Source organism: Bacillus sp. SYZHCR11, from assembly GCF_057196865.1.
The window spans coordinates 401,167-458,837 of sequence record NZ_JBXUND010000002.1 but is presented as its reverse complement, the minus strand read 5'-3'; the positions used below and the strand labels follow the sequence as shown (position 1 = coordinate 458,837).

The following is a 57,671-nucleotide window of genomic DNA, read 5'->3' as shown; positions in this document are numbered from 1 at the left end:
ATATGATGAAGCTTTAAAAAACACGATTATCGGATGTTTAACGGTCATGATTGACAGAGAGCAGACGGGGCAGATTCAAATGCCTGATATCAGAACGCGGCAGGATTTAGCGACATGGCTTTCCCTGCTGAAAAGGGGATTTACGGCTTACGGCCTGAATGAGTGCCTTTCAGAATACAGGCTTGTGCAGAATTCGATTTCAAGCAACAAGTGGAAAGCCGCAAAAAAAACGTGGTTTGTTTATAGAGAAATTGAGCGCCTGCATTTTATCAAGGCTTCGTGGTGTTTTATGCAATATGCGAAAAACGCGGTCTTGAAAAGACTGTAGGCGTCAGAGGAGCTGGGTGATGAAGGTGGAACCGATTATTCACGTAATCGTCGGAGCGGCGGAATGGGGGCATGACCGGCTGAGATACAGACGGCATCGGCTGGCTGAATTTCTTGCCCGGCAAAAAGAAACGAAAAGCGTCATTTGGGTATGCCCGTCCCCGCGAGCCAATGATGATCAGATGGCCGGGATCGCCGAGGGAATCCGGCAGTTCACTGTAAAGGATCTCATGCAGCAAAAAGCATTCCGTTTCGGCAGGTATACAGACATGTGTTACAGGCATAAACTTTCACCATTGTTGCACATGCTGAAGGAAGAAGGAGAAGGGGCCCGCTGCTGCTTATGGTACACCTTCCCCGGTTTTCCGCTTCTGGCAGATCTGTTTCCTTGGGATGAAGTGATTTACGATTGCAGTGATCTGTGGGCCGCTCCGATCAGCGGCCGGGCCGGTGTGCTGTCAAATGTAAGAAGAAACATCATTAAACAGGCGGAAATGAGAATCATTCAGCGTGCCGATTCCATCACCTGCACATCTGACTGTCTGCACCGGGAGGTCGGAAAAAAGCTGGAGAACCCGCACCAGAAAGTGTTCACCATTGAAAACGGAGTGGAATATGACCTGTTTTCACGGGAAAATAAACAGCCGGATGAAGACATTTTACGGGGACGAAACGGAACGGTTCTCGGTTTTATCGGCGGAATCAAACCAAAGCTCGATTTTGCGCTTATGGCGGAAACGGCAGATTTGCGGCCTGACTGGACGATTTTATTGGTGGGCCCGAACACGGCTCAGGACGATCCGGATTTCGAGTCGCTTCTGGAACGCCCGAATGTCATCTGGACGGGACCTGCCGCGCCGAATGAAGTGCCGTCCTATATGCAGCTTGTCGACATCGGCATCATGCCGTATAAAAATTCACCTTATAATGACGCGGTATTTCCGCTTAAGCTTTTTGAATTTTTAGCCGCCGGGAAACCGGTTGTCGGCTGCAACCTTTCTTCTACGTCAAAAATCAAAAGGCCTTACGTTTATGAATACGTTGAAGGGAGCGACCCCGCAGATTTCATCGCGGCCTGCGACGCGCTTCTGGCAGCGGACCGCCGCGGATCATACGAGGCTTTGCGCCGTGAATTGGCCCGGGGACGGGATTGGAATGTTTTATTCGGCCGAATGCTTGAATGCACGGGTATATTGGAAAATGCGCAATCCCATTAAAAGGGAAAGCGCATTTTTTGATTTGCGTGTTTCTTTTTGATGATGCTTGTTATAATAACTAGTAAGAATTATAATGGAAGGAACGGTTCAATATCAGAAAAGACTTCATATAATTCCAAAGGAGACTTCTTTATGCTTGACGAACGCATGTTTCGCATAGTTGTTGCGTTTTTTGTCTCTCTGCTAACGGTTTTAATCCTAACTCCTATCGTAAAAAAAATTGCGATCAAAATAGGTGCAGTTGACCAGCCCAGCAACCGAAAAGTACATGATAAAATAATGCCCCGTATGGGCGGCTTGGCCATCTTTATCGGCGTAGCGGCGGGTGTGCTCGCGGCCGGCATATATAATGAAACGAAAATGACCGCCATTACGGTGGGTGCGTTTATTATTGTTATTTTAGGAATCCTTGATGATAAATACCAATTAAGCGCAAAGGTAAAGTTTTTCGTCCAGCTGGCCGTGGCCATTATGATTGTGAGCACGGGACTGAAAATGGACTTTTTCTCCGTACCGTTTTTAACGGAACGTTTAGAATTGGGATGGGTCGCTTACCCGCTGACAGTGTTATGGATCGTCGGTATTACGAATGCGATGAACCTGATTGACGGTTTGGACGGACTCGCTGCCGGCCTGTCGGTCATCGGACTCTCCACTATCGCCGTTATGGCGTTGTCCGGAGGGAAAATCCTTATTCTGTCACTTTCACTTGTCGTGATAGGAAGCACACTCGGATTTTTATTTTATAATTTTCACCCGGCAAAGATATTTATGGGAGATACCGGATCGCTCTTTCTCGGATACGTCATCTCAGTACTCTCATTATTAGGTCTTTATAAAAGTGTTACTTTATTCAGTATCATCATTCCGATCATCATTTTGGGCGTGCCGATTTTTGATACGACATTCGCCGTCATCAGGCGGATTTTAAACAAACAGCCGATCTCAGCGCCTGATAAGTCACATATACACCACCGGCTGATGGCCTTCGGGCTGTCACACCGCACGGCTGTCATTATCATTTATTTAATCGGCTTTATTTTCAGCGTCAGTGCCATCCTGCTGAAAAGCGCGACCATTTGGCTTTCGCTGTTTATTATTTTTGTATTGATTGTATTTATGCAAATCATAGCAGAGGTCACAGGGTTAGTAAATGAACAATTTAAACCATTTACCAAGTTTTACAAAAGATTGGTAAAGAAAAATTAAAAAGAGCAGATCATGCGAATGGTCTGCTTTTTTGCTATTCTCTTATTATATAGAAAAACCCGATCCTGCTCAAAGGATCGGGTTTACTCTTAATAGCCTGTTGTGCCGCCGGACTGTGTGCTGTCCGTACCGTTTGCACCTGCAGTACCGTTGGTTGAATCGGTTGTGCCGCTTGTTCCTGTGCTCCCGGAAGTCGAATCAGCCGTACCGCCTGTTCCCGTGCTGTCGGAAGTTGAATCAGTCGTACTGTCCGTTCCGGTGCTGTCAGAAGCGGGATCGGATGCCGTGCTGCTTCCGGACGGGTAATCCAGGTGCTTCTGCAATTCCTGCCGTACTTTCTCGAGATTGGTTGGATCCGGCTGGAAATAATATGTTCCGCGCGTAGTTGCGGTTCCGCCTAAATATAAATCTGATCCTGTTATGGTCAGTGTATCAATCTTTTTGCTGGTAAAGCCGCTGTAAATCTGCTGAAGAGCGAGTCCTTCAGTGATTCGGATATTCGTTTGGACATTATTGCTCGCTGTTTCAGCGATTTTATCGATTTTAGCAATATTTCCAGCTCTGGACATTTGGTCGATCAGTGCGTTTAAAATTTGCTTTTGGCGGTCATTCCGGCCGAAGTCTCCGCGCTTATCCTGCTTTCTCATCCGCGCGTAAGCCAAAGCCTGCTCACCGTTCAAATGCATGTTTCCTTTCTTGAAATAGATCCGTTTCTTTTTACTGACGTCACTCATCTCGTCGAAGTCAAACGGCACTTTTACATCGACCCCGCCTACTTCATCAATAACATCCTTAAAGCCATTGAAGTCGACAGTGACATACTTATCAATCGGTATGCCTAATAAGTCTTCGACGGTTGAGACGGTTTCATCCGCTCCGCCCTTAGCAAAAGCCGCATTGATTTTTGTTTTGTTGCCGGTTGTGTCGCCGGCAAGCGTCACCCGCGTATCACGCGGAATACTCAGCATTTTCATTGTTTTATTTCTCGGATCAAGGGTAACGACAATAAGAGAATCTGATCGTCCGCCTTTTCCGCTGGTGGCATAATTTTCGATCCCCATAAACAAAATGGAGAACGGTTTTTTCTTCATATTGATGACTTTATCCCGCAATTTTGATTTGTCTCCGCGGGAAAGGGCATCATATGCATTATCTGCCGCATTGATCGTTTTGTATACTTTGTATCCGCCAAATCCGGCAGCAACTAACAAAACGAGGGTAAGCAGCAGCAAAATCCGTTTGAATATGATCTTTCGTTTGCTTTTCTTTTTCTTTCGAACACGCACTCTTACACGTTCAGCCATTACATTAGTCTCCTTTAGGGCTGACGTCTGTTTCTAAATACGTCAGTTCTCCCTCTGTATTCTTACTCTTGCCGTTCGTCAGTTCTGTCATCCATTTTAGAAACGCTTCTTTGTCTTTTTCTTCAACGTACGTTTCAAATTCGACATGATCCGCATAATGGATATCTTTCAGTAAAAAAACTGATTCTCTCAGTTCGTTCTCTATCTTGCCGAGCCACGTATAATCCGCTGATGTATGCATAATCCGCATCAGCTTCCGCTCCGTAACTCCTATATGATTTAAGCCTTCAGACACTGACTTCCCATATGCACGAATCAATCCGCCTGCACCGAGCTTTATTCCGCCGAAATACCGGGTAACCACCGCGCAGGTATCTTTCAGACCGCGTTTTTTCAGCACTTCCAGCATGGGGACGCCGGCTGTGCCGCTTGGTTCTCCGTCATCATTGGCCTTTTGTATATGGTCGGTTTCGCCGATCAGATAAGCTGAGCAGTTATGAGTCGCATTCCAGTGCTGTTTTTTTATCTTTTGTATAAATTCCTGCGCTTCCTCTTCAGAAGCAGCACGGCTCAGGTGACAGATAAAACGTGATTTTTCAATCACAATCTCATGTTCACCCGTTTCTTTAACAGTTAAATAGCTGTGCAGCATGATTGCTGGACCCTCCTGACAAGCATTAAAAGACTTGTTTCTACAAATTCGAACAGACTTTAGAATTTTTGCGCATATTTTGGTATCATGAAAGAGTAAGATACTATATAAAAATGTTTTTTTCTAGAATATACGCATTCTTTCATTATAATTCGACATAAATTGCAGTTCAATTACATTTATAATAAAAATACATAACAACACCGTTACGGAGGGAGACAGATGAATAAATCGAAGATGGACTCCAAAGTTTTGGATTCTATACTTATGAAAATGCTGAAAACCGTGGACGGGAGCAAGGACGAGGTTTTTCAAATCGGAGAGCAGTCGCGCCAGCAATATGAGCAGCTGGTTGAAGAACTCAAACAGATCAAACAGCAGGTGTACGAAGTCATTGAGCTGGGGGACAAACTTGAAGTTCATACGCGGCACGCACGAAACCGCTTGTCTGAAGTAAGCAGAAATTTCCATAAGTTCAGCGAAGAAGAAATTCGCAACGCCTATGAAAAGGCGCACAAACTTCAAGTGGAACTGACGATGATCCAGCAGCGTGAAAAGCAGCTGCGGGAGCGCAGAGATGATTTAGAACGCCGGCTTTTGGGGCTTCAGGAAATCATTGAACGGTCAGAATCATTGGTCAGCCAAATAACCGTCGTTCTGAATTACCTGAATCAAGACCTTCGCCAAGTAGGGCTTCTTCTTGCCGATGCGCAGGCTAAACAAGATTTCGGCTTAAGAATCATTGAAGCCCAAGAGGAAGAAAGAAAAAGAGTTTCCAGAGAAATTCATGACGGTCCCGCGCAGATGCTGGCAAATGTCATGATGAGATCGGAATTAATTGAACGGATCTTCCGCGACCGCGGCACGGAGGACGGATTTCAGGAAATCAGAAATCTTCGGCAGAATGTGCGGAATGCCCTTTACGAAGTCAGAAGGATTATATATGATTTAAGACCGATGGCATTGGACGATCTCGGGCTGATTCCGACACTGAGAAAATATCTTTATACAACTGAAGAATACAACGGAAAGGTGAAAATACATTTTCAGTGTATCGGAGACACGGAGAACAAAAGGCTTGCCCCGCAATTTGAAGTGGCGCTTTTCCGTCTCGCTCAGGAAGCCGTCACAAATGCACTCAAACATTCAGAATCAGAGGAAATAACAGTAAAAGTGGAAGTAACCGCTGATTTTGTCGTTCTTATCATTAAGGACAACGGAAAAGGCTTTGATATTAAGGATGCTAAACAAAAGAAAAACAAGTCATTCGGCTTGCTGGGAATGAAAGAAAGAGTAGATCTGCTTGAAGGAACGATAACGATAGACTCTAAAATAGGTCTTGGGACATTTATCATGATTAAGGTTCCGTTATCTCTCGGCCTATAATTTGTTAAATAGAGCCAAAAGACATATTGACCGAACAGCGGCGTATATAGAACAATAGGATAAGGAGGCGTAGCGTGTGACTAAAGTAAATATTGTTATTATCGACGACCATCAACTATTCCGTGAGGGTGTAAAAAGAATATTGGATTTTGAACCTACCTTTGAAGTGGTAGCAGAAGGTGACGATGGAGATGAGGCGGCTCGAATCGTCGAGCATTATCATCCCGATGTTGTCATAATGGATATCAATATGCCGAATGTAAATGGAGTAGAGGCTACTAAACAGCTTGTTGAGCTGTACCCTGAATCTAAGGTGATTATCCTCTCCATCCATGATGATGAAAACTATGTGACTCATGCTTTAAAAACAGGTGCAAGAGGCTATCTCCTGAAAGAGATGGACGCAGATACTTTAATCGAAGCAGTGAAAGTGGTAGCCGAGGGCGGTTCTTACCTTCACCCGAAAGTAACCCACAATCTTGTCAACGAATTCCGCCGTCTTGCGACAAGCGGAGTTTCTGCTCATCCTCAGCATGAGGTTTATCCGGAAATCCGGAGACCATTACATATATTAACGAGACGGGAATGTGAAGTGCTGCAAATGCTTGCAGACGGAAAAAGCAACCGCGGAATCGGTGAATCATTGTTTATCAGTGAGAAAACAGTGAAAAACCACGTGAGTAATATTTTGCAGAAAATGAACGTTAATGACCGGACACAAGCCGTTGTCGTAGCCATTAAAAACGGCTGGGTAGAGATGCGTTAGTCATGTATGAGAAGACTTGCCATAATAGGCAAGTCTTTTTTTACAGCTTCATATCTATTAAAATACTTATTAAGTACTTAATAAGGCAGGTAAAGTGATGAAGATTGCAGTTGTAACAGACAGTACAGCATATATTCCGAAAGAGATGAGAGAAGAACATCATATTCATATGATCCCTCTTCAAGTGGTTTTCGGTGAAAAAACATTCCGCGAAGAAACAGAACTCGACTGGAGAAGTTTTTATAAAGAAGTAAAAAATCATGATGAGCTGCCGACTACGTCCCAGCCTTCTTTCGGTGAATTAATCGCATTGTACGAAGAACTGGGCAAAACATATGACGCAGTCATAAGCATACATTTGTCCAGCGGAATCAGCGGAACTTATAACAGCGCCGCCTCGGCAAACACTATGGTTGATCATATTAAAGTTTATCCCTTTGATTCAGAGATCAGCTGTTTGGCGCAAGGTTTTTATGCATTAAAGGCAGCACAGCTCATTAAAGACGGTGTTGACTCACCGGAAGAGATTATTAAAGAGCTGGAAGAAATGAAAAAAACAGTCCGTGCGTATTTTATGGTGGATGATTTATCACACCTCCAGCGGGGCGGGCGTCTAAGCAGTGCTCAGGCTTTTATCGGCGGTCTGTTAAAGGTAAAGCCTATTCTTCATTTTGACAATAAGGTAATTGTTCCTTTTGAAAAGATTCGGACACGCAAAAAAGCGATTTCGAGAATTTTTGAACTGTTTGGGGAGGATGCAAGTAAAGGAATCCCGATGCGGGCCGCTGTCATCCATGCAAACAGGGAAGAAGAAGCGGCGGATATTATACAGGAGTTAAGCGGTAAATATCCTCATGTCGAATTCTATAACAGCTATTTCGGTGCCGTGATCGGAACCCATTTGGGCGAAGGCGCCATCGGAATCGGCTGGTGCTTTAAAAACTAAGTGAAAATCTCCGTTTTCAAGGGCGGAGATTTTTTTATTATTAAATTTTCGTGATTCGACAAAAAAATTCCCGGCAGGCATACTTTGAGCAGAAAGGAGGCAGGGAGATGGCCGAAGGTGCTTCAGAATTTTCAGAGGTGCGGGATTTCTTTTACGGCCGGCATTTATTGAGATCTGAGATACCGTTTTCAGATCATCGCATCAAGCGTTTTATAGAAAAAGAATATATAACGGCCGAGCCGTCAATCATCCGCCGGAAAAACCGTTACGTCTGCCAACGATGCGGTCAGTCTGATCAAGCCTGCTTTGCGGCATTTTGGGCGCCCTCTGCCAAGAGGCAGATTACCTATTGCCGTGCCTGTGTCATGATGGGAAGGGCTGATGAACTGACATCATTATATTCTTGGAATCAAGCCCCTGAAAACAGCTGGGGGCCTGTAAAGCTTTCTTGGGAAGGAACACTGACAGACGGACAGAAGCAGGCCGCCGCCGCGCTTACAGATGCGATAAAAGAGAGACAAGAGCTGTTAGTATGGGCGGTTTGCGGATCGGGGAAAACAGAGATGCTGTTTCCTGGTATCGAGTTTGCCCTGAATCAAGGTTTGCGCGTCTGTGTCGCGACTCCGCGTACAGATGTCGTACTTGAACTGCTGCCGAGACTGAAAAAAGCATTTGAGAAAGTCGACGTTTCTGCTTTGTACGGCGGCAGCGAGGACAAAGGCCGCTTGACTCCGCTGATGATTTCAACCGCTCACCAGCTGATGCGCTACCGAGACATTTTTGATGTCATGATAATAGATGAAGTAGATGCGTTTCCTTTTTCAGCCGATGAGACATTAAGATTCGCTGTTGATAAAGCGAGGAAGAAAAACAGCGCCCTTATTTATGTAACGGCAACTCCTTCAGACACATTAAAAAAGAATGCTGAAGCAGGTTTGCTGAAAAGCGTTCGCATACCGGCCAGATATCATCGGAAACCCCTGCCGGAGCCGCGTTTTTTGTGGTGCGGCAATTGGAAGAAGAAGCTTCAGAAAGGAAAACTGCCGCGCTCTGTAACGGATTGGGTCCGCCAAAAACTTCAATCACAGCTGCCGGTTTTCTTATTCGTTCCGTCTGTACACGTATTGAAAAAGACAACGGATTATTTTCAGAAATTAAACATACGGGCAGAAGGCGTACATGCGGAAGACACATTCAGAAAGGATAAAGTGAAACGATTCAGAGACGGCCGGCTTGATCTGCTGGTAACGACTACGATTTTAGAAAGAGGGGTTACCGTGCCCAAAGTTCAGACATGTGTCCTCGGCGCAGAAGCACCTATCTTTACTGAGAGCGCGCTCGTACAGATCGCGGGCAGAACGGGAAGGCATTATAAACATTTCAGCGGTGATGTCGTCCTGTTTCATTTCGGAATTACAAACGGAATGAAAAAAGCAAAAAAACATATAGAACATATGAACAAATTGGCACAAAAAAGTAAATTGTTGGACTAGTTAATTTCAGAAAACATGATACAGTATACTCATACTTTCCTATGAGGAGCTGTCAGCATGCTTGTCAATTCTAAAGAAATCATATTAAAGGAACTTCTCGACCGCCATATGCCTAAGCTTCATATGAAATGCACATGCCGGGTATGCAAAAATGATGTACTGGCACTTTCATTAAACCGGGCTGAGCCGGCATATGTTACAGATAAAAAGAAAGTTGCTTATGCAAAAGCAGAGATAGTTGATAAACAGAAAAATACGGCGCTGCTTGTCATTCTGGCTGAATCAGCGGCGATTGTTTCGGTTAATCCAAGCGAGTTCTGTGAAACTCGGGAAGGAGCGTAATATCTCTGAATTGTTTATTGTGTGACTCACCAATTTCAAGTTCATTGACTTGGAGATCTCTGTTTTCTCTGGCGCCCGAGCAAGAGGTATGCACCATATGCAGCAGCCGATTCGAAAAAATTGAAGGCCCCGTATGCAGTATATGCGGGAGGCCTCAGGAGTCAAATGAAAAATGCGCTGATTGTGCGGCCCGGGAATCAAAAACGGAAATGCGCTTTTTGCTGCGGCAAAACCGTTCGGTATATTTGTATAATGATGCGATGAAGGACTCATTAGCCCGGTTTAAATTCAGGGGCGATGCGAAAATCATTCAAGCATTTGGACGTGACTTTGCTGCCGGCTTTAAAGCGGCATATCCATCAAATACACATACTCTCATCCCTATTCCGCTGAGCGGCGAACGGCTGGCGGAACGCGGATTCAATCAATCCGAGCTGCTGGCCTCTCTGCTCGGAATGCCCGTCATTTTCCCCCTCATCCGACTGAACAATGAAAAACAATCCAAAAAGAGCAAAACAGAAAGGCTGTCCGCAGAAAAAAAGTTTTCAGCAGCCGAAAACTCGGCCGAAGGTATGAACGTCATCTTAATAGACGATATTTATACGACGGGCGCCACACTGCATCAAGCCGCCGAAGTCCTGCTGACAGCGGGTAAAGCGTCATCGGTCTCCTCTTTTACTTTAATCAGGAGCTAAATCATTCTTTTTTTCTGCCGATATAATTGATAGAAATATAAGGCAGATTAAAGAAGGAATAGGAGTTAATACGATGGGTGAATTGGCGAATTGTCCAAAATGCAATGCTTTATTTTTTAAAACGAACCTGCAGACCGTGTGCCAGGCATGTATTAAAGAAGAAGAAAAAGCATTTGAAACCGTCTATAAATTTTTGAGAAAGCAGATCAACAGACAGTCGACGATGCAGCAGATCACTGAGGAAACAGGTGTGGATGAAGAGCTGATCCTCAAGTTTATCAAACAAAAAAGGATTCAGATCAGCCAGCTTCCGAATTTGGCATATCCTTGCGAAAGGTGCGGAAATCCGATCAGGACGGGGAAATTTTGCAAGTCCTGTCAGACAGATATTGAGTCACAATTAGACCATATGAACCAAAAAACAGCCGCTGAATTCAAAGAAAAAAACAGTACAAAAGACACATACTATGCCTATAATACCAAAAACACCTGATTCCCTAAACTAACTGATAACGCAGTCGATAAAAGAATTAGACTGCGAACAGAAAGCGAGAGGAATCCTATGAAAATCAATCAGTACGGAACACAATCCGTTAATCCATACCAAAAAAATTACGAAAAGCAAGCCGTACAAAAAGAGGCTGCAAAGCCGAAGGACAAAGTGGAAATTTCTTCTCATGCAAAAGAGCTTCAAAATGCGTCAGATGCGGTCACTAAAACACGTCAGGAAAAAATCGCTCAGCTTAAAGCGGATATAGAGAGCGGAACATATAAAATAGATTCAAACAGCATCGCTGAAAACATAGTGAATTTTTATAAAAAGCAATAAAAAGGAGAAAGTCAATGTCTGCAAAGCCAATTATTGATCAACTGAAGCGACTTTGCGCACTGCATGAACATCTGCTCACGCTGTCTGAGGAGAAAACGGAAGCGCTGAAAGCAGGTAAAACAAAAGAGCTCTCCAACATATTGACTAAAGAGCAAAAGTATATTCAGGCAATCGGGCAGACTGAGGAAGAACGAATCAGGTTAACTTCTCAGTTTCTCAGCCGCGGTGAGGACAATACAATTGCTGCATGCATCTCCAGAACTTCAGGCAGTGAAAAACAGGAGCTTGAAGGGTTATTTCACTCTCTGTCTGCGCTTCTTGACCGTCTGAAAGAAGTGAATGAGATGAACAAACAGCTCACGATTCAGGCTTTACAATTCATCTCCGGGGCATTCGATATGATTATGCCGGGTGAAAAAGAGAATATGAATTATAAAGAGCCGCAAGCGGCGCGCAAGCCTGTCAGCCGTTTGACATTATTCGATTCAAAAGCTTAGAACGGAGGATTTTCAATGCCATCGACTTTTATGGGGCTCGAAACAGCAAGGCGTGCATTGAGTGCGCAGCAGACTGCATTGAGCACAGTTTCAAATAACGTTGCAAATGCAAATACAGAAGGATATACGAGGCAGCGCGTCACATTACAATCGACGAGCCCTTATCCCGCGGTATCAAAAAACAGTGATCTGACGGCCGGCCAAATCGGAACAGGAGTAAAAGCCGGTTCAGTTGAGCGCGTCAGAGACAGTTTTTTAGACTATCAGTACAGAACGGAAAATACAAAATTAGGGTACTATACAGCCCGTTCCAATTCATTGTCGCAAATGGAAGGCGTCATGAAAGAGCTTGACAATAACGGATTAAACGGATCGCTCAGTTCATTTTGGAATGCCCTTCAGGATCTGGCGACGAATCCGGAAAATACGGGAGCGCGCTCAGTTTTGCAGGAGCAGGGGAAATCTCTTGCCGAAAGTTTTAACTATATATCTACCTCTTTGACTAACATTCAGGGTGATATTAAAAAGAACCTGGATAACACAGCTGATCAGGTCAATTCCATTCTCAATCAGCTGAATGACCTTAACAATCAAATAGCGGCAGTTGAGCCGAGCGGTATGCTCCCTAATGATTTGTATGACCAAAGAGACAGATTGATTGATCAATTATCTTCTATGGCAAATATAAAAGTTTCATATAATAAGTCGGGCGGACATGCCTTGGCGACTGCTGAGGGCACGGTTAACGTCGAATTGCTGAACGGGAACAACAATTCTCTCGGAACGCTGCTCGACGGTAACACAAAAACAGTTTCAGAAATGAAAATCAACTACGACAAGGACAGCGGACTCGTGTCGAGTGTGTCAGTCGGCAGCAGTACGGTCAATGCGGATGCATTTACCGGAAAAGGCTCACTTTTAGGTCTTATTGAATCATACGGCTATATGTCAAACGGAGAAGAAAAAGGGCTTTATCCTGAAATGCTGACGGCTCTTGACAATATGGCGCTATCCTTTGCTGACGCGTTTAATGCAGTTCATGAAAAAGGGAAGACCTATACAGGCGAACAGGGTGCAGCATTTTTTGATTTCAGCGGTGATGAAGCGGTGCCGGCAAAAGGTGCGGCAGCGAAAATAAAAGTCAGTGACAAAATCCTTGCGTCTACTGATAATATCGCAGCGTCGTTAAACGGAGAAAAAAGTGACGGCACAAACGCGACAAATCTTGCAGCCGTACAGAACAGCAAGCTGACTATTAACGGTGAAACCACTACAATTAATGACTTTTATGAATCCCTTATCGGAAAGCTGGGCGTTAATTCACAAAAAGCGGCTAATCTTATGAACAACTCTGAAAGCAACACCCTTTCAGCCGATGAACGGAGACAATCAGTCAGTGCAGTGTCTTTAGATGAAGAAATGACAAATATGATTCAGTTTCAGCACGCTTATAATGCGGCTGCGCGGATCATAACGATGCAGGATGAAATATTCGATAAAATTATTAACGGTATGGGCACCGGAGGAAGATAGGAGATAAGTAAATGAGAGTAACTCAAGGGATGATCGCAAAAAATTCTCTTCGATTTATCGGCTCAAGTTATGACAAGCTCGATCGGCTTCAGCAGCAAGTGTCTACGGGGAAAAAAATCACGAAAGCTTCTGATGATCCGGTCGTCGCAATGAAGGGAATGCAGTACCGTACTCAGCTTGCGCAGGTAAACCAGTACCAACGGAATGTTTCGCAAGGTTTTACATGGCTGGAAAACTCGGAATCAAGCGTAAACTCGGAAACGGATATTATGGGGAAAATCCGGGACTTGATGGTTCAGGCGAAAAGTGATTCGAACGGTGAAACAGAATTGAAAGCAATCGGTACAGAAATCGGCCAGCTGAAAAAGCAGCTCGTTTCTGTCGCGAATACTCAGGTAAACGGACGTTATCTGTTTAACGGAACGAATTCAGATGTCCCGCCGATCACTGAAAATGCCGACGGCACATATACGTACAACTATGAGAATTATACCGGTGCTTCGGATGTTAACATCAACATCTCAAACGGAGCAGTGCTGAAAGTGAATTCTGATCCAAACTCAGCTTTCGGAGGCGTCGCACAAAATGGAGATAATGTATTTGAATTTCTCAACTCCTTAGAAGCTTCTTTAAGCAAAGGCACGCTGTCCGAAGCAGATTCAAATCAAATTCTGTCAGATATCGACGGTTTTACTGACAAAATGAATGCTGAAAAATCCAATATCGGCGCACGCACAAACCGGTTGGAACTCATTCAGACAAGATTGGAATCACAAGCGGCAACCGCTGAAAAAGTATTGTCGGATAATGAGGATGTAGAAATGGAAGATGTAATTGTTGATTATTTATCTCAACAGACGGTTCATAGAGCAGCGCTGTCAGTGAATGCGAATATCATTCAGCCGTCACTGATCGACTTCCTGAAATAATATAACTATCGTCTTCAATATATAAAAAAAGCGACTCACAACAGGGAGATCGCTTTTTTTACTAAAATACTATAAACAGGAGGGATCTCTGTGCAGATGCCGAGATTGATTATTGACAGTGTGCCTGCTAAAATCGGTATAACCTTTCAAAAGGAAGAAATCGAGATGGAACAGCCGCCCGCTGACCTGGAAATCGAGCAGCCGCCGGCAGAGCTGAACATTGAAAGCACGCCGGCCAAACTGACGATTGATCAGACGAGGGCGTGGGAGAACTTGAATCTCAAATCATTTGAAAAGCTGAACGCTGAAGCCGCTCAAAAAGGTGCTGAGGCCTGCAGCGAGTTTATCGCAAAAACAGTCAGGGAAGGGAAGGAAATGGCGGCTATCGAAAAGAAAACGGGCAATGTGATGGCCCGGCAGGCAGCAGATGTCAGGCCGCCCGATCCATTCGGCGAATCCAGCGACTTTCTGCCTGCGCAGTTTCTCGTCGACATTGACTGCATTCCTTCAAAGCTTACGATTGATATTGAAGCCCGCAAACCTTCAATTGAAGCAGCCGTCAATAAACCTGTATGGAATTATACGCCGGGGAAAGTTCAGATTGATATGATGCAAGACCCTAAGGTGACGATTTCGGTTGATGATGGCAACGCAGAATAAAAGATGAAAGTGGTAAAGGATTGTGAAGCATGATAATTAAAACAAAATATCACGGAGAAATCAGAATAGATGAAGGGCAGATTATCTCATTTGAAAACGGCCTGCCGGGATTTAATGACGAGACTCAATTTGTTGTTCTTCCTTTGTCGGAAGATTCACCGTTTTTGGCGCTGCAGTCTGTGAAACAGGAGCACATCGCCTTTATTGTCGCCAGTCCGTTTATTTTCTTTAAAGGGTACGAATTTGACATTGACCAAGCGACGCTTGAGCTTTTGCATATTGAAGATATAGAGGACGTCGAAGTGATGGCGATTTTAACGCTGGAAGAGCCTTTTGAAAACACGACCGCCAATTTAAAAGCGCCGATTATCGTCAATAAAAAGGAAATGAAGGCGAAACAAATCATTTTACATGATGCTTCCTATGAAACAAAACATCTGATAGGAGGAGGATCATGCTAGTTCTCTCAAGAAAAGTGAATGAGTCCATTCAGATCGGGCCGGATATTGAAATAAAGGTGATCGCTATCGAAGGAGAACAAGTGAAGCTGGGAATTGAAGCGCCTCAGCACGTAGATATTCACCGGAAAGAAATCTACTTGTCGATCCTGGAAGAGAACAACAGAGCCGTATCTTTTAATACTGATTTATTACTTAACTTATCCTCACAAAAAAAGTGAGGATTTTTTTATTTTCAATATAAACAATGGAAGCGGCCGTCCGATATATATATTGTAGCCAATGAGAGGAAAAATTTTCTTCAGAAATGACGCTGCGCAAATGCACAAGGACGTGCGAAAAACAATTCAGGGAGGAAATACAAAATGAGAATCAACCACAATATCGCGGCTCTTAACACTAGCCGTCAGCTGAATGCAGGTTCAAACTCTGCTGCAAAAAACATGGAAAAATTATCTTCAGGTCTTCGCATCAACCGCGCTGGTGATGACGCTGCGGGTCTTGCGATCTCTGAAAAAATGCGTTCTCAAATCCGCGGTTTAGACATGGCGTCTAAAAACGCTCAAGACGGAATCTCTCTTATCCAAACATCTGAGGGTGCATTGAACGAAACTCACAGCATTCTTCAGCGTATGAGCGAGCTTGCTACACAAGCAGCTAACGATACAAACACAGATTCTGACCGTTCTGAGCTTCAAAAAGAGATGGACCAATTAGCGTCTGAAGTAACAAGAATCTCTACTGACACTGAGTTCAACACGAAGAAACTTCTTGACGGAACTGCGCAAAACCTGACGTTCCAAATCGGAGCTAACGAAGGCCAAACAATGAGCCTGTCTATCAATAAAATGGACTCTGAAAGCCTGAAAGTTGGTACGACTTATACTGTATCTGGTGATCAAAATACACTTACAGCAACTGACGGAAGCACTGCTACTTGGGCGGATGCAGACGATGCTACAAACAAACCGGCTGGTTATTACGATGCTGGCGGTAAAGTTATTGCATCTGAAAAATTAGCTGCAGATTCTAAAGTAACAAAAGGTATCGACATCTCTTCTTCAGCTAAAGCTGCGTCTTCAGCTCTTACAACAATCAAAACAGCTATCGACACAGTATCTAGCGAGCGCGCTAAACTTGGTGCGGTTCAAAACCGTTTAGAGCACACAATCAACAACCTTGGTACTTCTTCTGAGAACCTGACTTCTGCTGAATCACGTATCCGTGACGTAGACATGGCTTCTGAGATGATGGAGTACACGAAAAACAACATCCTTACTCAGGCTTCTCAAGCTATGCTTGCGCAAGCTAACCAACAGCCTCAGCAAGTTCTTCAATTGCTTAAAGGTTAATGACGGAAAGATCCTGGTTCTCCAGGGTCTTTTTTTTATTTCTTCAGCTAACTCCTCCTTCAGCAAGCCAAAGAACCCTATTGACAAAATGAAACATTATATTTTGCAGTTAAATTATTGAAAACCTTTTAATATGACCGATATAAGAATAAGATCATACATTTATGGAGCTGTGATATGATAAACAGTCGGAAACTCACTGTTGTCATAGAGCCGTCTACGACTAAACGCCGAAAAGGAGAGGGTACATATGGTCACAAGAATCACAGGCCTTAATTCCGGTCTTGATGTAGATTCTCTGGTGAAAAAAATGATGGATGCCGAAAAGCAGCCGCTTAATAAATTAAACCAGCAAAAGCAGACGCTTGAATGGAAGCGCGATGCTTATCGGGAAATGAATACCCAGATTGCCGACATGTATTCTACTACATTTAATAATATGCTGATGTCCACAAACTGGAATAAAAAAACAGTAACAAGTTCGGATTCCAGTGTCAGCGCGGTGGCCGTCAGTGCCGAACAGAATATTTCAACGAGCATGTCTGTACAGCAGCTGGCTACGCCGACGACTTATAAATCCTCAGGGGCCATCAATTTCACTTCGGGTCAAAGCCAAACATTGAAATTCAATGTCACAAATCCGGGGGAAACGAAGCCGACTGAGGTAAACGTCACGATCGCCGCAACCGATACGATTGACGATGTCATTTCTAAACTGAACAGCTCGGGTCTCGGAGTGACGGCTTTAAAAGAGAAAATCTCTAACGGCTCGGATTATGTGGACACGATTGCGTTCACTTCCAATAAAACGGGGGAAGGGTTTACCCTTTCAGCAGGTGATGACGCGACCAAAAGCTTTCTGAAAGATCAGCTCGGTTTTGCCGTTGATGATGCAACAAATGAACTGACGGCCAATGCCGAAGGGAAAAACGCGAAGTTTACGTTCAACGGGCTTGAAATGACAAAAACGTCAAATAACTTTACGATCAACGGCATCAAATACACGCTGAACAGCGTGACGGACAGCAACAAAACGGTTACGATTAACAGCACGACTGATACGGACGGCATTTTTAACAACATTAAAGATTTCGTTGATAAATACAATACGTTAATTAAAAGCGCAAATGAGAAGGTGACAGAATCAAAATACCGTGATTATAAGCCGCTAACCGATGAACAAAGAGAAGCGATGACCGATAAGCAGATTGAGCAGTGGGAAGCAAAGGCCAAAAGCGGTTTATTACGGAGCGACAGCACGCTGCAGAACGGTTTGGCGGAGATGCGGCTTGATCTGTACTCAACGGTTACGATTGACGGGAAAAAATATCAGCTTGCCGATTTCGGAATTGAGACGTCTGATAGTTATACGGATCAAGGAAAGCTTGTCATTAAAGACGAAGCGAAACTGAAACAGAAAATTACCGAGAATCCTGCTCTCGTGGCTAAACTGTTTAATGCAGACAGCCCTGATACAGCGAAAACCAAAAACCCGGAGGAACAGGGGATTGCCCGGAGATTAAAAGACACATTAAACAAAATGCAGATTCAAATTTCAAAACAGGCGGGTACGGAAAGCTCGGTATCAACCAGCTTTGCCATTGGAAAAAGCTTGGATGAAATAGAAACAAATATTTCCAATATGAAAACGAAGCTGGATGACATCGAGACGAGATATTATAAAAAGTTCAGCGCACTGGATACGGCATTGGAGAAATTGAACAGCCAATCTTCATATCTCACGTCAATGTTAGGATCTTCAACTTCATAACCTTGGGGGTTTTATAAAAATGGCAATAAATAATCCTTTTGCTGCTTACCAGCAGACATCCGTCTTTACAGCCGCTCCGGAAGAGCTGACCCTTATGCTTTATAACGGCTGCCTGCGATTCATTAAGCTGGCAAGGCAGGCGATGAAGCAAAACAACCTTGAAGCCAAAAATGAAAATATCGTAAAGGCGCAAAACATCATTCAAGAGCTCAGCATCACGTTAAACCGGGAGATTGAGATTTCCGAGCAGATGTCATCCATTTATGATTACATCCGCCGCCGGCTGATCGACGCGAACGTGCAGAATAACGGAGAGTTTTTAGATGAAGCGGAAAAGCTCGTTACTGAATTTCGCGACACGTGGAAGCAGGCCATGCAGAGTGAACGGAAAAACAGCCATGGCGCGGGCGGCCTTGCCTGATGAACAGCAATGTCTTTTCTTTGTATAACGAAACGAAGAACATGTACGCCGCACTGAAGGACGCCCCGGAAAGCGACGGTCTCATCAGCAGCGTTACGGCATTTACGGAGAAAAGGGAGGAGATGCTTGCGGGCATAAAGCCGCCTTTTTCCGAAGAAGAAAAAACGCTGCTTCGGCAGGTGGCCGCGATGGACCGTCTGATTACCGGCGAAGTGAAACGGATTCAGGATGGTATCCGAAATGAAATAAAAACGCTTAAGAAAAAACGAATCTACCATAATACGTATTTCAATCCGTATCAGCAAACGACAAGTGACGGCCGTTATTACGACAAACGCAAATAGGTGAGTGTTTTGAGAAGTTTGAACGATTACCATTTGGTGTCAGCCTATTACCAGCTTCTTTTTACGATTGATGAGGGGCTTTGCTACCTGTTGGACACGCAGGATGATTTTTTTAAGACGGAGGGCGAGCGGATTTACAACGATTTGATTCAGGCTTTTTTTCATCTCGATTCCTCTCATGCGCTTCTGCTGTCTATCATTGAGTGCCGATGCGTGGAGACGGCGATCCGCTCATTTGACGAGATCTTTCAGGATTTCAGCATGTTAAATGATTATGATTTCCCGTCCGCCCCTTTTCAGGAGTTTTTAAAAACCATCTTTCTGCCGCATTATAAGCTATGGATGGAGCAGACGCACGACTGTATCAAACCGTATGTTCTTCACTAGACCTGCTGCAAGCGGCAGGTCTTTTGCCTGCGTCCTTTGCATATACTTATAATCCTGCCGGAAGCTGCCGGATAAAACCGACACCATTCGTCATCGTTCACCGAATTTACACATTATTTTAACGTTTCAGCAGGGATCAGAAGGGGTAAAAGAGAAATAGTTACATATCCTTAGATAAAGGGAGGCGTTCTTTGATGAACTACAATATCAGAGGAGAAAACATTGAGGTTACACCTGCGTTAAAGGATCATGTGGAGAGAAAAATCGGCAAGCTGGAACGATATTTCGAGCAGAGCGTCAATGCCGATGTGAACGTCAACTTAAAATTCTATAACGATAAGGAATCCAAAGTTGAAGTCACCATTCCGATGACTGATCTGGCGCTTCGTTCTGAAGTGCATAACGAGGATATGTACAATGCAATTGATCTCGCAACAAACAAGCTGGAACGTCAAATCCGAAAGCATAAAACAAAAGTCAACCGAAAATTCCGCGAGCAGGGTCTTCCGAAACATTATTTCGAGAACGGCAGCGCTGCTGATACGGGCGTAGCGGTTCAGGACGAAATTGAAGATGACAGCCCGGAAATTGTCCGTCAAAAGCGTTTTAATTTAAAACCGATGGATAATGAAGAAGCGATTCTCCAAATGAATATGCTCGGACATAATTTCTTCGTATTCACCAACGCGGAGACGAATCTCACAAATGTCGTTTACCGCAGAAATGACGGCAAATACGGATTAATTGAACCGACTGAATAAACCCATCCAGCCTTCCGTGAACGCGCGGAAGGTTTTTCTCTATCTTTATCTGCAAATTCTTTGGAAATAGCAAAAGGTATGTTATGATAATGAGAGGTATACATGGACAGAAAATTATCATTTATTCCATGCAAAATCTGCATGTGAACATAGAGGAGCGTTATAGATGCTTGGGATTTTAAATAAAATGTTTGATCCGACCAAACGTGCGCTGAACAAATACGAAAAAATAGCAAATGACATTGATGCCGTAAGAGGAGATTATGAAAATCTTTCTGACGAGGCGCTTAAAAATAAAACGGCGGAATTTAAAGAGCGGCTTGAAAAAGGAGAAACGACGGATGACCTTCTTGTCGAAGCGTTTGCCGTCGTTCGTGAAGCTTCCCGCCGCGTAACCGGCATGTTCCCGTTTAAAGTGCAGCTGATGGGGGGCATCGCCCTTCATGAGGGGAACATTTCCGAAATGAAAACAGGGGAAGGGAAAACGCTGACGTCTACGCTTCCCGTGTATTTAAATGCCTTGACGGGAAAAGGCGTTCACGTCGTAACGGTCAACGAATATCTGGCAAGCCGTGATGCCCAGCAAATGGGAGAAATCTTTGCGTTTCTCGGGCTTACAGTCGGCCTGAACCTGAATTCAATGTCAAAAGACGAAAAACGCGAAGCTTACGCTGCCGATATCACGTATTCAACGAACAATGAACTCGGCTTTGATTATTTGCGTGACAACATGGTGCTCTATAAAGAACAAATGGTGCAGCGCCCGCTTCATTTTGCCGTTATTGATGAAGTCGATTCAATTTTAGTCGATGAAGCGAGAACGCCATTGATTATTTCCGGACAAGCTCAGAAGTCCACAAAACTGTACGTGCAGGCAAATGCGTTTGTCCGCACGCTCAAGAAAGATCAGGATTATACGTATGACGTCAAAACGAAAGGCGTTCAGCTGACGGAAGAAGGAATGACGAAGGCTGAAAAAACGTTCGGCATCGACAACCTGTTTGATGTCAAAAACGTAGCCTTGAACCACCATATCAACCAGGCTTTAAAAGCCCATGCGGCGATGCAGAAAGACGTGGATTATGTTGTTGAGGACGGCCAGGTCGTCATCGTTGATTCCTTCACCGGCCGTCTGATGAAAGGACGCCGCTACAGCGAAGGTCTTCACCAGGCGATTGAGGCGAAAGAGGGCCTGGAGATTCAAAATGAAAGCATGACATTGGCGACGATTACGTTCCAAAACTATTTCCGTATGTACGAAAAGCTGGCCGGTATGACCGGTACCGCAAAAACGGAAGAGGAAGAATTCCGCAATATTTATAACATGCAGGTTGTATCCATCCCGACTAACCAGCCGGTCATCCGTGACGACCGTCCGGACTTGATCTACCGCTCAATGGAAGGGAAATTCAAGGCGGTGGCGGAGGATGTCGCCCAGCGCTACATGACCGGACAGCCGGTTCTTGTCGGTACGGTTGCCGTTGAAACGTCTGAATTGATTTCTAAACTTCTGAAGAATAAAGGGATTCCGCACCAGGTGCTGAATGCCAAAAACCATGAGCGTGAAGCTCAGATTATTGAAGAAGCGGGACAAAAAGGCGCTGTCACGATTGCGACCAACATGGCGGGACGCGGAACCGACATTAAACTCGGCGAAGGCGTAAAAGAGCTTGGCGGTCTTGCGGTCGTCGGTACGGAACGCCACGAATCCCGCCGGATTGACAATCAGCTCCGCGGACGTTCAGGACGTCAGGGAGACCCGGGCATCACACAATTTTATCTTTCAATGGAAGATGAATTGATGCGCCGTTTCGGAGCTGAACGGACGATGGCGATGCTTGACCGGTTCGGTATGGATGACTCCACGCCGATTCAGAGCAAAATGGTGTCACGCGCCGTGGAATCATCTCAAAAACGTGTCGAAGGAAACAACTTCGATTCACGTAAACAGCTTCTTCAATATGACGACGTGCTCCGTCAGCAGCGCGAAGTCATTTACAAGCAGCGTTTTGAAGTCATTGACTCTGAAAACCTGCGCGACATTGTGGAAGGCATGATCAAGTCTTCTCTGGAGCGTGCGATTGCCGCTTATACGCCGAAAGAGGAGCTTCCGGAAGAATGGAATCTTGACGGCCTCGTGGAGCTGGTGAATTCAACGTATCTTGATGAAGGCGCGCTTGAAAAGAGCGATATCTTCGGAAAAGAACCGGATGAAATGCATGAGATGATCATGGACCGCATCATGACAAAATATAATGAAAAAGAAGAGAATTTCGGTACAGAGCAGATGCGTGAATTTGAAAAAGTCATCGTATTGCGTGCCGTTGATTCAAAATGGATGGATCATATTGATGCGATGGATCAGCTGCGTCAAGGGATTCACCTTCGCGCTTATGCGCAGACAAATCCGCTGCGTGAATATCAAATGGAAGGCTTCGCAATGTTTGAGCACATGATTGAGTCCATTGAGGACGAAGTTGCGAAATTCGTCATGAAGGCCGAGATTGAAAGCAATCTGGAACGCGAAGAAGTTGTTCAGGGCCAAACGACGGCTCATCAGCCGCAGGACGGCGATGAGGCCAAACAAGCGAAAAAAGCGCCGGTCCGCAAAGTTGTGGATATCGGACGCAACGCGCCTTGCCATTGCGGAAGCGGAAAAAAATATAAAAATTGCTGCGGCCGGACAGAATAGTCTCGACTGTATGAAGCGAACATGACCGGGTCTGCGTCTTATGGCGCCCCGGATCTTTTAATGAGGTGAATGGAATGGAATTATCAGAAATCAGGGCAGAGCTCGAAAATATGGCTTCTCGTTTAGCGGACTTCAGGGGGTCTCTTTGACCTCGAATCAAAGGAAGCCCGCATTGCAGAATTAGATGAAAAGATGGCGGAACCGGAATTCTGGAATGACCAGCAGAAGGCCCAAACCGTCATCAACGAAGCGAACGGTCTGAAGGAATACGTGAACTCCTACCATCAGCTGAGCGAGTCTCACGAAGAGCTGCAAATGACACATGATCTTTTAAAAGAAGAACCTGACCAGGACCTTCAGCAAGAGCTTGAAAAAGAGCTGAAGTCATTAACGAAGGAATTGAATGAATTTGAGCTTCAGCTGCTGCTCAGTGAACCATATGACAAAAATAACGCGATTTTAGAACTTCACCCGGGCGCCGGCGGTACGGAATCCCAGGACTGGGGTTCCATGCTGCTCAGAATGTATACCCGCTGGGCGGAAAGACGCGGCTTCAAAGTTGAAACGCTTGATTATCTCCCGGGAGATGAAGCAGGAATTAAGTCAGTCACACTGCTTATTAAAGGCCACAATGCATACGGCTATTTAAAAGCGGAAAAAGGCGTACACCGCCTCGTGCGGATTTCTCCATTTGATTCATCAGGCCGCCGTCACACGTCATTCGTGTCATGTGAAGTCATGCCTGAATTCAATGAAGAAATCGACATTGATATTCGTACCGAAGATATTAAAGTTGATACGTACCGGGCGAGCGGTGCCGGCGGACAGCACGTCAATACGACTGATTCAGCCGTTCGGATCACCCACCTGCCGACAAATGTAGTCGTCACATGCCAGACGGAACGCTCCCAAATCAAAAACCGCGACCGGGCGATGAAAATGCTCAAAGCGAAGCTGTATCAGCGCAGAATTGAAGAACAGCAGGCGGAGCTTGACGAAATCCGCGGCGAACAGAAAGAAATCGGCTGGGGCAGCCAAATCCGTTCGTACGTCTTCCATCCGTACTCCATGGTGAAAGACCACCGCACCAATACGGAAATGGGGAACGTGCAGGCGGTTATGGACGGAGATATCGATATCTTCATTGACGCCTATTTACGTTCTAAACTGTCGTAATCCGGGAACACACCTGCCTTTGGCAAGGTGTGTTTTTTTATCCGTTCTCTTTTTCCATTTTTCACAACAGCGCTTTAGCAAATTAATACGGTATTTGGCTGTTATTTACTTCTAAGCCGGGAAGACTTAAAATGCTATCGAGAGAAAATCGGAGAACGGAGGATTTTGCATGGATGTGAATCACAATAAGCCGCTCCGTCTGATCAAAGATTACATATATATCATGATCGGCGCGGCGATTACGGGGGTCGTGTTTAACGTATTTTTGCTGCCGAACCGTATAGCAGCGGGGGGAGTAAGCGGGATCAGCACCATTTTAGAAACGTTTGGTTTTGAACCGGCTTATGTGCAGTGGATTATTAACATCCCTTTGTTTATCGCCGGAGTGATCATTCTCGGCGGGAAGTTCGGAATGAAGACACTGGTCGGTTCCATCGTTCTGCCGCTTGCCGTCTTTTTAACAAGAGATCTGCCTGCCGCGACGACCCATGAACTGCTGGCGGCGATTTTCGGAGGCGTCGGGATCGGAACGGGAATCGGCATCGTGTATCTCGGCAAAGGCTCCACGGGGGGAACGGCTCTGGCGGCGCAGATCATTCACAAATACACGGGGCTGTCGCTGGGAACGTGCCTTGCCATCATGGACGGATTAATTGTGCTGAGCGCGATGCTCGTTTTCGGAGTGGAGCAGGGACTGTATGCGATGCTCGGGGTATTTATTTCAAGCAAAACGATTGATGTCGTGCAGGTCGGGTTCAACCGCTCCAAAATGGCTTTAATCATTACGCAGCATGAAGAAGCCGTCAGATCAGCTGTGTTTAAAGAAATCGACAGGGGTGTGACGAAGATTTCCGCAGTCGGCGGGTATACGGAACATGACCGGCCGATCTTAATGTGTGTCGTCGGTCAGACCGAATTCACAAAACTGAAACAAATCGTCAAACAAATTGATGAGTCAGCCTTTGTCATTGTCGCAGACGCAAGCGAGGTGCTCGGCGAGGGTTTCAAACGCGCGTAAACGAGGTTATAATAGCGAAGGGGTGCATCTTACATATGAAATCAAAATGGGCGCTGCTGGCGCTGGTTCTGACCATGTCCGTCCTGCTGGCGGCATGCGGCGGATCCAATGAATCGAAAAAAGAAAGCTCTGACAGCTCAGGCGGATCAAAAGCATCTGCGTCAGCGGGTGAAGAACTTTATCAGCAAAGCTGTATCGGCTGTCACGGTAAAGACCTAGAAGGCGGCGGAGGTCCGAATTTACAGGAAGTCGGCGGGAAGTATGATGAAGCTAAAATTGAAAGCATCATTAAAAACGGACGCGGCAATATGCCGAGCCATCTTGTAAATGATGAGGAAGCCGCGAAGATCGCAAAATGGCTGTCACAGAAAAAATAACAGAAAAACCTTGCCTGTTATAGGGGCAAGGTTTTTTCTCGGTCTGGGAATGAAAAGAAACTGTAATAGTAATATGTCTAAATTTGACGTATAATGAAGTGTACTGAGGAAAAGGAACTTTCAGATTTTTCATCTGTTTCCTGACAAATCGGCCATAAACCGCTGTACGTTTGCGAACTCTATGGCTGCAAGACATAAATAAAAGATTAGGTGATTTCATGATAGAGATGAAAGAAGTATATAAATCCTATCCGAACGGTGTAAAAGCGATTAACGGGCTGTCAGTCATGATTCATCCCGGGGAATTTGTATATGTCGTAGGACCGAGCGGAGCCGGTAAATCTACTTTTATTAAAATGATTTACAGAGAAGAAAAACCGACAAAAGGGCAAATATTGATTAATCATAAAGATCTCGCGGCTGTGAAAGAAAAAGAGATTCCTTTCGTGCGGCGTAAAATAGGTGTTGTTTTCCAGGATTTCAAACTCCTTCCGAAATTGACGGTATTTGAAAACGTAGCGTTTGCGCTTGAGGTTATCGGAGAGCAGCAGTCGGTCATTAAAAAACGCGTGCTCGAAGTGCTCGATCTTGTGCAGCTGAAGCATAAAGCGCGGCAGTTTCCCGACCAGCTTTCCGGAGGAGAACAGCAGCGTGTTTCCATCGCAAGATCCATCGTCAACAATCCTGACGTCGTGATAGCTGACGAACCGACGGGCAACCTTGATCCGGTAACATCATGGGAAGTGATGAAGACGCTGGAAGAGATTAATAACCGCGGAACGACCGTCGTGATGGCGACACACAATAAAGAAATAGTAAACACCATGAAGAAACGGGTCATCGCGATCGAAGACGGAATTATTGTGCGTGATGAGTCAAGAGGGGAGTATGGTTCTTATGATTAAAATTCTCGGGCGCCATTTGCGTGAGAGTTTTAAATCTCTCGGAAGAAACACGTGGATGACATTTGCATCCATCAGTGCCGTTACCGTTACATTGATTTTGGTCGGCGTGTTTTTAGTCATTATGCTGAATTTAAACAACATGGCTAAAAATGCTGAAAAAGAAGTGGAAATTAAAGTATTAATCGATCTGACGTCAAATAAGAAAACGCAGGATACGCTGCAGAATGAGATTAAAGACATCTCAGGAATCCAAAGCGTAGAGTTTTCATCTAAAGATAAAGAGCTTGATCAATTGGTCAAAAGCTTCGGCGACAGCGGAAAGGCCATGAAAATGCAAGATCAGGAAAACCCGCTGAACAACGCGTTTATCGTCAAAACGACAGATCCGCATGATACGCCGAAAGTCGCGAAAAAAATTGAGAAGCTTGATCATGTGTATAAAGTAACATACGGGAAAGAAGAAGTCAGCCGTCTGTTTAAGATCGTCGGGGTGTCACGCAACATCGGGATTGCGTTAATCATCGGCCTTCTGTTCACGGCGATGTTCTTAATTTCGAATACGATTAAAATCACGATTTTCGCCAGAAGAAAAGAGATTGAAATCATGAAGCTTGTCGGCGCGACAAACTGGTTTATCCGCTGGCCGTTCTTCCTGGAAGGACTGCTGCTGGGGGTATTCGGTTCTGTCATACCGATCGCTCTCGTACTGAGTACGTACCAGTCGATGGTCGCTTGGGTGGCCCCGAAAGTTCAGGGATCATTTGTTTCACTTCTGCCGTACAGTCCGTTTGTGTTTCAAGTATCACTTGTGCTCATTCTGATCGGCGCGGTGATCGGAGTATGGGGAAGTCTGACTTCCATCCGGAAATTCCTTCGTGTATAAAAAAAAGCCAGTCTGATACAGACTGGCTTTTTTTAATGGTTTCGTTACTGAATGACGGGCAGGGCCGGTGATCCGGGCTTTAATGTAAAGTCATAAGACGATTCGTCACGGTACATCGGGTCCGCATAAATGGAATCCGAATCGTTTGCCGTTCCTTTTCGGTACGCTGTGAATGAATCATATTCTCTGTTCTTCCAATTCCAGATGCCGTCTTTTCCCGCTTCTTTGTGATAGACGTTATGATTAACGGTATTTTCTTCGTTTTTCGTAAAATCATTTGCGATAAAAATCCGTGAATCGCTTGCCGTCATGATGTTTTTTTCGATCGTGTTCCCTTTTGTGCCGTACTGCAGGAGCAGCTGGCCGCCGTCAAGGTCCTTCGTGTCATTTCGGTACATGATGTTGTGAGCGATCACCGAATTGATGGTGCCGCCGCGTTTCGTGTCATAGCCTCCGATTGAAATACCGGTGTATGCATTGCCGTACACCTTGTTATCCGTAATCCGGATATCTCGTGCGTATTTCCCTTTATGCTCAGAGGTGGCTTCAATCCCAAGGTCATTGTTGTAAACGGTGTTTTTCTTAATGTCCACATGTTCTGCGCCGTCAACGTAAATACCGCCCGCTGAATATTCATCTCCGTAAGCGGGATTTCCGTAAGAAGAGTTATGGCTCACCGTATTGTTTTCAATGACGCCGTTTCGCGCATAGTCGTTTTGCTTGGACGTTCCTTCGTATCCGATCACGTCAATCCCGATATTGTTATTGTCCCGGATGGTATTGCCGGCAATCTTAAATCCGTCGACATTCCCGTTCAGCACGACCGCTTCGCTTGCGCCGAGCGTCAGTTTTTCAACCGTATTATTTGTAATGCTGACATCCTTCATGGCACCTGTGCCGTAAAATGCGATGCCGTGTGCATTTCCTTCATCAGCCGTGGTTTTAATGTTCCGGATATGGTTGCCGTCAATGTTGATATGACTGCTTGATCCGGTGACGCAGATCCCCATGGCCGTCGCATCTTCTGATGATACGGAGAGATTCTCAAGCGTAACGCCGTGAATGGTAATGTACTGTTTATTGCGGATTTGGATTAACGGAGTTTCAGAATCGCTTTTTGGCGCAGATTTGCCGCTGATTGAGACATGCTCATTCTGATAGTTCCGAAATGTAATCGGCTTTTCGGCCGTGCCGCTGTGCTTTACTTCAAACGTTTCATCATATGTCCCTTCCCGAATCAATACGGTTGTCCCGGCCTCTGCCTTTTCAGCCGCATGTTTTAATGTGCGGAACGGCTTTTCTTTCGTTCCTTCATTTTGGTCGCTGCCTGCGGGAGAAACATACAAGGCGTCCGTCTGCGCTTTCTCATTGGCCTCTGTTTTTGGCCAGACAAAGGCGGTAATGCCTGCGGCCAGAACCGCCGCGGATAAAATCGATAATTTTATTTTCATATCGCATTCTCCTGTATATTTAATGAATTGCATACAAAATATTATACGTTACCCATATATATGAAACAATCTCGCATTTTCATTTTTTTGTTGCCGTTACATGAATTCTTTGCAATTTACACATACTATCTCCAGGTTTTCGTAAAAGGACTAAGAGGAGGTAAACGATGAAGCAGAAAATGATCGCAGTGATAGCGGCCCTAAGCATGATGTGCGGCGGAGCCCATATTGCCGGGGCGGCACAGCCGAATTCATCAGACGCAGAAAGAACCCGGGCAATGGAAAAAATCGAAAAAGCATATGAGCTGATCTCGAACGAATACGTGGAAAATGTAGATAAAGAAAAGCTTCTTGAAGGAGCGATTCAGGGGATGCTGTCTACATTAAACGACCCTTATTCCGTTTATATGGACAAGCAGACCGCTAAGCAATTTTCCGATTCTCTTGATTCTTCTTTCGAAGGGATCGGAGCTGAAGTCGGTATGAAAGACAATAAAATCATTATCGTATCACCGTTTAAGCAATCTCCGGCAGAAAAAGCGGGCCTCAAGCCGAATGATGAAATCATCAGTATAAACGGCGTGTCAATGAACGGGAAAGATTTAAACGAAGCCGTGCTGAAAATCAGAGGAAAAAAAGGATCGAAGGTTTCTATTAAAATACAGCGTCCGGGTACTGAAAAACAGCTGTCATTCCGGATTAAAAGAGCGGAAATCCCGCTTGAAACCGTATTTGCTTCCCGCAAAGAATCAGGCGGTCATCATGTCGGCTACATCGGCATATCGACATTTTCCGAGCATACCGCCGAGGACTTCGCCGCGGCGCTGAAAAAGCTTGAAAAACAAGGGATTGACGGTCTCGTCCTTGATGTAAGGGGGAATCCCGGCGGCTACCTTCAAAGCGTCGAACAAATTTTAAAGCATTTCATCACAAAAGACATGCCGTATATCCAAATTGCGGAGCGTAACGGCGATAAAAAACAATATTTCTCAACCTTAAAACATAAGAAGCCGTATCCCGTCAATGTTATAACAGATAAAGGAAGCGCCTCCGCTTCAGAAATTCTTGCGGGCGCGTTAAAAGAAGCGGGACATTATGACGTTGTCGGCGACACTTCTTTCGGTAAAGGAACGGTTCAGCAGGCCGTGCCTATGGGAGACGGGAGCAACATTAAATTGACGCTTTACAAATGGCTGACACCGAAGGGCAATTGGATTCACAAAAAAGGCATTGCTCCGACAATCGCTGTGAGCCAGCCGGATTATTTTGCGGCGGGACCGCTTCAGCTGAAACAGCCGCTTCAGCCTGATATGAACAGCGCGGATGTCAAGCACGCCCAAATCCTGCTGAAAGGCCTAGGCTTTGACCCGGGCAGAGCAGACGGCTATTTCAGCAAAACAATGAAAAAAGCCGTTCTGGCGTTTCAAGACCGGTACAAGCTTGATAAAACAGCGGTCATTGATAAAAAGACAGCGGAAAAAATGAATCAGCTGATGAATGAAAAGAAATCTGACGAAAAAAATGATTTGCAGCTGCAAATGGCGTTAAAATCATTATTTGTAAAATAAATGAAAAGGAGGCGTTTTTTGCGTCTCCTGTTTCTTTTGTCATTCATAAAAAGTGAACCAAAAGACATATAATTATGACGGTTTTGACAAGATATTAAAAAAATTTTCACATTTAAACATTTATAAAGGACAAACATTACCCGATATTTATAGAGAAGAGAGACTTTATGCCGATTTAATATGTATTCAAAATGAAACTTTTGAAAGTTGCCTCAGTCAGTTTTAGTTCTTACAATAAAAGAAGGTTCTAATAGAGAACAGTTTTAGTTTGGCAGCTGCATTTCAGTATCGAAAGCAGAAGTGTTTGCGGCGCTTCAGCACGGCAGCTGTAATCACCCGTGCTTATCTGGATAAAAAAATGGGGGTTCACAATTGAAGAGGGCAAGTATTGTGCGTGAAAAAAAATATTATGAATTAGTGGAACAACTAAAAGACAGAACAAAAGACGTCACATTTTCATCAACAAAAGCACTAAGTCTTCTTATGCTGTTCAGCAGATACCTGGTCAATTACACAAATGTTGAATGCGTTCACGAAATCAATGAAGAGTGTGCGAAGCATTATTTCACTTACTTAATGAAAAACCATAAACGTTTAGGAATCAATCTGACGGATATTAAGCGGTCCATGCTTCTGATCAGCGGCGTGATCGAGGTGGAGGTTGACCACTATCTGAAAGATTTCTCTCTCTCAAATGTAACGCTGTGGATGACGGAAGAGAGATAGACGTTTGAGATATTCAAGCCAATGATTATTTGGTAGAATAGAATTAAAATGTTTGGCTTGAGGCGGTGAAAGCAGTGTCTGTTCAATGGGGAATTGAACTTCTGAAAAGTATCGGTCTGTTTTTTTTGCACCCGATGTTCTGGTTTTTTATCATCATAAGTCTCGCATGCGGATATTTGCGGATCAAACGTGAACGCCATACGTTTCATACAAAAATCGCGGATATGTATGACGAGCTTATCTTTACATACATAAAAGGACTTATACCGGGTATTCTTCTCTCCATATTATTTTTTGGACTGGGAATTTCGATTCCATTCGGTCTTCTCGGCATAATCGCGGCTGTGACTGCTTTGCTTTCGCTGACGTTCCGTATGAATTGGCTGTCCTCAGCTTATATTGTCAGCGCCGGCATGTTCATTGCGTTTATCCTTCAGTATACCCACACAGTGCCGTTTGCGGATCGGTTTCCGCAGGCATTCGGTGTGAATTGGGCATCGGCGGCCGTGTTTATGGGCCTTTTGATTATCACGGAGGGAGCGGCTGCCTGCCGTTCAGCGCATCTGAAAACATCTCCGGCGCTTGTCGTCAGCAGCAGAGGCCTGCCCATCGGCCGACAATTGGCGAATCGCGCATGGCTGCTTCCGCTTTTCTTATTGGTGCCGGGCAGCGGGCTTGAGTCACACCTTTCTTGGTGGCCTGTCTTTACCGTACCGGGCGGCTCTTTCCATTTGATCTGGATTCCTTATATCGCCGGCTTCGGACAGCGTGTGCAGGGGTCACTTCCGGAAGTCAGCATAAGGATAACGGCGAAACGCGTCATGATTCTCGGGGTTATCGTGACCGCATTCGGGGCAGCTGCCCTTTGGTGGACTCCGCTTGCCGGAGCTGCCGCTTGTATTGCGGTGCTCGGACGCCTGTTTTTATCATTGAGACAGCGGCTGAACGATAACGCGGCTCCGTTTTATTTCTCTAAGCGGGATCAGGGCTTAATGGTGCTCGGCATCATTCCGAATACACCCGCGGACGATCTTGAGCTGAAGATCGGTGAGATTATTACGAAAGTAAACGGCATCCCCGTGAAACATGTATCGGATTTTTATGAAGCACTTCAAAAGAACCGCGCATTTGTAAAAATGGAGATCATCGGCCTGAACGGTGAGATCCGTTTTGATCAGCGCGCGTCCTATGAAGGCGAACATCATGAATTAGGTATTTTATTCGTGCAGGATGAACACGAGCACGAAGAAATGACAGCATTATAATGTGATTTTTCATAATTATTCGGAATAGTTTCAAGAACTCCTAAACTAGATTTCAAAATCAGTTAGAAAGTAAAACAGCTAAGAAAATTATATTTTCTTAGCTGTTTTATTTTGAAATAATAAAAAAATAAATGAAGGAGAGGTATGGCTTATTGGAAAGGTTATTGCTAACTCCAAAACCTTTAGAAGATGAATCTTTAGCGGGATATATATTAAGAATAACTGATTATAATGGTTATGTTGGATAGGGGGAGTACATTATAAAAAAGCTTTTACTTAAGAGATTACCGTTGATTTCACTTGGAGTTATAGCTTACATACTGACAAAATACGCGCAGAACCATCAGGATTGGGCGGAAAAATACAGTAGGTCTGTATATCCGTTATTGTCAAAAATAGTAGGATTTGTACCTTCTTGGGTCAAGTTTTCTGTTAGTGAATGGCTCGTCGTGTTGGTTGTGTTACTTTTTTTATTTTATATCGTTTATTATGTGCGCAAGGTTATCATGAGTAAAGGTGTACGTAGGATGGTAGTTTATCGTGGTGCTCTAGGAATAGTTACGATCTGTAGCGTGATATATTTTTGTTATACTATTTTGGGTGGAATAAACTATTACAGATATTCTTTTTTGTCTTATACCGAATATAAAGAAGAGAACTACAGCAAGGAGGAACTGGTCAAATTGAGTAAGTCGCTTGCCGTTGAAATGGAATTGGCAAGGGAAAAGTTAGCGGACACTGATCTTTTGGCTCAAGTACCAGAGGTTTTTGATTATTATGCACAACACGCAGTGTTCTCGATGCAAATGTTATCAAAGGAATATCCTATTTTGGAGCATTCTTTATACTCAACACCAAAACCAGTTGTGATGTCAAAGCTAATGTCGCATGCAGGGATAAATGGTATCTTTGTCCCTTTTACTTATGAATCCAATATCAATGTTAATGTGCCCGTTTTCTTGGTGCCTGCTACTATGGCACATGAATTGGCACATCAGAGTGGTTTCATGCATGAGGATGAGGCAAATTTTATAGCATATCTGGCATGTAAGCAGCAGGATGATCCAATGATACTTTACAGTGGTTTTTTTCTAGCATTTGTTTATTCTATATCTGAGCTAAAGAAAGTGGATCCAGATCAGGCGTCTGATATAATGTCCAGTCTGTCCAAGGCGGTGCAGCATGATATAGAACAAAATGAGCAGTACCGGGATAAGTATGAGGGTGTTATTTCAAGTATTTCAAGAAATGTAAATGATGTATATCTGAAGGCAAATAATCAGACAGACGGTTTGAATAGCTATAGTGATATGGTGAATTTGTTGCTGGCAGAGCAGCGAGAGATAGAGAAGTACAACTAAATGTATCTTGAATACTTATAGGTTTATATAGTAATGATAGTGGGCTCAAGTTGAACATAGGAGTGAGTGAAATAAATAAAATAAAAGACGGCGGCCGGGCTTTTTACGGCCGGATTACGATGTCAGCGCCGAACTTGATCGGAACTCTCAGCCATTTACATTCCCCTTTTCTCTTGTAAATCAAAAGATTCTTATAGAGCAAACGGCATTGCGGTGACACTTTGAGAGAGAAAATGAAGAAGGAAAACTAGAAAAGGTTCCGGAAAGCTGATGCTTACGGAACCTTTTTCGTTATGCCGAATGGCTTTTTTTCGTCTGAACGGTTTCCCCGGACTTAATTCCAAGCGATACGAACAAGCCGATCACAGAAACTCCGATCAATATGATAAACAGAATATGAAACCCGGAGATTAAACCGATCAGTGCTGAAGAAATAATGCTTCCGAAATAACGGAAGGTGGAGAAAATCCCGGATGCGATGCCGGACATGCCCGGTTCTACCGTCGCAAGAGAAGATACCTGCATGCTCGTCAGCCCCGCACCTGACGCGATGCCTCCTACAATAAGCGATGCCATAAGAAACGGAACGGAATGGGAATAAACCAAAAGCAGAAATAAGAGATTGGCTGCGGCCATCAGCCCGAAGGACAGAAAAATCATTCTTCGCGCGCCCCATTTCTGATGCAGCTGAGCTCCGCCCCAGTTGCTGGCGGACATGAAAACAGAAAAGACTGACAGCGCCATGCCGCTGTGCGACGTGTTCATGCTGAAGTGGCCGGTCATAAAGAGCGGCATAATCAATAACACGGCGTACATCATTAAATTACTTAACAGAACCGACAGATTGGCGCTCGTAAAGGTCGTGTTTTTAAATAGATCAAAATCAATAATCGGATGTTTCGTGCGCAGCTCCCGCCTGAAAAATAGCGGAACCAATACGAGAATGAGCAGCGCGTACACCCAATAGCCCAAAGAGCTTTCATTTTTCGTCAGAAGAATAATAGATACAATGCTTCCGGCAAGCAAAACGGACCCGATGATATCAAGCGGAGCGTCAGACGTTTCTTCTTTATATTTAGGAAACATCATTAATGCCGTCACGAGTGCGATCGCAAGAAACGGAATGTTGACCCAAAAGATTGAATGCCAGCTGAAGCTCTCAATTAATAGAGAGCCGATAAACGGACCGAGAGCTGCGCCCAGCCCGGCGCCGAGGCCGAAAAAGCCGAATACTTTCGGAAGCCGTTTTTCAGACACGACATGGCGGATGATGGCGATGCTGTTTGGCGTAAGCAAAGCGCCGCCGGCAGCCTGAAGCGCCCGGAAGAAAATCAATAAGAAAAGACTTGGCGAGAGGGCGCACCCCAATGATGCGATGAGAAAAAGGCCGACGCCCCATAAATACATTTTTTTGTTACCGTACATATCACCGAGTTTGCCGGCAATGGGCTGTGTCACTGCCATCACGATTAAGTACACGGTCACTACCCATGTGATGCTGGCAATTGATTCGCTGAATGAGCGGGAAATGGATGAAAGGGCGACTGCGATCATCGTAGAATTGATGGGAACGAGTATGGCTCCCAGCAAAAGCGAAACGATCAGCGCCCATTCTTTCTTTGAACCCATCCTTCATCCTCCTTGGAGCCGGAAAATGACCGGCCGGTAATGCCTTTCATGAAAATCTCAGTGCTGTGTTTCAGCATCGTTTCCTCAGAGAGAGTAATGACTCTTTTCCCCAGCTGCAGCCGGTGTATAAAATAACCGAAAATCATCGTCATAAAGACGTCTGCATTAGCTTCTTCGCTGCCGGGGCTTATCATATTTTTCTTTGTCAGCTCCTTAAAGTAAACGATTAAATGCTTTTTCACGGATTGAGGATATACGACAATATCCTGCAGGACGTCCTCGAATAGTTCCGGTTCGCGCAGGCAGATGCGGAACACTTCTTTTTTTTGTTCCAATTGCTGCAGAAGGGTCGTGGCGAAATGAAGAAGATCCTCATACAGATCGCCTTCCGCCTTGGTGATTATGCTTTCCGGAACCGGCGCCTGCTGTTCAATCATGGCTTTCATTAATCCTTGTTTGTTTTTAAAATTACGGAAAATCGTTGCTTCGCTTACTTTTGCTTTTTCTGCGATTTCTTTTGTTGTCGCTGCGCGGTATCCTTTTTGGATGATCAGATTCATCGCGGCGTCAATAATTCTCTTGTTCGTCGTTCTCAACATGTTTCACCTCGCGTAAATACTGGCAGGACAAGTATACACCCGCCCTGCCCGTCAATAAAGAGGGAAACCTAGCATGAAGCGCGTTTGACAATCGTAATCTTGCCGTTTGTCCCGTCTACCGTGACGATATCTCCGTCGTTGAGCCTGTCAGTCGCGGCACGTGTGCCGAGAACGGCCGGGAGCCCGTATTCTCTCGCGATGATCGCCGCATGTGACAGGATGCCGCCCGTGTCCGTAATGACGGCCTTTGCATTCTGGAACAGACTGGTCCAAAGCGGTGTCGTCATTTTGCAGACAAGCACGTCTCCTGTTGAAAAACGGGAAAATTCACTTGCGTCACGAATGACTTTCACCGGTCCGCTTGCGATTCCGCTTGACGCTGCAAGTCCGTAAATTTGATGTTCAGTGTTTTTTTCATCTTCTGTGATGGAGCCGGTAATCTGTTCAGCCGTTTTCAGCTGTTCCGAAGTCGGAGTCCCGAGATAAGCGGGGGCTTCAAGCAATTGATATTGCTGGAAGAGCCGTTTTCGTTCAGCGGCTTTTTCCTGCATCGGAACCGGCGACGCCAGCGCTTTCTCGACTTCATCGCTGTATAAGTACCACATATCCTCCCGATCATCGATTACGCCTTGTTTTTGAAGCAGCTCGCCGATTTTCAGAAGGCAAAGGCGCGCTTTGGCGTCCAGCATCGCATCAATATAAAAATGGTGATCATCTTTGATGACGGATGAAGACAATGTCCACTGATAATAGCGGTCAAACGTCTCCCGGAAGCCGTCATCTTCAATTCTATCCATAAAGTCGGCGTAGAGCTGTTTTCGTTTTTCTATCGTTTTATGAAACTCACTGTCAAAATCGTATCCGTTTCGGACATAGTTCTGAATGTTGGCCAAAGCGAAATAAGGGTTTTCCGCCCAAGTTTCTTCAATGAGATCATGACTTTTCACGGATCTCCAGCCGTATTCCTGTAAAAATTCGCCGACTTGTTCGAGAAAGCGTTTTCCCTCATTTGATTGCAGAAGCGTCTGATGCAGCTCATCGGCATGAGAAACCGTAAAGACGCGCCGCAGCTCAGGGCTGTCTTTTACTTGTCCGGAAAGCAGCCAGAGCTGTCTGTCGGTCTCCAATGACTTATTCATGACGCCGGCCAGCATTTCATACAGAAGGGAGGTGTTTTCTTTCTCAACCTGTCCGTACATAGATTCCAGTATCATGTTTAACGCAACCTGCGGAAAGACAATATTGAAATGTTCTGCGTATCCTTTTAAATAGAAGTCTTGCAGGTTTCGGAACGCATCAATGGCAGTCTCCGGCGTATGGTCTGTATGCGCCAGTTCGTCCAGCTTTTGATAAAAAGGCAGAAAGGTTTCCTGAATAATATCGTACATGCGGTCAGCCAAGACGGGGAAAAGCGCTTCTAACTGTTCTGCGGGCAGCTTGTCGTCCGTCTTATGCTGTCTGGAAAAAACATGGCCCTGATGAAGTTTGACACGCTCAATCTCGATGCCCATCACAGGGAAGGTCTTCGTGCTCTCTTTGAGGCCGTATTCCAAAGCCGGCACAATGAGTGAAGCGAATAACGGGCTGACGGGACCTTCTATATTGGACTCCATATTGAGCCAAAAATCTTTCTGATCCCGGGGCGTCATGATAAATTCCCGTTCTTCGTCTGCCGCTTTCTGATCCTGCGCGATCGTTGTAATCGGTCTGGCCTGAAGCAGATACAGCTTATTTTCGGCAAATCCGAATTCGAGATCCACGGGATAACCGTACAGTTCTTCCGTCTTTATCGTCAGCATGGCAAGCTCTTTGACGCTCTCGTCATCAAGGCAGAAGCGGTTTCTCATGTCAGCGGACGTCTCTTTTTCCGTCACGCCTTCGTCTTTAGAGACGATATACATTTCTTTTAAGCCGATTTCTTTTTCAATCTGAAATGTGTCTTTATTGACGATAAATGTGTCGGGCGTCACGCTGCCGGAGACGATTGCTTCTCCGAGGCCGTAGCTCGCGCTGATCATCAGTTCTCCGTCATCATGTGTGACGGGGTTGCGGCTGAAAATGACCCCTGAAACCTCGGAATTGATCAGACCTTGCACGACAACGCCCATTAACGGTTCTGCGGTGTCATTGTTCATTTTCTCTTTATAACCGCTGACCCGCGCCGAGAAGAAGGAAGCCCAGCACTCTTTCACTTTTCCGAGAAACTCTTCTTCAGTTTTGATATTTAAATAGGTTTCGTACTGGCCCGCGAAAGAAGCGCCTTCAAGATCTTCGGACGCGGAGGAGGAACGTACGGCGACAGAGGCGTATGATTCTCTCAATTCATAAAACGACGCTGTCAGTTCCTCCCGAAGCTCTTTTGAAAACGTGCCGTTCATAATGGCGCGCTCCATCTGTTCCTGATCTGCTTGAAGCCCGTTGTCTTCCATAAAACGTGTCAGGGCATTCGTCTGAATGATAAAACCGCCGGGAACGGGCAGCCCGTTTTTCGTCAGTTTAATCAGGTTCATTCCTTTTGCTCCTGCAGAGCGGCTCGATTCTTCCGCTTTTTGAAATCGCACTGAATACATGCGGTATGACCCCCTTTTTTTCTTCATCCAAGAAAATGATAGTAAACACTATCATTACATTGTAAAGAGGGAGGAAGAAACTGTCAAAGATACAAAGACCTAAACCTTCTCATCCTTTCGGCTGAAGAAAGGTAATTCGATTCATCTGGTTAATGGTTCAATGGATTTATATTCACATTTTCTTTGACAGATGATTGAAGACTGCCGAAAAAGGGTATTGTGATAGCAGGGGAACGATTGTCCGATTCTTCATTTTTTACTATAATCAGATGAGATGAAGAATTCCCGAGGAGGGTTTTTGTGATTACAAAAGCCGTTTTTGCATTATGTTTCCCTTTTATGCTGGTCGTCCTTTTTACGCGCGTCACGTTTAACCACTATGTGGCGATCGCTCTCACAGCCGCACTGCTTTTCGCATCCTATTTAAAGGGTTACACCGAAACGTATTTTATCGTTGGATTGGATGTCGTATCGCTGGTGGCCGGAGGGCTGTACATGGCCAAAAAAGAAGCAGACAAAAAGAAAGACAATGCCTGACATGGTGAATATGAAATAGAATGCCTGCTTTTACGCCATAAAAGCAGGTTTTTTATACAAAAATTGACTTGGTAAAAATAAACCATCGAACTTTAGTTCGTATTTTTAGTGATTTTGCCCGTCATTGTGTTACTATATCAATAGGAAGATTTCGTAAAGAAACGGAGGCTTTTTTGTGAAAGATCGTTTTGAGTTAGTCTCGAAATATCAGCCCCAGGGAGATCAGCCGCAAGCGATTGAGAAGCTTGTCAAAGGCATACAGGAAGGCAGAAAACACCAGACTCTCCTGGGTGCGACAGGGACGGGCAAAACCTTTACCGTGTCCAATCTGATTAAAGAAGTGAACAAACCGACACTGGTCATTGCCCATAACAAAACCCTTGCCGGACAGCTGTACAGCGAGTTTAAGGAGTTTTTCCCGAACAACGCTGTCGAATATTTTGTCAGCTATTACGATTACTATCAGCCGGAGGCATACGTGCCTCAAACGGATACTTTTATAGAGAAAGACGCAAGCATTAATGATGAAATTGATAAGCTGAGACACTCCGCGACATCCTCTCTGTTTGAACGGAGAGATGTCATCATTATCGCGAGTGTGTCATGCATATACGGCCTCGGTTCGCCTGAAGAATACCGGGAAATGGTCGTGTCGCTCAGACCGGAAATGGAGATTGAGCGGAACGAGCTGCTGAGAAAGCTTGTGGATATCCAGTATGCCCGCAATGATATCGACTTTCAGCGCGGGACGTTCCGCGTGCGCGGAGACGTTGTGGAAATCTTTCCGGCTTCCCGTGACGAACATTGTATCAGAGTGGAATTTTTCGGAGACGAAATTGAGCGGATCAGGGAGGTCGACGCTTTGACCGGAGAAATTCTCGGCGACCGTGACCATGTCGCGATTTTCCCGGCTTCCCACTTCGTCACCCGGGCGGAAAAGATGGAAAAAGCGATTCTGAATATTGAACAGGAGCTTGAGGAGCGCTTGAAAGTGATGCACGAAAACGGCAAGCTCCTTGAAGCGCAGCGGCTTGAGCAGCGGACGAGGTATGATCTTGAAATGATGCGGGAAATGGGTTTTTGCTCAGGGATCGAGAACTATTCAAGACATTTGACGCTCCGTCCGCCGGGCTCTACGCCGTATACGCTGCTTGATTATTTTCCGGACGATTTTATGATTGTCGTTGATGAATCACATGTGACGATTCCGCAGGTGCGCGGCATGTTCAACGGTGACCAGGCGAGAAAACAGGTGCTTGTCGATCACGGGTTCCGCCTCCCGTCAGCGCTTGACAACCGTCCGCTCCGATTCGAGGAATTTGAAAAGCATATGCACAATATCGTGTACGTGTCGGCGACTCCGGGACCGTATGAAATTGAGCATACGCCGGAAATGATCGAGCAGATCATCAGACCGACGGGACTCCTCGATCCCCTCATTGACGTCCGTCCGATCGAAGGACAGATTGATGATCTGATCGGCGAGATTCAGGCGAGGATTGAACGGAATGAACGCGTTCTCGTGACGACTTTAACGAAAAAAATGTCAGAGGATCTGACCGATTATCTCAAGGAAATCGGCATCAAGGTCAATTATCTGCATTCCGAGATTAAGACGCTTGAACGGATTGAAATCATCCGTGACCTCCGCCTCGGAAAACATGATGTGTTAATCGGCATCAACCTGCTGAGGGAAGGGCTTGATATTCCGGAAGTGTCACTTGTCGCCATTCTCGATGCGGATAAAGAAGGCTTCCTCCGTTCTGAACGTTCGCTGATTCAGACGATCGGACGGGCGGCACGAAACGCGGAAGGCCGCGTCATCATGTATGCCGATAAAATCACGAATTCGATGGAGATCGCAATTAATGAAACGAAGCGCCGACGGGAACAGCAGGAGCGCTTTAACGAAATTCACGGCATTACGCCGCAAACGATCAATAAGGAAATCCGCGATGTGATCCGCGCGACGCAGGCCGCTGAGGATAAAGAAGAATATAAAACAAAAGCCGCGCCTAAACTGGCGAAGATGACGAAGAAAGAACGCCAGAAAGTCGTTGAGCAAATGGAGCACGAAATGAAAGAAGCGGCCAGAGCGCTTGATTTCGAGCGGGCGGCAGAGCTTCGTGATTTACTGTTAGAGCTTAAAGCGGAAGGATGATGAACACATGGCAATTGACCGGATCGAGGTGAAAGGCGCAAGGGCGCACAATTTAAAAAACATTGATGTAACGATTCCCCGGGATCAGCTCGTCGTCGTGACGGGGCTGTCCGGATCGGGAAAATCATCCCTTGCCTTTGACACCATTTACGCGGAAGGACAGAGGCGGTATGTTGAATCGCTTTCTGCCTATGCGCGCCAATTTTTAGGGCAGATGGATAAGCCAGACGTTGATGCGATCGAAGGGCTTTCTCCGGCGATCAGCATTGATCAGAAAACGACGAGCCGCAATCCGCGGTCAACCGTCGGAACAGTAACGGAGATTTATGATTATCTCCGGCTCTTATACGCGAGAGTCGGGAAGCCGCACTGCCCGGAGCACGGCATTGAAATTACGTCGCAAACGATCGAACAGATGGTTGACCGGATTCTTGAATATCCGGAGCGGACGAAGCTTCAAGTGCTTGCGCCGATCATCTCAGGCAGAAAAGGCGCCCATGTCAAAGTGCTTGACCAAATCAGAAAGCAAGGTTACGTAAGGGTGCGGATTGACGGAGAAATGGCCGAGCTTTCCGACGATATTGAACTTGAAAAAAACAAAAAGCATTCCATTGAAGTGGTCATTGACCGGATTGTCGTCAAGGAAGGGGTTGCCGCCCGGCTTTCCGATTCACTGGAAACCGCGCTCCGCTTAGGGGAAGGCCGTGTCATGATAGATGTCATCGGTCAGGAAGAGCTGATGTTCAGCGAGCATCACGCCTGTCCGCTGTGCGGTTTTTCTATCGGGGAGCTTGAACCCCGGCTGTTTTCGTTTAACAGCCCGTTCGGCGCCTGCCCGACTTGTGACGGTCTCGGTTTGAAGCTGGAAGTGGACCCTGAGCTTGTCATTCCCAATCCTGAACTGTCATTAAAGGAACACGCCATCGCGCCGTGGACGCCGATCAGTTCACAATATTATCCGCAGCTGCTTCAGGCGGTCTGCCGCCATTACGGCATTGATATGGAGACTCCAGTCAAAGACCTGCCGAAGCATCAGCTTGATAAAGTGCTGTACGGCAGCGGCAATGAACGGATCTACTTTAAATACGAGAATGATTTCGGACAAGTGCGCGAAAATGAAATTGAATTTGAAGGTGTGCTGCGCAATATTGAGAGACGGTATAAAGAGACAAGCTCCGATTATATCCGTGAACAGATGGAGCAGTACATGTCACAGAAGCCGTGCCCGACGTGCAAAGGCTACCGGCTGAAGAAAGAAGCGCTTGCCGTTTTGGTCAACGGGCGCCACATCGGCACCATTACCGAGCTTTCCGTCGGCGATGCGCTGGAATTTTTCAAAAACCTGACGCTGTCTGAGAAAGATATGCAGATTGCCGATTTAATTTTAAGAGAGATTGTGGAGCGTCTCAGCTTTTTAGATAAAGTCGGTCTTGATTACCTGACGCTGAGCAGGGCGGCGGGAACGCTGTCAGGCGGAGAAGCCCAGCGTATCAGGCTTGCGACGCAGATCGGCTCCCGTTTGTCAGGCGTCCTGTACATTCTTGATGAGCCGTCCATCGGCCTTCACCAGCGTGACAATGACCGTCTGATCAGCGCGCTGAAAAACATGAGGGATCTCGGCAATACACTGATTGTCGTGGAGCATGATGAAGATACGATGATGGCTGCCGATTACTTGATAGATATCGGCCCGGGTGCCGGCATTCACGGCGGCCGCGTCATATCGGCGGGGACGCCTGAAGAAGTGATGAATGATGCGGATTCTCTGACCGGACGTTATTTGTCAGGGGCTCAATTCATCCCGATGCCTCCGGAGAGAAGAAAGCCTGACGGCCGGTTCATTGAAATCAAAGGCGCTTCAGAAAACAACCTGAAAAAAGCGAACGCCAAATTCCCGCTCGGCACTTTTACGGCGGTGACAGGTGTGTCCGGTTCGGGAAAAAGCACGCTTGTGAATGAAATTCTGCATAAGGCGCTTGCGCAAAAGCTTCATAAAGCCAAAGCGAAACCGGGAAGCCATAAAGAAATCAAAGGCCTTGACCATCTTGATAAGGTGATCGACATCGACCAGGCGCCGATCGGCCGGACACCGAGATCAAATCCGGCAACTTACACGGGTGTGTTTGATGATATCCGCGATGTATTCGCGCAGACAAATGAAGCAAAGGTGCGCGGCTATAAAAAAGGCCGGTTCAGTTTTAATGTAAAAGGCGGGCGCTGTGAGGCCTGCCGCGGCGACGGCATCATCAAAATTGAGATGCACTTCCTTCCTGACGTGTACGTTCCGTGTGAAGTGTGCCACGGCAAACGTTACAACCGGGAGACGCTTGAGGTCACATACAAAGGAAAAAGCATTTCCGACGTTCTGGATATGACGGTGGAAGATGCTCTGTCTTTCTTTGAAAATATCCCGAAAATCAAACGCAAGCTTCAAACGCTTGCTGATGTCGGACTTGGGTATGTGACGCTCGGCCAGCCGGCGACGACGCTGTCAGGCGGAGAAGCGCAGCGCGTCAAGCTCGCTTCCGAGCTGCATAAGCGTTCCACCGGCCGGACACTGTATATTCTGGACGAACCGACAACAGGCCTCCACGTTGATGATATCGCAAGGCTTTTGGTTGTGCTTCAAAGACTCGTCGATAACGGTGATACCGTTTTGGTCATTGAACACAATCTCGATATCATTAAAACGGCGGACTACATCGTCGATCTGGGACCTGAAGGCGGAGCGGGCGGCGGCACGATCGTAGCCTCCGGAACGCCTGAAGAAGTTGTGGAAGTGAAAGAATCATATACGGGCCGCTATCTGAAACCGGTAATGGAACGCGATAAAAAACGGATGAAAACATTGCTGGCCGAAAAAGAAACGGCAGCCACGTAATAGATCAATAAAAACAGCCCAAAACTCATCGGTTTTGGGCTGTTGTTGTTACAGGCTTTTTTTCTGTTGGGGAAGCTGTCTGCTTAAATGCATTAAGTCCTGCAGAATATGGGTGCTGCTGCTGTCCAGCAGCACTTTTATATATTGGATATCATGGGAAATGGGAAGAGGGGCTGCTTTGATCTGTTCCAATTCAGCCAGCATTTCGCTGTTCATTCTTTTCTGTTCGCGAATTAAATTTCGAAGACTCTCTTCCGTTACTTGGGCGTTTTCGGGATCTTTCTCCATTTGTATGTCCTCCTTGCATACGGTCAGGCTTTGTTACATATTGTAATCGGTTCGGGGAAAAGATTCTATAGTGAAATCTCTGAAACCAAAAATTACGTATAACGAAGCATGTCCTTAGCATGAAAATGAAACCCGCTCATTCGTCATACGTATGTATAAGGAATGGTTTTTTATATCACGGCACAGGGAGTGTTTTTATTGAACCGAAATCAAGCGATTATCGCATCAATCTGTTATTTCAGCGTGTTTCTCGCGCCGCTCATTCTTCCGATTGTGGCTTACTTTGTCGTCGATGAAAAAGAGACGAAGCGGCATGCCATGCGTGCTCTGATTTCCCATATCATTCCGTTTGCGGGCTTGCTGATTGTGACCGCCGGTGTTGTCGGCGGATTGATTACGGCCCAGGGGGAGAGTATGGTGCCCGTTTTTGTTATGATAACAGGAGCAGCTGTTTATTTTCTGATCCTCATCGGAATGGTCATTTGGAATATCGTGCAGGGAATTAAGGTGTTACGCCAGGTGTAAGAAAAGTCGGGGGAGGAGTTTTGTATGAAACAGGAGAAAGAACGGATTTTAAAGCTTGTGGAAGACGGCATGCTGACGGCGCAGGAAGCACTGACGCTCATTGAAAAACTGGATCATGAATATAAAGAAAAAGAAGATCAGATCACCGCGTTATCTGCGGAGGTTCAGGAACCTGCGGAAGATTTCGAAAGCGGTGCAAAAGGAAGCCAAAAGCCGTCGCTCGGGGCGAAGCTGTTCGACTGGATTGATTCTGCCGTCAAAAAAGTGAAGGAAGCGGATCTTGATCTGAATTTCGGCCACGCACACGAAGTGCAGCATATTTTTCAATTTAAAGACAGTGAATTCTCGGCCATTGATATGCAGATCGCAAACGGCAGCGTCAATATCGTGCCGTGGGCGGATGAAGATATCAGAGCGGAGTGCCAGGCGAAAGTGTACCGGGCGGACAGTCAGGAGGCGGCGCGCACCGCATTTCTTCAGCATATTGAGTGTGAAGTGAAGGGCAATAAGTTTTTTGTCCGCACGGAAAAGAAAACGATGAAAACCAATGTTACGCTTTATGTTCCCCAGAAAGAGTACGATAAGATAAGAGTGAAGCTGTTTAACGGACCGATCAGAGGGGAACATTTACATGTAAAAGAATTCTCGGCGAAAACAACAAACGGCGTTCTGTCATTCTCTCATTTGACGGCTGAGAAAGCGTCGGCGGAAACGGCTAACGGACAAATCAAGCTGGCCGGACATCAATGCGGCGCGATTGAAGCGGAAACGATCAACGGCTTGATTGATTTGCGCGGATCGAGTGAATCCATTGACGTTCAAAGCTTTAACGGCAATATCATGCTTACCGTGACAGCGCCGCACTGCCGCTCCATCTACACGAAAACGACGACCGGAAACGTGGAGATCGCTCTGCCTGATGATTCGGCGGTGAAAGCGGAGCTCAAAAGCAATCTCGGCTCTCTCAGCCATGAGCTGATTGATGCGGAAATTTTAAAGGAAAAGAATGATACCATTCAAAAAGAACTGATGCTGGCATCAAATCAAGGCCATGATCAGCATCTCTCGATTTTCTCAGAATCGTTAACAGGAGCCATTAAGCTCAAGCATACTCAGAGGTGATTGGATGAAAAGACTTTACCGTTCAGAAAAAAACCGTAAAATCGCCGGCGTCGTCGGCGGTTTGGCGGAGTACATCAATATGGATGCGTCGCTTTTGCGCATTATAACCGTTGTATTAGCGCTTGTCACGAGCGGAATCGTGCCGATTGTATATATTATCTGGTGTTTTGTTGTACCTTTAGAAGGAGATTTGAAATAAATGATCAAATGGGCAGTCAGCATTTTAGTAAATGCTTTATTATTAATCGTTATCGCGGGATATTTTGATTCCGTCCATATCAGCAGTATCGGAGCGGCTGTCATCGCCAGTGTGATTCTTTCTGTGTTAAATGTGCTGATCAAACCGATCATCGTCATATTGACATTGCCTGTCACGGTTGTGACCCTCGGCCTCTTTCTGTTTGTCATCAACGCTATTACGTTAATGATGACCGCAGCCTTGATGGGAGACAGCTTTCAGATTGACGGGTTCGGCACCGCCATTTGGGCATCCGTCGTGCTGTCCGTTTTCCACTTGCTGATCCAAAAAGGCATATTGGAGCCGCTTAGAAAAGGATAAAAAACAAGCTGTCCCGAGAGGGCAGCTTTTTTATGTGCGGTTTACATAAGCGGCAGCCTCCTGACGCAACATAATGCATAGGGAGGTAATGAGATGAAACTTGTGATGACGCTCTTTTTTCTGATTGGTTTGCTTTGTGTGAGTCCTTCTGCGGATGCGGCGCGCAAAGAATCGGCAATCCCCGTGAATCAGCAGGAATTCGGACAGCCGCCTCATTACATACCGCTTCTGGAGAATCCTCCCCAAATCGAAGTAAAGGCGGAAATGAAAAGAAACCTGTTCATACAGGCTCATGTACGGAATGCTGACTATCAAGCGTTTTCGGCGTTTCTTTTTTATAAACAAAGCAATGAGCTGGGGTTTAAGATGGTGCCGATGGAGCCCGCGCCAGGCGCAATCCGGCTTTTTACGGCCCAGGTTTCAAAACGGGATATCTGGAATGGAGAATTGGAATATTACCTCGTTTTCACCAACGGCAGACAGCGGGCGGAATCGGAGAAAAAGCGGCTGAAGCTGGACGGCTATCAAGCCGATTTGAATCATATTCCCGAGCTGATGATTACGGAGCTTGCGGTTGATACGAAAAATGAAGACGGCGCTGATGCCTATGAATTTATCGAGGTGTATAACACGACGGACAGGCCCATTCATTTTAAAGACTATCATATCCGCTACCGCTATCCGAAGGAAGGGCCGGAATCAGATATGATATGGAGGCCGAAAGAAGATACCGTCATTCCGTCAGGCGGGACTTACGTGTTTTGGCTGAGACGCGCCGCATCAGAACTGACGATAGATGATTTCAACCGCTATTACGGGACACGTCTGAAGGAAGGAGAACATCTCGCCGTCATCGAAGGGACAGACGGAATGTCCAACGGCCGCCCGCGTACGGTCGTGCTGTCGGCAAATACCGGCAAGGATATCGCCTCAGCGCAATACCGGAAACACGCTTTCCGCCGGCTGACTTCTTTGCTGTACAAATATCCGCTGAACGGAACGGGAGAATTGCTGAAGATCTCCACGAGCGAGCATAAGCCGTCACCGGGCTCCGTTTTTCAGGCGCAGATTCCGCAGCAGAAAAGGGTGATCAAACCGGACAAGGAAAAACCGGTCATCGAAGACCTTACAGACAGAAAGCCCGTCCGGCCCGCTGAAAGCATTGAATTAAAGGCTGACATAAAAGACAAAAACCTTGTCAAAACAGCCGCGTTTTATTACCGGACCAATGAGAAAAAACCATTCAAACGAATTCTGGCCGAAAAAGACCGCAACGACAGCTTATACCATCACATTCTTTATTCCCCGGAACTGCTCGGCCAGGATCAGCTTGAGTATTATATCGCAGCCAGTGATGGAGAAAATGAAGCAAAAACGCCCGTCAAGATGATTGACATTGAACAGACGAGCAAATCACACGGACTCAGAATGAATGTTGAACCGGAAGATACGATATCCGGCACCTATCTGCTCAAAGCGACTTCCGACGTCAGCGCCGATGAGATCAAGCTGTGGATTGACGGCAAGCGGCAGGAGACCCGGCCGGCGCTGGAAAAAGAGGTCTATTTCGCCTTCGATGCCCGGAAAACGAATCTTTATTTTCAAAACACCGTCATGATGGAAAACGAGGTGCTGCACATTTTTGACGATCCGTCTCACCGCTACAGAACGCACTCGGTTCTGCTTCCGGAACGTCTGCTGCTAAAAGGGGGCAAAACACAGAAAGTATCCATCCGTTCGGGCTCAAAGGTTTCTCCGTATGACACGGGAGAGAATCGGGATGATTTTGTCGTGAAACATGCCCGTCTGGTGCTTTCGGACGGAACGGTGATCAAAGACGGGAAGACGGACCCGTCCGAGCAGCTGTTTATCGGTGACGGCAGGCGGGCGAATCAGCAGAAGACCTTCTCATTCAGCCTGCCGGATCATTTGTTTACGTCACGGCTGCTGCCGTGGAACACGGCGAAGCTTTCGGAAGGCTATCACCATATTTTTGTCAGTGACGGTGAGGAGCAGCTGAGCCAATCTGTGAGGGTGGACAATTCGGGGCCGAAGATTGTCCCGGGTATTAAAGAAGGCGCGGCGCTGAAAGGTAATGTTGAGCTGAATGCGGACATCCGTGATAAATGGAGCAAAGTGGAAGAGGTGAAAGCGTTTTTGGACGGAGAAAGCATTACGCTCCCGCATCACACGTCATCAGCCGATCTCAAGCCCGGAAAGCACACCCTTACTATCATTGCGGCAGACCTTGCCGGAAATGAAACAACGTCCGTCCGCACCTTCCATATCAAACGGGAGGAGCCGAACCAGCCGGAGCTTGCCGGTCAAAAAATCGGCGCCCGCAAAGCAAAGCTGTCCGTCCGGGTAAAAGACCCGACGAAGGATGACATGAATGTATCATTTTATCGCGGCTTCCGTTATACCGCGCGGAATCCGGGCAGCGTGAAAGTGTATAAACACGCCTCATTAACGGAACCGCCGAAGGGTGTAAAAGAAAATGAAATGCCGTTTACCCTGCCGGAAATGAACCGTATCTCGGCAAATGACGGAAAAACCGTTTCGGCGGAAAGTATGGAGCGTTTTCCTTATCACCGGTTCGAAGTCTCCGTTGACCCGTCTATCGACGAAACGGATCTGGCCGAGGCGGTCTGGAAAGGAAGCTCTCTGCCCGGCCGAAAGGTAACCATGTATATTTGGAATTACCGGACAAGCCGCTGGCAGGAGGCGGACAGCGTCCTTGCCAAAGATAAAAAGCCGTTTACATTAAAAGCCGCCGTTTCCGCAGCGGATGTGGTGAAGAACTCAAAAATGAATGTCATCGTGCAGGATCAAATACCGGCGAAAGGCAATTACACGTTTGTCTGGATGTCGGATACACAGTATTACGCACAAGGGCACCCGCACATTTTTGACAAAATGACGGAGTGGATCAAAGAAAATAAGGAAAAGCACAATATTAAATATGTCTTTCATACCGGTGATATTGTCGATGATTCAATGGTGATGAAACAGTGGAAAAACGCCGATCACTCCATGCGGACGCTTGACAAGGCGGGGATTCCGTACGGAGTGCTTGCCGGCAATCACGACGTCGGCCATAAAGACGGCACATACCGAACCTTCGGGGATTTCTTCGGGAGCCGCCGGTTTGAACAGAACATGCATTACGGCGGATCATACAAAAATAACCGCGGGCATTATGATCTGCTGTCGGCAAGCGGGAACGATTTTATTATGATTTATATGGGCTGGGGCATTACGGAACAAGAGATTGACTGGATCAATCAAGTGCTGAAGAGGTATCCGGACCGAACCGCCATCTTATGCTTTCATGAGTACTTGCTTGTGAGCGGAAATCGAAGCCCGATCGGGGAGACGATCTATCGAAAAGTCGTCAAGCCGAATCGCAATGTGGCGATGGTATTAAGCGGCCATTACCATAACGCCATGAAAAAAACCGATGCGCTTGACGATGACGGAGACGGAAAACCGGACCGCCTCGTCCACCAAATTCTGACCGACTACCAGGACGGTCCGGAAGGGGGGCAGGGCTTTATGCGCATAATGCAATTTGATCAGGCCGCCAATCAGGTTCACATGTTCTCCTACTCGCCGTACACGGATGACATCAATTACTATGACACCGATCTGTTCGCTGATAAAGACGAATTCTCAGCAGAAATGGATTTACAGCCGAAGAGGAAAAGGGTAGCGACTGATTATTTTGAATGCAACGTTTATACGAACGAACTGCTCGGTCATAAAAAACACGTAAAAAGCGGAAAAACCGCAAATTGGGTCTGGGACGGCCTGCAGCCTGATTCCGTTTATTACTGGTACACCGTCGTGAAGGACCCGTACAACGGCAAAACAATATCACCGCTGTGGATGTTCAAAACGGGAAATACGCCGTATCACCCGGCTCCGGATCAGTTTGATTTCAGGCATGCCTCAAACCCATAGCAAAAACATACACCTGCCGATCGGTCAGAAGAAAATCTGACGGTCAGCAGGTTTTTTTCTGTAACATGCATGGCGGTACTAAGTGTTTTTGACTTTTTTATGTCCCTTTTCTATACTAAAATCGATTGGTTTTCGTAATATGCAGGAGGAAACATAATGAACAGTAAAACCGGGACAAAAGAAAGAATTATTCAAACCTCTGCATATCTTTTTCAGATTCAGGGATACCATGCGACTGGTTTGAATCAAATTATAAAAGAGAGCGGAGCACCCAGAGGGTCAGTGTATCATCACTTTCCAAACGGAAAAGAAGAACTCGCCATTGCGGCGATCAAATATACGGGAAGATGCGTTGAAAAGCAGATACAGAATAGTATGTCTCAATCCGCGGACCCTGTAGAAGCGATTCAGCACTTTATTCATGTAACGGCTGAACAGTTTAATGATCCGCAGAATATTGAGGGCGTGCCGGTTGGATTGCTGGCGGGTGAGACCGCTCTGATCAATGAAACGTTAAGATGCACATGTGTTGAGGTGTTCAAGAAGTGGACGGATGTGTTTGCGGCAAAATTTCTTGAGCATGGGTTTGAACAAGAGGAAGCGGAGAAGCTTGGGATGACAATCAACTCGATGATTGAAGGCGCAATCATGTTTTCATTGGCTCATAAAAACAAAGAACCGCTGCTGCTGATTTCAAAGCAGGTTCCGTATATTGTCCAAAACTGAGGATAGCATTTTATTACTCTTTTCTTTATAAAAATAGATACCGGAACCCCAGCCTCTTCGTTTTGACAGAGTCATAGAGAACATTCACCGGCTTGATTTGAAAATGGCAGATCAAAAAAACATCTCCAACCCGTAACGGTTGGAGATGTTTCATTTCACCCTGTCCATATAATGCACGAATGTGTAGCGGTCGCCTCTGTAGGCGGATTTGACGTGCTCAAAGGCAGTGCCGTCCTGCAGATAAGTGGTCCGCTTGATATAGAGGACGGGGGCGCCGGGCTGGATACCGAGCAGCTCAGCTTCTTCCTCGGAAGCGGTTCCCGGTTCAAGCTCTTGTTTTGCCCGTGAGATCGGCATCTGATTGTACGCTTCAATATGCTCATACATGGATGATTGAAAATGGGAGGCATCCAATTTTCCCGCCTTGTCAAACGGGATGTACGATGCCTCAATCGCCATCGGGATATCATTTGCCAGCCGGACGCGGATGATTTTATGAAGCGTTGCCGGATAGCCGCACCCCAGGATAGAAGATAATTCTTCCGTCGCCTGAATCAGCTGGTATTCGGCAAGTCTGCTCCCCGGCTTCATGCCCCGGCTTCTCATATCTTCGGTGAAGCTTGTCAGCCCTTGAAGCGGCTGTTCCATCTTCAGTTTGCTGACGAACGTTCCCCGGCCTTTCTGTCTGTATAAAAATCCTTCATTCACCAAATTGGAAAGCGCCTGGCGCACCGTCATGCGGCTGATGCCGAATTGTTCGGCGTATTCCCGCTCCGACGGAAGCAGCGCATCCGCTTTCAGCTCGCCGTTTTTGATTTGTGTTTTTAATTGTTCCATAATCTGAAAGTAAATCGGAATCGGAGATTGTTTATCAATCTGCATAGGTCAAATCCTTTCAATCGCCGCCCGCAGCCTTTTCATCAATCAAGACCGTCACATCCGGATGCGCGTGCAGGGCGGAGGCGGGGAATGCTTCGCTGACGCGCCCGTCCAGAAGCTGCTTCACCGCTTGGGCCTTGCTTTTTCCGGATGCCATGATCAGAATCCGTTTGCCGGACAAAATCGTCCCGATCCCCATTGTCAGGGCTTTTTCAGGGACTTGATCAATTGACGGAAAGTACCGCGCATTCGCCTGTCTTGTCTCTTCATTCAGCTCAACAACATGGGTTCGGGATTCAAATGGCGTCCCGGGTTCATTAAAGCCGATATGGCCGTTGTGTCCGATGCCTAAAAGCTGTATATCCGCTCCGCCGAGTGTTTGAATCAATCGGTCATAGCGCCCGCATTCGGCATCAAGATCGTCTGCCCGTCCGTCAGGGAGAAAGTGGCGGTCCTTTCGGCTGTCGATATGTGCAAAAAAATGTGTATTCATATAATAATGATAGCTGTTTTTGTCCTCGGGAGAAAGCCCGGCGTATTCATCAAGGTTGATCGTCGTGACATTCCGGAACGACAAGCCTTCTGAGCGGTGCATCCGCACAAGTTCTTTGTATACGCCTTCAGGAGTGCCTCCCGTCGCAAGGCCGAGAACGGCATCCGGCTTTTGTTTCACTGTTTCAGCGATAATCGCTGCGGCTTTTTCACTTAATTCTTCATAATGTCTGCATGTGATAACGTTCATGTCCAATCAGCCTCCCTTGAGATATATGCGGTGTTTCCGCGGCAAATCGTGGCCAGCACGCCGCACTGTCCGTCCGTCAGAACAACGTCGGCGTCTTTTCCTTCGGCGATGCTTCCTTTACGGTCGAATATGCCGAGGCGGCGGGCCGCATTTGCCGATGTCATATTTGCTATATCCGGCCATGAGCAGTTTGTAAACCTGCGCATGAGCGCCGCGCCTTCATTCATTTTTAAAATGGAACCGGCCAGCGTCCCGTCAGAGAGAAGCGCCGTGTCCCCGCGAACGGTGACTTTTTGTCCGCCGAATTCGTATTCTCCGTCCTTAAGCCCTTTTGCCCGCATGGAGTCTGTAATCATGATCAGGTTTTGGCTTCCTTTCGCCAAATAGGCAAGCTTAACAGCCAGAGGATGAGAATGAATGCCGTCAGTGATCAGCTCCGCCGTGATGCGGCCGCAGGCGAGAGCCGTACCGATGCCCCCCGGCTCACGGTGATGAAAGGAGCTCATGGCGTTAAAGAGGTGCGTCATATGCACCGCCCCGGCATCCGCCGCTTTTTGTAAAAGCTCGGCTCCTGCGTCTGTGTGTCCCATTGAGGGGATGATGTTTTGGTTTTTTAAATAACGGATCAGGCTGAAATCAGGATCTTCTTCCGGCGCAAGCGTCACGATTTTGATCAGCCCTCCCGAGAGCCGCTCCCATTTCTGAAAGAGCCCGGCATCAGCAGGAGTAATCCATTGTTTCGGCTGTGCTCCCGCCTTTTTCGGAGAGACAAACGGTCCTTCTAAATGAATGCCGATCAACTCAGCGCCTTTTTGGGTCTCCGGTGAGGAATACGCCCATTTTTTGGCGTTGATGAGCGCTTTTTCAATGTTTTCGTGCTGCTGTGTGATCGTTGTCGCTAAAAAAGCGGTTGTTCCTTCTTCGGGCAGCCGGGCGGACAGTGTATCAAGAGCCGCAACATCGGCATCCATCGTATCCGCGCCGTATCCGCCGTGAATATGGATATCAATCATTCCGGGAAGCGCATACGAGCCCTCGGGCGCCTTCCATTCCTTCTCATACGTTTCTTGCGGCCTTGTTTTTCCCGCGTAAGAAATGATGCCGTCCTTTATACCGAGAAAACCGTTTCGGATGATTTCTTTTTCTGTTACGATGTCCGCACCGCTGATTAACAAGCTTTCAGCCACTTTAAAACACGCCTTTCTGGTTAGTTGTTAGTTTTATTTTACTCCTTTTCAGACTAGTTATCTAGACCAGTTATGCCGGAATTGTATAAATCTGTTTTGGTTCAGACGGTAAAGTGATAAAATATAACTGTTCAAAGCTCGGAACATCCCAGAACAGGAGGAACATATCTTGGCAAAGGTTCGGACCAAAGACGTAATGGAACAGTTCCATTTAGAATTGATCAGCGGAGAAGAAGGGATTAACCGCCCGATTACGATGAGTGATTTATCACGGCCCGGTATTGAAATCGCCGGTTATTTTACATATTACCCGAGAGAACGGGTGCAGCTTTTAGGAAAAACGGAGCTGTCATTTTTCGATCAGCTTCCCGAGGAAGATAAGAAACAGCGGATGAAATCGCTGTGCACCGATGTGACGCCGGCTATCATACTTTCCAGAGATATGCCGATCCCGCCGGAGCTTGTAGAAGCTTCCGAGCAAAACGGCGTGCCTGTGCTCAGATCCCCTCTGAAAACAACCAGGCTGTCAAGCAGGCTGACGAATTTTCTTGAAAGCCGTCTCGCGCCGACAACGGCCATTCACGGCGTGCTTGTGGATATATACGGCGTCGGCGTGCTCATTACGGGAAAAAGCGGCGTCGGTAAAAGTGAAACGGCGCTGGAGCTTGTCAAACGAGGCCATCGTCTTGTCGCGGATGACTGCGTTGAAATCCGGCAGGAGGATCAGGATACCCTTGTCGGGAACGCGCCTGATCTGATTGAGCATCTGCTCGAAATCAGGGGGCTCGGCATTATAAATGTCATGACGCTGTTCGGGGCGGGCGCCGTCAGAAGCAATAAAAGAATTACAATCGTCATGGACCTTGAGCTTTGGGAGCAAGGAAAGCAATACGATCGTCTCGGACTTGAAGAAGAAAAAATGAAAATCATTGATACGGAAATTACAAAACTGACCATTCCCGTCCGCCCGGGGCGGAATCTCGCCGTTATTATCGAAGTTGCTGCGATGAACTTCAGATTGAAGCGGATGGGCTTAAATGCTGCCGAACAATTCACGAATAAGCTGGCGGATGTCATTGAGGACGGCGAACAAGACGAATAGGAGTTGGCAATAATATGAATGAAGCTGGAACACCGATCAATCCGATTGCCTTGCAGCTCGGGCCTTTATCCGTGCACTGGTACGGCATCATTATCGGCGCGGGCGCGTTAATAGGGCTTTGGATGGCCATGAGGGAGAGTGAAAAGCGGGGGCTGAAAAAGGACATTTTTATTGATCTTGTTCTTTTCGCCATCCCGATCGCAATCATTTGCGCAAGGGCATATTATGTGCTTTTCGAGTGGAGCTATTACTCGGAACACCCCGGGGAAATCATTAAAACTTGGAAAGGCGGCATTGCGATTCACGGCGGATTAATCGGCGCGATCGCAACGGGAATTGTCTTTTCAAAAGTAAGAGGCATCTCATTCTGGAAGCTGGCGGATATTGCCGCGCCGAGTATTCTGCTCGGACAGGCCATCGGACGCTGGGGGAACTTTATCAACCAGGAGGCTCACGGTGGAGCGGTCAGCCGGTCATTTTTGGAAAGTCTGCATCTTCCGGATTTCATCATTAATCAGATGTACATAGACGGACAATATTATCACCCGACGTTTTTGTATGAATCGCTGTGGAGTTTTGCGGGCGTCGTGATTCTGCTTCTGCTCCGCCGCGTGAACCTGCGCAGGGGCAATCTGTTTTTGACGTATGTGATCTGGTATTCAATCGGCAGATACTTTATTGAGGGAATGCGGACGGACAGCCTGATGCTTACGAGCCAGCTTCGGATCGCGCAGGTCATTTCCATTGTGCTGATTGTACTTGCGATTATTTTAATGATTTTCAGACGCATGAAGGGGTATGCCGATAAGCGGTATGCTGACACGGACTGACGACTGAAATCGGAAAGGACATAAGATGACTGATAAACATGTAACCGCCATTTTATTCGATCTCGACGGCACGCTGATTGACACGAATGAACTGATTATCGCTTCTTACCTTCATACGCTTGATCATTATTGCCCGGGGCAGTTTAAAAGGGAAGATGTGCTTCCGTTTATCGGCCCGCCTCTGTACGAAACGTTTTCAGGCATTAATGCCGAAAAGTGCGATGAGATGATCAGCATGTACAGAGCATTCAACCATGAAAAGCACGATGAGCTCGTCACGGAGTACGAAATGGTTTATGAAACGCTGGATGAATTGAAAAAAGCGGGCTATCAGCTTGGTATTGTCACTACTAAGCTGAGGGATACAGTCAATATGGGATTGAAGCTGACAGGCATCGGGGCGTTTTTCGATACTGTCGTCACGCTTGATGATGTAAAGCACCCGAAGCCTGACCCCGAGCCTGTGCGGCTTGCGCTCAGCCGGCTTGGGTGCGATCCGTCGGAAGCCATCATGGTCGGTGACAATTATCACGATGTCATGGCGGGAAAAAACGCCGGCACGAAAACTGCCGGCGTCGCGTGGACGATTAAAGGCGCACAGACGCTTTCCGCCTATGAACCCGATTATATGCTCGAGAAAATGAGTGATTTATTGCACATCACCGGAGTGAAGTAACCCGTGAGAAAAACAGACCGCCATCCGGTTGCAGGTGCAAATTCATTGTGGCATGTTTATCAGACGGTTCCCTTCCTGAAGGTGATGAAAAATTTCATCATCATTCAGATTGCAAGGTATACGCCGTTTTTAAGCGTGAAAAACTGGCTGTACCGAACCTTTTTGAAAATGAATGTCGGAAAACAGACGTCATTCGCGCTGAGGGTGATGCCGGATATCATGTTTCCCGAAAAAATCACTGTCGGAAAAAACAGCATTATCGGCTACAATACGACGATTTTGGCTCATGAATATTTAATACATGAGTACCGGACCGGTTTTGTCACAATCGGTGACGAGGTGATGATCGGGGCAAACACAACCATTCTGCCCGGCGTCACCATCGGGAGCGGAGCCGTTGTATCAGCCGGCACGCTGGTGCACAAAGATGTCCCGGCCGGGGCGTTTGTCGGAGGAAATCCGATGCAGGTGATTTATACGCACGAAGAAATGAAAAAACGAATGGAAAACCCCGCAGATTAACGTCAGCGGGGTTTTTTTATGACTTGATCACAATGGCCTGGCTGCCCATCTGCTTCCAGGCTTTTTCAAAGTCAGACCGGTCTGTTTTTCTGTTTTTATAGCCGTAAGGATCATTAACGTAAACATAATCGTGATCATAACCGGTTACGGCTACGCTATGCATGCTGAACGTAATGTCGATCTTTCCGTTCGGCGTATCCCAAGTCTGCATATGATCAACCGGCTTAAAGGATGTGGTGGTAATCACCCAGACCGGCCGCCCTTTTTCAAGCTGGCGGTACACTGAAGAAATGTCTTTTCCCGTAAGATCGTATACTTTGTTTCCCGCATATTCTTTGGCAAGTTTATCAATCGGCTCATGATAAACGCCTAAACCCGGGCCGTTTTCCATATCTCCGGCAAATCCTTCATTCGGATCTCCCTTCAGCCCGCTGCTGTATGTGAGCGGAACTTTATTGATTTTATCCGCCAA

General features: G+C 46.3%; 57 protein-coding genes (2 of these 57 only partly in view). 46 read left to right on the top strand and 11 right to left on the bottom strand.

Going from position 1 to position 57,671, the window contains the following annotated elements; genetic code table 11:
* From tuaG to AC2CGA_RS08985, 3 genes are all read left to right on the top strand, one after another.
* A protein-coding gene (gene tuaG, locus AC2CGA_RS08995; protein ID WP_003151380.1) for a teichuronic acid biosynthesis protein TuaG crosses the window boundary here: on the top strand, positions 1–328 show its 3' portion. It extends 431 nt beyond the left edge of the window; only the last 328 of its 759 coding nucleotides appear in the window; its start codon lies off the left edge, out of view; it ends in the stop codon at positions 326–328.
* A 19-nt stretch (positions 329–347) separates the two neighbouring features.
* A complete protein-coding gene (gene tuaH / locus AC2CGA_RS08990) occupies positions 348–1,544 on the top strand; it encodes a teichuronic acid biosynthesis protein TuaH (RefSeq protein ID WP_095315481.1) in 1,197 nt (398 codons plus the stop codon).
* A 132-nt stretch (positions 1,545–1,676) separates the two neighbouring features.
* Complete coding sequence (locus AC2CGA_RS08985) at positions 1,677–2,753, top strand: glycosyltransferase family 4 protein (protein ID WP_003151382.1); 1,077 nt, start codon at positions 1,677–1,679, stop codon at positions 2,751–2,753.
* Between the two features lie 89 nt (positions 2,754–2,842).
* On the opposite strand, the gene AC2CGA_RS08980 is transcribed toward AC2CGA_RS08985, so the two are convergent.
* Positions 2,843–4,057, bottom strand: a complete 1,215-nt coding sequence (locus AC2CGA_RS08980) for an LCP family protein (protein ID WP_057080262.1) — start codon at positions 4,055–4,057, stop codon at positions 2,843–2,845.
* A 4-nt stretch (positions 4,058–4,061) separates the two neighbouring features.
* A complete protein-coding gene (locus AC2CGA_RS08975) occupies positions 4,062–4,709 on the bottom strand; it encodes a YigZ family protein (protein WP_003151384.1) in 648 nt (215 codons plus the stop codon).
* A gap of 222 nt (positions 4,710–4,931) precedes the next feature.
* Between AC2CGA_RS08975 and degS the strand changes: the two genes are divergently transcribed.
* The 26 genes from degS to ftsX all read left to right on the top strand — a co-directional run bounded on the left by degS (position 4,932) and on the right by ftsX (position 27,330).
* Entirely contained in the window at positions 4,932–6,095 is a 1,164-nt protein-coding gene (gene degS, locus AC2CGA_RS08970; protein ID WP_003151385.1) for a two-component sensor histidine kinase DegS, read from the top strand.
* A gap of 76 nt (positions 6,096–6,171) precedes the next feature.
* Entirely contained in the window at positions 6,172–6,861 is a 690-nt protein-coding gene (gene degU, locus AC2CGA_RS08965; RefSeq protein WP_003219701.1) for a two-component system response regulator DegU, read from the top strand.
* 97 nt (positions 6,862–6,958) lie between these two features.
* Complete coding sequence (locus tag AC2CGA_RS08960) at positions 6,959–7,807, top strand: DegV family protein (protein ID WP_003151387.1); 849 nt, start codon at positions 6,959–6,961, stop codon at positions 7,805–7,807.
* A 107-nt stretch (positions 7,808–7,914) separates the two neighbouring features.
* The gene (locus AC2CGA_RS08955) at positions 7,915–9,300 is read left to right on the top strand and encodes an ATP-dependent helicase ComFA (RefSeq protein ID WP_095318332.1); all 1,386 of its coding nucleotides are present in this window, start codon (positions 7,915–7,917) and stop codon (positions 9,298–9,300) included.
* A 57-nt stretch (positions 9,301–9,357) separates the two neighbouring features.
* On the top strand, positions 9,358–9,642 hold the full coding sequence (gene comFB, locus AC2CGA_RS08950) for a late competence protein ComFB (protein ID WP_003151389.1): 285 nt from the start codon (positions 9,358–9,360) through the stop codon (positions 9,640–9,642).
* Positions 9,643–9,647: 5 nt separating this feature from the next.
* On the top strand, positions 9,648–10,337 hold the full coding sequence (locus AC2CGA_RS08945) for a phosphoribosyltransferase family protein (RefSeq protein WP_198317760.1): 690 nt from the start codon (positions 9,648–9,650) through the stop codon (positions 10,335–10,337).
* A gap of 73 nt (positions 10,338–10,410) precedes the next feature.
* On the top strand, positions 10,411–10,830 hold the full coding sequence (locus tag AC2CGA_RS08940) for a TIGR03826 family flagellar region protein (protein ID WP_003151392.1): 420 nt from the start codon (positions 10,411–10,413) through the stop codon (positions 10,828–10,830).
* A gap of 69 nt (positions 10,831–10,899) precedes the next feature.
* Positions 10,900–11,166 (top strand): flagellar biosynthesis anti-sigma factor FlgM, encoded by a 267-nt coding sequence (gene flgM / locus AC2CGA_RS08935; protein WP_003151393.1) that lies wholly within the window; start codon positions 10,900–10,902, stop codon positions 11,164–11,166.
* A gap of 14 nt (positions 11,167–11,180) precedes the next feature.
* The gene (locus AC2CGA_RS08930) at positions 11,181–11,663 is read left to right on the top strand and encodes a flagellar protein FlgN (protein WP_003151394.1); all 483 of its coding nucleotides are present in this window, start codon (positions 11,181–11,183) and stop codon (positions 11,661–11,663) included.
* A 15-nt stretch (positions 11,664–11,678) separates the two neighbouring features.
* Positions 11,679–13,196, top strand: a complete 1,518-nt coding sequence (gene flgK / locus AC2CGA_RS08925) for a flagellar hook-associated protein FlgK (protein WP_003151395.1) — start codon at positions 11,679–11,681, stop codon at positions 13,194–13,196.
* An 11-nt stretch (positions 13,197–13,207) separates the two neighbouring features.
* Positions 13,208–14,125 carry a flagellar hook-associated protein FlgL gene (flgL, locus tag AC2CGA_RS08920; protein WP_003151396.1) on the top strand — a complete coding sequence of 306 codons (918 nt, stop codon included), beginning with the start codon at positions 13,208–13,210 and terminating at the stop codon, positions 14,123–14,125.
* A 90-nt stretch (positions 14,126–14,215) separates the two neighbouring features.
* On the top strand, positions 14,216–14,785 hold the full coding sequence (locus AC2CGA_RS08915) for a DUF6470 family protein (RefSeq protein WP_024085861.1): 570 nt from the start codon (positions 14,216–14,218) through the stop codon (positions 14,783–14,785).
* Between the two features lie 29 nt (positions 14,786–14,814).
* Positions 14,815–15,246 (top strand): flagellar assembly protein FliW, encoded by a 432-nt coding sequence (gene fliW, locus AC2CGA_RS08910; protein WP_003151399.1) that lies wholly within the window; start codon positions 14,815–14,817, stop codon positions 15,244–15,246.
* Positions 15,240–15,464, top strand: a complete 225-nt coding sequence (gene csrA, locus AC2CGA_RS08905) for a carbon storage regulator CsrA (protein WP_003151402.1) — start codon at positions 15,240–15,242, stop codon at positions 15,462–15,464. The genes fliW and csrA overlap by 7 nt, the downstream gene beginning before the upstream one ends.
* 144 nt (positions 15,465–15,608) lie before the next feature.
* A complete protein-coding gene (locus AC2CGA_RS08900) occupies positions 15,609–16,595 on the top strand; it encodes a flagellin N-terminal helical domain-containing protein (protein WP_007407474.1) in 987 nt (328 codons plus the stop codon).
* A gap of 250 nt (positions 16,596–16,845) precedes the next feature.
* Entirely contained in the window at positions 16,846–18,366 is a 1,521-nt protein-coding gene (locus tag AC2CGA_RS08895) for a flagellar hook-associated protein 2 (protein WP_015387632.1), read from the top strand.
* A gap of 19 nt (positions 18,367–18,385) precedes the next feature.
* Entirely contained in the window at positions 18,386–18,787 is a 402-nt protein-coding gene (fliS, locus tag AC2CGA_RS08890) for a flagellar export chaperone FliS (protein ID WP_003151407.1), read from the top strand.
* Positions 18,787–19,131 (top strand): flagella biosynthesis regulatory protein FliT, encoded by a 345-nt coding sequence (gene fliT, locus AC2CGA_RS08885; RefSeq protein ID WP_015387633.1) that lies wholly within the window; start codon positions 18,787–18,789, stop codon positions 19,129–19,131. Before fliS ends, fliT begins: the two co-directional genes overlap by 1 nt.
* Before the next feature lie 9 nt (positions 19,132–19,140).
* Positions 19,141–19,518 carry a DUF8042 domain-containing protein gene (locus tag AC2CGA_RS08880; RefSeq protein ID WP_003151412.1) on the top strand — a complete coding sequence of 126 codons (378 nt, stop codon included), beginning with the start codon at positions 19,141–19,143 and terminating at the stop codon, positions 19,516–19,518.
* A 194-nt stretch (positions 19,519–19,712) separates the two neighbouring features.
* Positions 19,713–20,279 (top strand): ribosome hibernation-promoting factor, HPF/YfiA family, encoded by a 567-nt coding sequence (gene hpf, locus AC2CGA_RS08875; RefSeq protein ID WP_003151413.1) that lies wholly within the window; start codon positions 19,713–19,715, stop codon positions 20,277–20,279.
* A 166-nt stretch (positions 20,280–20,445) separates the two neighbouring features.
* Positions 20,446–22,971, top strand: a complete 2,526-nt coding sequence (secA, locus tag AC2CGA_RS08870; RefSeq protein ID WP_003151414.1) for a preprotein translocase subunit SecA — start codon at positions 20,446–20,448, stop codon at positions 22,969–22,971.
* A 74-nt stretch (positions 22,972–23,045) separates the two neighbouring features.
* Positions 23,046–24,147 (top strand): peptide chain release factor 2 gene (gene prfB, locus AC2CGA_RS08865; protein ID WP_096034905.1). Its coding sequence is split into 2 segments (ribosomal slippage): positions 23,046–23,117 and positions 23,119–24,147, totalling 1,101 coding nucleotides; the frame shifts between segments, so codons are not numbered across the junction.
* A gap of 169 nt (positions 24,148–24,316) precedes the next feature.
* Positions 24,317–25,165: a YitT family protein gene (locus AC2CGA_RS08860; protein ID WP_058906389.1), complete on the top strand. Its 849-nt coding sequence runs from the start codon at positions 24,317–24,319 to the stop codon at positions 25,163–25,165.
* A gap of 35 nt (positions 25,166–25,200) precedes the next feature.
* Positions 25,201–25,542: a cytochrome c551 gene (gene cccB, locus AC2CGA_RS08855; RefSeq protein WP_003151417.1), complete on the top strand. Its 342-nt coding sequence runs from the start codon at positions 25,201–25,203 to the stop codon at positions 25,540–25,542.
* A 218-nt stretch (positions 25,543–25,760) separates the two neighbouring features.
* Entirely contained in the window at positions 25,761–26,447 is a 687-nt protein-coding gene (gene ftsE, locus AC2CGA_RS08850) for a cell division ATP-binding protein FtsE (protein WP_003151418.1), read from the top strand.
* Positions 26,440–27,330, top strand: a complete 891-nt coding sequence (gene ftsX, locus AC2CGA_RS08845; RefSeq protein ID WP_013353766.1) for a permease-like cell division protein FtsX — start codon at positions 26,440–26,442, stop codon at positions 27,328–27,330. Before ftsE ends, ftsX begins: the two co-directional genes overlap by 8 nt.
* Positions 27,331–27,374: 44 nt before the next feature.
* Here the strand turns inward: ftsX and AC2CGA_RS08840 are convergent, their stop codons facing one another.
* A complete protein-coding gene (locus AC2CGA_RS08840; RefSeq protein WP_060387190.1) occupies positions 27,375–28,781 on the bottom strand; it encodes a right-handed parallel beta-helix repeat-containing protein in 1,407 nt (468 codons plus the stop codon).
* Positions 28,782–28,987: 206 nt separating this feature from the next.
* On the opposite strand from AC2CGA_RS08840, the gene ctpB reads away from it, so the two are divergent.
* The 4 genes from ctpB to AC2CGA_RS08820 all read left to right on the top strand — a co-directional run bounded on the left by ctpB (position 28,988) and on the right by AC2CGA_RS08820 (position 33,701).
* The gene (gene ctpB / locus AC2CGA_RS08835; RefSeq protein WP_370880548.1) at positions 28,988–30,349 is read left to right on the top strand and encodes a carboxy-terminal processing protease CtpB; all 1,362 of its coding nucleotides are present in this window, start codon (positions 28,988–28,990) and stop codon (positions 30,347–30,349) included.
* Between the two features lie 372 nt (positions 30,350–30,721).
* A complete protein-coding gene (gene swrA / locus AC2CGA_RS08830) occupies positions 30,722–31,075 on the top strand; it encodes a swarming motility protein SwrAA (RefSeq protein ID WP_014305920.1) in 354 nt (117 codons plus the stop codon).
* 74 nt (positions 31,076–31,149) lie between these two features.
* Positions 31,150–32,340: a cell division topological determinant MinJ gene (gene minJ / locus AC2CGA_RS08825; RefSeq protein WP_003151426.1), complete on the top strand. Its 1,191-nt coding sequence runs from the start codon at positions 31,150–31,152 to the stop codon at positions 32,338–32,340.
* Between the two features lie 290 nt (positions 32,341–32,630).
* Complete coding sequence (locus AC2CGA_RS08820) at positions 32,631–33,701, top strand: DUF3810 domain-containing protein (protein WP_046560102.1); 1,071 nt, start codon at positions 32,631–32,633, stop codon at positions 33,699–33,701.
* 291 nt (positions 33,702–33,992) lie between these two features.
* Here the strand turns inward: AC2CGA_RS08820 and AC2CGA_RS08815 are convergent, their stop codons facing one another.
* The 3 genes from AC2CGA_RS08815 to AC2CGA_RS08805 form a co-directional block, all read right to left on the bottom strand.
* Positions 33,993–35,330, bottom strand: coding sequence for an MFS transporter (locus AC2CGA_RS08815; RefSeq protein WP_003151435.1), 1,338 nt, complete (start codon positions 35,328–35,330; stop codon positions 33,993–33,995).
* Positions 35,303–35,926: a TetR/AcrR family transcriptional regulator gene (locus AC2CGA_RS08810; RefSeq protein WP_046560099.1), complete on the bottom strand. Its 624-nt coding sequence runs from the start codon at positions 35,924–35,926 to the stop codon at positions 35,303–35,305. Before AC2CGA_RS08810 ends, AC2CGA_RS08815 begins: the two co-directional genes overlap by 28 nt.
* A gap of 71 nt (positions 35,927–35,997) precedes the next feature.
* Positions 35,998–38,499 (bottom strand): PEP/pyruvate-binding domain-containing protein, encoded by a 2,502-nt coding sequence (locus AC2CGA_RS08805; RefSeq protein WP_484480171.1) that lies wholly within the window; start codon positions 38,497–38,499, stop codon positions 35,998–36,000.
* 300 nt (positions 38,500–38,799) lie between these two features.
* Here AC2CGA_RS08805 and AC2CGA_RS08800 point away from each other — a divergent pair, with 300 nt between their 5' ends.
* From AC2CGA_RS08800 to uvrA, 3 genes are all read left to right on the top strand, one after another.
* Complete coding sequence (locus AC2CGA_RS08800; protein WP_003151438.1) at positions 38,800–39,036, top strand: CsbA family protein; 237 nt, start codon at positions 38,800–38,802, stop codon at positions 39,034–39,036.
* A gap of 175 nt (positions 39,037–39,211) precedes the next feature.
* A complete protein-coding gene (uvrB, locus tag AC2CGA_RS08795; protein ID WP_003151439.1) occupies positions 39,212–41,197 on the top strand; it encodes an excinuclease ABC subunit UvrB in 1,986 nt (661 codons plus the stop codon).
* Between the two features lie 7 nt (positions 41,198–41,204).
* Entirely contained in the window at positions 41,205–44,078 is a 2,874-nt protein-coding gene (gene uvrA / locus AC2CGA_RS08790; RefSeq protein WP_003151441.1) for an excinuclease ABC subunit UvrA, read from the top strand.
* Positions 44,079–44,126: 48 nt separating this feature from the next.
* Here the strand turns inward: uvrA and AC2CGA_RS08785 are convergent, their stop codons facing one another.
* Positions 44,127–44,366 (bottom strand): hypothetical protein, encoded by a 240-nt coding sequence (locus AC2CGA_RS08785; protein WP_003151443.1) that lies wholly within the window; start codon positions 44,364–44,366, stop codon positions 44,127–44,129.
* Between the two features lie 198 nt (positions 44,367–44,564).
* Here AC2CGA_RS08785 and AC2CGA_RS08780 point away from each other — a divergent pair, with 198 nt between their 5' ends.
* The 6 genes from AC2CGA_RS08780 to AC2CGA_RS08755 all read left to right on the top strand — a co-directional run bounded on the left by AC2CGA_RS08780 (position 44,565) and on the right by AC2CGA_RS08755 (position 51,261).
* The gene (locus AC2CGA_RS08780) at positions 44,565–44,891 is read left to right on the top strand and encodes a hypothetical protein (RefSeq protein WP_003151444.1); all 327 of its coding nucleotides are present in this window, start codon (positions 44,565–44,567) and stop codon (positions 44,889–44,891) included.
* Between the two features lie 24 nt (positions 44,892–44,915).
* Positions 44,916–46,013 (top strand): DUF4097 family beta strand repeat-containing protein, encoded by a 1,098-nt coding sequence (locus AC2CGA_RS08775; RefSeq protein ID WP_003151446.1) that lies wholly within the window; start codon positions 44,916–44,918, stop codon positions 46,011–46,013.
* Positions 46,014–46,017: 4 nt separating this feature from the next.
* Positions 46,018–46,212 (top strand): PspC domain-containing protein, encoded by a 195-nt coding sequence (locus AC2CGA_RS08770; protein WP_003151448.1) that lies wholly within the window; start codon positions 46,018–46,020, stop codon positions 46,210–46,212.
* Positions 46,213–46,572, top strand: a complete 360-nt coding sequence (locus AC2CGA_RS08765; RefSeq protein WP_014418984.1) for a phage holin family protein — start codon at positions 46,213–46,215, stop codon at positions 46,570–46,572.
* Positions 46,573–46,665: 93 nt separating this feature from the next.
* On the top strand, positions 46,666–50,535 hold the full coding sequence (locus AC2CGA_RS08760) for a lamin tail domain-containing metallophosphoesterase family protein (protein WP_484480170.1): 3,870 nt from the start codon (positions 46,666–46,668) through the stop codon (positions 50,533–50,535).
* A 156-nt stretch (positions 50,536–50,691) separates the two neighbouring features.
* A complete protein-coding gene (locus tag AC2CGA_RS08755) occupies positions 50,692–51,261 on the top strand; it encodes a TetR/AcrR family transcriptional regulator (RefSeq protein WP_443090515.1) in 570 nt (189 codons plus the stop codon).
* Between the two features lie 150 nt (positions 51,262–51,411).
* Here AC2CGA_RS08755 and AC2CGA_RS08750 read toward each other — a convergent pair whose 3' ends face one another.
* From AC2CGA_RS08750 to nagA, 3 genes are read right to left on the bottom strand one after another with little or no spacing between them, the layout of a single operon-like run.
* On the bottom strand, positions 51,412–52,143 hold the full coding sequence (locus AC2CGA_RS08750) for a GntR family transcriptional regulator (protein ID WP_003151452.1): 732 nt from the start codon (positions 52,141–52,143) through the stop codon (positions 51,412–51,414).
* Positions 52,144–52,156: 13 nt separating this feature from the next.
* Entirely contained in the window at positions 52,157–52,882 is a 726-nt protein-coding gene (gene nagB / locus AC2CGA_RS08745) for a glucosamine-6-phosphate deaminase (protein ID WP_003151453.1), read from the bottom strand.
* A complete protein-coding gene (gene nagA, locus AC2CGA_RS08740; protein WP_014305911.1) occupies positions 52,879–54,069 on the bottom strand; it encodes an N-acetylglucosamine-6-phosphate deacetylase in 1,191 nt (396 codons plus the stop codon). Before nagA ends, nagB begins: the two co-directional genes overlap by 4 nt.
* A gap of 169 nt (positions 54,070–54,238) precedes the next feature.
* Between nagA and hprK the strand changes: the two genes are divergently transcribed.
* Genes hprK through AC2CGA_RS08720 form a run of 4 tightly spaced genes read left to right on the top strand, consistent with a single transcriptional unit; the run spans position 54,239 to position 57,199 of the window.
* A complete protein-coding gene (gene hprK / locus AC2CGA_RS08735) occupies positions 54,239–55,171 on the top strand; it encodes an HPr(Ser) kinase/phosphatase (RefSeq protein WP_003151456.1) in 933 nt (310 codons plus the stop codon).
* A gap of 14 nt (positions 55,172–55,185) precedes the next feature.
* A complete protein-coding gene (gene lgt, locus AC2CGA_RS08730; RefSeq protein ID WP_484479695.1) occupies positions 55,186–56,001 on the top strand; it encodes a prolipoprotein diacylglyceryl transferase in 816 nt (271 codons plus the stop codon).
* A 25-nt stretch (positions 56,002–56,026) separates the two neighbouring features.
* Entirely contained in the window at positions 56,027–56,677 is a 651-nt protein-coding gene (ppaX, locus tag AC2CGA_RS08725; RefSeq protein WP_349686211.1) for a pyrophosphatase PpaX, read from the top strand.
* Between the two features lie 3 nt (positions 56,678–56,680).
* Positions 56,681–57,199, top strand: a complete 519-nt coding sequence (locus AC2CGA_RS08720) for an acyltransferase (RefSeq protein ID WP_349686212.1) — start codon at positions 56,681–56,683, stop codon at positions 57,197–57,199.
* 16 nt (positions 57,200–57,215) lie between these two features.
* Here the strand turns inward: AC2CGA_RS08720 and AC2CGA_RS08715 are convergent, their stop codons facing one another.
* A protein-coding gene (locus AC2CGA_RS08715; RefSeq protein ID WP_052586736.1) for a C39 family peptidase crosses the window boundary here: on the bottom strand, positions 57,216–57,671 show its 3' portion. It continues 270 nt past the right edge of the window; 456 of the gene's 726 nt are visible here — the last part of the coding sequence; its start codon lies off the right edge, out of view — the gene reads right to left on this strand; it ends in the stop codon at positions 57,216–57,218.

Coding starts and splice junctions, on each gene's coding strand:
- tuaH (WP_095315481.1), top strand. CDS start 348: ATGAAGGTGGAACCGATTATTCACGTAATCGTCGGAGCGGCGGAATGG.
- AC2CGA_RS08985 (WP_003151382.1), top strand. CDS start 1,677: ATGCTTGACGAACGCATGTTTCGCATAGTTGTTGCGTTTTTTGTCTCT.
- AC2CGA_RS08980 (WP_057080262.1), bottom strand. CDS start 4,057: ATGGCTGAACGTGTAAGAGTGCGTGTTCGAAAGAAAAAGAAAAGCAAA.
- AC2CGA_RS08975 (WP_003151384.1), bottom strand. CDS start 4,709: ATGCTGCACAGCTATTTAACTGTTAAAGAAACGGGTGAACATGAGATT.
- degS (WP_003151385.1), top strand. CDS start 4,932: ATGAATAAATCGAAGATGGACTCCAAAGTTTTGGATTCTATACTTATG.
- AC2CGA_RS08960 (WP_003151387.1), top strand. CDS start 6,959: ATGAAGATTGCAGTTGTAACAGACAGTACAGCATATATTCCGAAAGAG.
- AC2CGA_RS08955 (WP_095318332.1), top strand. CDS start 7,915: ATGGCCGAAGGTGCTTCAGAATTTTCAGAGGTGCGGGATTTCTTTTAC.
- comFB (WP_003151389.1), top strand. CDS start 9,358: ATGCTTGTCAATTCTAAAGAAATCATATTAAAGGAACTTCTCGACCGC.
- AC2CGA_RS08940 (WP_003151392.1), top strand. CDS start 10,411: ATGGGTGAATTGGCGAATTGTCCAAAATGCAATGCTTTATTTTTTAAA.
- flgM (WP_003151393.1), top strand. CDS start 10,900: ATGAAAATCAATCAGTACGGAACACAATCCGTTAATCCATACCAAAAA.
- AC2CGA_RS08930 (WP_003151394.1), top strand. CDS start 11,181: ATGTCTGCAAAGCCAATTATTGATCAACTGAAGCGACTTTGCGCACTG.
- flgK (WP_003151395.1), top strand. CDS start 11,679: ATGCCATCGACTTTTATGGGGCTCGAAACAGCAAGGCGTGCATTGAGT.
- flgL (WP_003151396.1), top strand. CDS start 13,208: ATGAGAGTAACTCAAGGGATGATCGCAAAAAATTCTCTTCGATTTATC.
- fliW (WP_003151399.1), top strand. CDS start 14,815: ATGATAATTAAAACAAAATATCACGGAGAAATCAGAATAGATGAAGGG.
- csrA (WP_003151402.1), top strand. CDS start 15,240: ATGCTAGTTCTCTCAAGAAAAGTGAATGAGTCCATTCAGATCGGGCCG.
- AC2CGA_RS08900 (WP_007407474.1), top strand. CDS start 15,609: ATGAGAATCAACCACAATATCGCGGCTCTTAACACTAGCCGTCAGCTG.
- AC2CGA_RS08895 (WP_015387632.1), top strand. CDS start 16,846: ATGGTCACAAGAATCACAGGCCTTAATTCCGGTCTTGATGTAGATTCT.
- fliS (WP_003151407.1), top strand. CDS start 18,386: ATGGCAATAAATAATCCTTTTGCTGCTTACCAGCAGACATCCGTCTTT.
- fliT (WP_015387633.1), top strand. CDS start 18,787: ATGAACAGCAATGTCTTTTCTTTGTATAACGAAACGAAGAACATGTAC.
- hpf (WP_003151413.1), top strand. CDS start 19,713: ATGAACTACAATATCAGAGGAGAAAACATTGAGGTTACACCTGCGTTA.
- secA (WP_003151414.1), top strand. CDS start 20,446: ATGCTTGGGATTTTAAATAAAATGTTTGATCCGACCAAACGTGCGCTG.
- AC2CGA_RS08860 (WP_058906389.1), top strand. CDS start 24,317: ATGGATGTGAATCACAATAAGCCGCTCCGTCTGATCAAAGATTACATA.
- cccB (WP_003151417.1), top strand. CDS start 25,201: ATGAAATCAAAATGGGCGCTGCTGGCGCTGGTTCTGACCATGTCCGTC.
- ftsE (WP_003151418.1), top strand. CDS start 25,761: ATGATAGAGATGAAAGAAGTATATAAATCCTATCCGAACGGTGTAAAA.
- ftsX (WP_013353766.1), top strand. CDS start 26,440: ATGATTAAAATTCTCGGGCGCCATTTGCGTGAGAGTTTTAAATCTCTC.
- AC2CGA_RS08840 (WP_060387190.1), bottom strand. CDS start 28,781: ATGAAAATAAAATTATCGATTTTATCCGCGGCGGTTCTGGCCGCAGGC.
- ctpB (WP_370880548.1), top strand. CDS start 28,988: ATGATGTGCGGCGGAGCCCATATTGCCGGGGCGGCACAGCCGAATTCA.
- AC2CGA_RS08815 (WP_003151435.1), bottom strand. CDS start 35,330: ATGGGTTCAAAGAAAGAATGGGCGCTGATCGTTTCGCTTTTGCTGGGA.
- AC2CGA_RS08805 (WP_484480171.1), bottom strand. CDS start 38,499: ATGTATTCAGTGCGATTTCAAAAAGCGGAAGAATCGAGCCGCTCTGCA.
- uvrA (WP_003151441.1), top strand. CDS start 41,205: ATGGCAATTGACCGGATCGAGGTGAAAGGCGCAAGGGCGCACAATTTA.
- AC2CGA_RS08785 (WP_003151443.1), bottom strand. CDS start 44,366: ATGGAGAAAGATCCCGAAAACGCCCAAGTAACGGAAGAGAGTCTTCGA.
- AC2CGA_RS08775 (WP_003151446.1), top strand. CDS start 44,916: ATGAAACAGGAGAAAGAACGGATTTTAAAGCTTGTGGAAGACGGCATG.
- AC2CGA_RS08770 (WP_003151448.1), top strand. CDS start 46,018: ATGAAAAGACTTTACCGTTCAGAAAAAAACCGTAAAATCGCCGGCGTC.
- AC2CGA_RS08765 (WP_014418984.1), top strand. CDS start 46,213: ATGATCAAATGGGCAGTCAGCATTTTAGTAAATGCTTTATTATTAATC.
- AC2CGA_RS08760 (WP_484480170.1), top strand. CDS start 46,666: ATGAAACTTGTGATGACGCTCTTTTTTCTGATTGGTTTGCTTTGTGTG.
- AC2CGA_RS08755 (WP_443090515.1), top strand. CDS start 50,692: ATGAACAGTAAAACCGGGACAAAAGAAAGAATTATTCAAACCTCTGCA.
- AC2CGA_RS08750 (WP_003151452.1), bottom strand. CDS start 52,143: ATGCAGATTGATAAACAATCTCCGATTCCGATTTACTTTCAGATTATG.
- nagB (WP_003151453.1), bottom strand. CDS start 52,882: ATGAACGTTATCACATGCAGACATTATGAAGAATTAAGTGAAAAAGCC.
- lgt (WP_484479695.1), top strand. CDS start 55,186: ATGAATGAAGCTGGAACACCGATCAATCCGATTGCCTTGCAGCTCGGG.
- ppaX (WP_349686211.1), top strand. CDS start 56,027: ATGACTGATAAACATGTAACCGCCATTTTATTCGATCTCGACGGCACG.